The 55,786-nt window shown below is 68.1% G+C and carries 52 protein-coding genes (1 of these 52 running past the window's edge); 27 read left to right on the top strand and 25 right to left on the bottom strand.

Going from position 1 to position 55,786, the window contains the following annotated elements; genetic code table 11:
• Positions 1-1,575, bottom strand: partial view of a transketolase gene (gene tkt / locus J5T34_RS12910; protein WP_208580094.1) — the 5' portion only. Its footprint begins 456 nt before the window's first position; the window shows 1,575 of its 2,031 coding nt (coding positions 1-1,575); the start codon lies at positions 1,573-1,575; its stop codon lies beyond the left edge, outside the window.
• Here tkt and J5T34_RS12915 point away from each other — a divergent pair.
• From J5T34_RS12915 to J5T34_RS12930, 4 genes are all read left to right on the top strand, one after another.
• The gene (locus J5T34_RS12915) at positions 1,574-2,551 is read left to right on the top strand and encodes a spermidine synthase (RefSeq protein ID WP_244258871.1); all 978 of its coding nucleotides are present in this window, start codon (positions 1,574-1,576) and stop codon (positions 2,549-2,551) included. The genes tkt and J5T34_RS12915 overlap by 2 nt on opposite strands.
• Before the next feature lie 160 nt (positions 2,552-2,711).
• Positions 2,712-3,155: a VOC family protein gene (locus J5T34_RS12920; protein ID WP_208580095.1), complete on the top strand. Its 444-nt coding sequence runs from the start codon at positions 2,712-2,714 to the stop codon at positions 3,153-3,155.
• An 18-nt stretch (positions 3,156-3,173) separates the two neighbouring features.
• Positions 3,174-3,920: a 16S rRNA (uracil(1498)-N(3))-methyltransferase gene (locus J5T34_RS12925; protein WP_208580096.1), complete on the top strand. Its 747-nt coding sequence runs from the start codon at positions 3,174-3,176 to the stop codon at positions 3,918-3,920.
• 94 nt (positions 3,921-4,014) lie between these two features.
• Positions 4,015-4,587, top strand: a complete 573-nt coding sequence (locus tag J5T34_RS12930; protein ID WP_174104581.1) for a YidB family protein — start codon at positions 4,015-4,017, stop codon at positions 4,585-4,587.
• A 140-nt stretch (positions 4,588-4,727) separates the two neighbouring features.
• Here J5T34_RS12930 and J5T34_RS12935 read toward each other — a convergent pair whose 3' ends face one another.
• Together J5T34_RS12935 and J5T34_RS12940 are read right to left on the bottom strand one after the other, a co-directional pair.
• Positions 4,728-5,336 carry a barstar family protein gene (locus J5T34_RS12935; RefSeq protein WP_174104582.1) on the bottom strand — a complete coding sequence of 203 codons (609 nt, stop codon included), beginning with the start codon at positions 5,334-5,336 and terminating at the stop codon, positions 4,728-4,730.
• A complete protein-coding gene (locus J5T34_RS12940; protein ID WP_208580097.1) occupies positions 5,333-5,683 on the bottom strand; it encodes a ribonuclease domain-containing protein in 351 nt (116 codons plus the stop codon). The genes J5T34_RS12935 and J5T34_RS12940 overlap by 4 nt, the downstream gene beginning before the upstream one ends.
• Positions 5,684-6,150: 467 nt before the next feature.
• On the opposite strand from J5T34_RS12940, the gene J5T34_RS12945 reads away from it, so the two are divergent.
• A complete protein-coding gene (locus tag J5T34_RS12945) occupies positions 6,151-7,200 on the top strand; it encodes a PDDEXK nuclease domain-containing protein (protein WP_208580098.1) in 1,050 nt (349 codons plus the stop codon).
• Positions 7,201-7,271: 71 nt separating this feature from the next.
• Here the strand turns inward: J5T34_RS12945 and J5T34_RS12950 are convergent, their stop codons facing one another.
• Positions 7,272-9,620 (bottom strand): NADP-dependent malic enzyme, encoded by a 2,349-nt coding sequence (locus tag J5T34_RS12950; RefSeq protein ID WP_244258872.1) that lies wholly within the window; start codon positions 9,618-9,620, stop codon positions 7,272-7,274.
• 315 nt (positions 9,621-9,935) lie between these two features.
• Here J5T34_RS12950 and thiL point away from each other — a divergent pair, with 315 nt between their 5' ends.
• The 3 genes from thiL to J5T34_RS12965 all read left to right on the top strand — a co-directional run bounded on the left by thiL (position 9,936) and on the right by J5T34_RS12965 (position 12,195).
• Positions 9,936-10,949, top strand: coding sequence for a thiamine-phosphate kinase (gene thiL, locus J5T34_RS12955; protein WP_208580099.1), 1,014 nt, complete (start codon positions 9,936-9,938; stop codon positions 10,947-10,949).
• Positions 10,950-11,069: 120 nt separating this feature from the next.
• Positions 11,070-11,636 carry a phosphatidylglycerophosphatase A family protein gene (locus J5T34_RS12960; protein WP_208580100.1) on the top strand — a complete coding sequence of 189 codons (567 nt, stop codon included), beginning with the start codon at positions 11,070-11,072 and terminating at the stop codon, positions 11,634-11,636.
• A gap of 61 nt (positions 11,637-11,697) precedes the next feature.
• Positions 11,698-12,195, top strand: a complete 498-nt coding sequence (locus J5T34_RS12965) for a CinA family protein (RefSeq protein WP_149316625.1) — start codon at positions 11,698-11,700, stop codon at positions 12,193-12,195.
• Between the two features lie 24 nt (positions 12,196-12,219).
• On the opposite strand, the gene pyrF is transcribed toward J5T34_RS12965, so the two are convergent.
• Complete coding sequence (gene pyrF / locus J5T34_RS12970; RefSeq protein WP_174104586.1) at positions 12,220-13,062, bottom strand: orotidine-5'-phosphate decarboxylase; 843 nt, start codon at positions 13,060-13,062, stop codon at positions 12,220-12,222.
• Between the two features lie 250 nt (positions 13,063-13,312).
• Between pyrF and J5T34_RS12975 the strand changes: the two genes are divergently transcribed.
• A complete protein-coding gene (locus J5T34_RS12975) occupies positions 13,313-14,209 on the top strand; it encodes a DMT family transporter (RefSeq protein ID WP_208580101.1) in 897 nt (298 codons plus the stop codon).
• 551 nt (positions 14,210-14,760) lie between these two features.
• Entirely contained in the window at positions 14,761-15,723 is a 963-nt protein-coding gene (corA, locus tag J5T34_RS12980) for a magnesium/cobalt transporter CorA (protein WP_208580102.1), read from the top strand.
• 34 nt (positions 15,724-15,757) lie between these two features.
• Here the strand turns inward: corA and mtgA are convergent, their stop codons facing one another.
• The 8 genes from mtgA to mpl all read right to left on the bottom strand — a co-directional run bounded on the left by mtgA (position 15,758) and on the right by mpl (position 24,268).
• Positions 15,758-16,459, bottom strand: a complete 702-nt coding sequence (gene mtgA / locus J5T34_RS12985; RefSeq protein WP_208580178.1) for a monofunctional biosynthetic peptidoglycan transglycosylase — start codon at positions 16,457-16,459, stop codon at positions 15,758-15,760.
• Between the two features lie 129 nt (positions 16,460-16,588).
• The gene (gene aroE / locus J5T34_RS12990) at positions 16,589-17,473 is read right to left on the bottom strand and encodes a shikimate dehydrogenase (protein WP_208580179.1); all 885 of its coding nucleotides are present in this window, start codon (positions 17,471-17,473) and stop codon (positions 16,589-16,591) included.
• An 18-nt stretch (positions 17,474-17,491) separates the two neighbouring features.
• Positions 17,492-18,361, bottom strand: coding sequence for an energy transducer TonB (locus tag J5T34_RS12995; RefSeq protein ID WP_208580103.1), 870 nt, complete (start codon positions 18,359-18,361; stop codon positions 17,492-17,494).
• A 60-nt stretch (positions 18,362-18,421) separates the two neighbouring features.
• A complete protein-coding gene (locus J5T34_RS13000; RefSeq protein ID WP_208580104.1) occupies positions 18,422-20,572 on the bottom strand; it encodes a ribonuclease catalytic domain-containing protein in 2,151 nt (716 codons plus the stop codon).
• Positions 20,573-20,811: 239 nt separating this feature from the next.
• The gene (gene fabG / locus J5T34_RS13005) at positions 20,812-21,552 is read right to left on the bottom strand and encodes a 3-oxoacyl-ACP reductase FabG (RefSeq protein ID WP_208580105.1); all 741 of its coding nucleotides are present in this window, start codon (positions 21,550-21,552) and stop codon (positions 20,812-20,814) included.
• A 46-nt stretch (positions 21,553-21,598) separates the two neighbouring features.
• Positions 21,599-22,225, bottom strand: coding sequence for a chorismate--pyruvate lyase family protein (locus tag J5T34_RS13010; protein ID WP_208580106.1), 627 nt, complete (start codon positions 22,223-22,225; stop codon positions 21,599-21,601).
• Positions 22,218-22,871, bottom strand: a complete 654-nt coding sequence (locus J5T34_RS13015; protein ID WP_244258873.1) for a YqiA/YcfP family alpha/beta fold hydrolase — start codon at positions 22,869-22,871, stop codon at positions 22,218-22,220. Before J5T34_RS13015 ends, J5T34_RS13010 begins: the two co-directional genes overlap by 8 nt.
• Positions 22,872-22,885: 14 nt before the next feature.
• The gene (gene mpl / locus J5T34_RS13020; RefSeq protein ID WP_208580107.1) at positions 22,886-24,268 is read right to left on the bottom strand and encodes a UDP-N-acetylmuramate:L-alanyl-gamma-D-glutamyl-meso-diaminopimelate ligase; all 1,383 of its coding nucleotides are present in this window, start codon (positions 24,266-24,268) and stop codon (positions 22,886-22,888) included.
• Between the two features lie 211 nt (positions 24,269-24,479).
• On the opposite strand from mpl, the gene J5T34_RS13025 reads away from it, so the two are divergent.
• The 10 genes from J5T34_RS13025 (at position 24,480) to J5T34_RS13070 (ending at position 32,730) form a co-directional block, all read left to right on the top strand.
• Positions 24,480-25,190: a UDP-N-acetylmuramate--alanine ligase gene (locus J5T34_RS13025; protein ID WP_208580108.1), complete on the top strand. Its 711-nt coding sequence runs from the start codon at positions 24,480-24,482 to the stop codon at positions 25,188-25,190.
• Positions 25,191-25,239: 49 nt separating this feature from the next.
• Positions 25,240-25,815, top strand: coding sequence for a TlpA family protein disulfide reductase (locus J5T34_RS13030; RefSeq protein WP_208580109.1), 576 nt, complete (start codon positions 25,240-25,242; stop codon positions 25,813-25,815).
• Positions 25,816-26,089: 274 nt separating this feature from the next.
• The gene (gene aroQ, locus J5T34_RS13035; protein WP_208580180.1) at positions 26,090-26,533 is read left to right on the top strand and encodes a type II 3-dehydroquinate dehydratase; all 444 of its coding nucleotides are present in this window, start codon (positions 26,090-26,092) and stop codon (positions 26,531-26,533) included.
• Between the two features lie 176 nt (positions 26,534-26,709).
• On the top strand, positions 26,710-27,171 hold the full coding sequence (gene accB, locus J5T34_RS13040) for an acetyl-CoA carboxylase biotin carboxyl carrier protein (protein WP_208580110.1): 462 nt from the start codon (positions 26,710-26,712) through the stop codon (positions 27,169-27,171).
• 150 nt (positions 27,172-27,321) lie between these two features.
• Positions 27,322-28,689, top strand: coding sequence for an acetyl-CoA carboxylase biotin carboxylase subunit (accC, locus tag J5T34_RS13045; protein ID WP_208580111.1), 1,368 nt, complete (start codon positions 27,322-27,324; stop codon positions 28,687-28,689).
• Between the two features lie 94 nt (positions 28,690-28,783).
• Positions 28,784-29,695 (top strand): 50S ribosomal protein L11 methyltransferase, encoded by a 912-nt coding sequence (gene prmA / locus J5T34_RS13050; protein WP_208580112.1) that lies wholly within the window; start codon positions 28,784-28,786, stop codon positions 29,693-29,695.
• Complete coding sequence (locus J5T34_RS13055) at positions 29,679-30,482, top strand: DUF3426 domain-containing protein (protein ID WP_208580113.1); 804 nt, start codon at positions 29,679-29,681, stop codon at positions 30,480-30,482. The genes prmA and J5T34_RS13055 overlap by 17 nt, the downstream gene beginning before the upstream one ends.
• An 80-nt stretch (positions 30,483-30,562) precedes the next feature.
• A complete protein-coding gene (gene tpx, locus J5T34_RS13060; protein ID WP_208580114.1) occupies positions 30,563-31,063 on the top strand; it encodes a thiol peroxidase in 501 nt (166 codons plus the stop codon).
• A 231-nt stretch (positions 31,064-31,294) separates the two neighbouring features.
• A complete protein-coding gene (locus J5T34_RS13065; RefSeq protein ID WP_208580115.1) occupies positions 31,295-32,242 on the top strand; it encodes a carbohydrate kinase family protein in 948 nt (315 codons plus the stop codon).
• Between the two features lie 20 nt (positions 32,243-32,262).
• The gene (locus J5T34_RS13070) at positions 32,263-32,730 is read left to right on the top strand and encodes a hypothetical protein (RefSeq protein WP_174104599.1); all 468 of its coding nucleotides are present in this window, start codon (positions 32,263-32,265) and stop codon (positions 32,728-32,730) included.
• Between the two features lie 404 nt (positions 32,731-33,134).
• Here the strand turns inward: J5T34_RS13070 and J5T34_RS13075 are convergent, their stop codons facing one another.
• From J5T34_RS13075 to J5T34_RS13085, 3 genes are all read right to left on the bottom strand, one after another.
• A complete protein-coding gene (locus J5T34_RS13075) occupies positions 33,135-33,734 on the bottom strand; it encodes a histone H1-like DNA-binding protein (protein ID WP_208580116.1) in 600 nt (199 codons plus the stop codon).
• A 14-nt stretch (positions 33,735-33,748) separates the two neighbouring features.
• The gene (locus tag J5T34_RS13080; RefSeq protein ID WP_208580190.1) at positions 33,749-34,063 is read right to left on the bottom strand and encodes a hypothetical protein; all 315 of its coding nucleotides are present in this window, start codon (positions 34,061-34,063) and stop codon (positions 33,749-33,751) included.
• Positions 34,064-34,514: 451 nt separating this feature from the next.
• On the bottom strand, positions 34,515-34,970 hold the full coding sequence (locus J5T34_RS13085) for a hypothetical protein (protein WP_208580117.1): 456 nt from the start codon (positions 34,968-34,970) through the stop codon (positions 34,515-34,517).
• Between the two features lie 175 nt (positions 34,971-35,145).
• Here J5T34_RS13085 and J5T34_RS13090 point away from each other — a divergent pair, with 175 nt between their 5' ends.
• From J5T34_RS13090 to J5T34_RS13105, 4 genes are all read left to right on the top strand, one after another.
• On the top strand, positions 35,146-36,447 hold the full coding sequence (locus J5T34_RS13090) for an MFS transporter (RefSeq protein WP_208580118.1): 1,302 nt from the start codon (positions 35,146-35,148) through the stop codon (positions 36,445-36,447).
• A 7-nt stretch (positions 36,448-36,454) separates the two neighbouring features.
• On the top strand, positions 36,455-37,717 hold the full coding sequence (locus J5T34_RS13095) for a metal-dependent hydrolase family protein (protein ID WP_208580119.1): 1,263 nt from the start codon (positions 36,455-36,457) through the stop codon (positions 37,715-37,717).
• A gap of 199 nt (positions 37,718-37,916) precedes the next feature.
• Positions 37,917-38,831, top strand: a complete 915-nt coding sequence (locus J5T34_RS13100; protein WP_208580120.1) for a LysR substrate-binding domain-containing protein — start codon at positions 37,917-37,919, stop codon at positions 38,829-38,831.
• An 88-nt stretch (positions 38,832-38,919) separates the two neighbouring features.
• Positions 38,920-39,753 (top strand): aldo/keto reductase, encoded by an 834-nt coding sequence (locus tag J5T34_RS13105; protein ID WP_208580121.1) that lies wholly within the window; start codon positions 38,920-38,922, stop codon positions 39,751-39,753.
• 21 nt (positions 39,754-39,774) lie between these two features.
• On the opposite strand, the gene J5T34_RS13110 is transcribed toward J5T34_RS13105, so the two are convergent.
• Positions 39,775-40,251 carry an Lrp/AsnC family transcriptional regulator gene (locus tag J5T34_RS13110; protein ID WP_208580122.1) on the bottom strand — a complete coding sequence of 159 codons (477 nt, stop codon included), beginning with the start codon at positions 40,249-40,251 and terminating at the stop codon, positions 39,775-39,777.
• Between the two features lie 148 nt (positions 40,252-40,399).
• Here J5T34_RS13110 and J5T34_RS13115 point away from each other — a divergent pair, with 148 nt between their 5' ends.
• Positions 40,400-44,053, top strand: coding sequence for an indolepyruvate ferredoxin oxidoreductase family protein (locus J5T34_RS13115; protein WP_208580123.1), 3,654 nt, complete (start codon positions 40,400-40,402; stop codon positions 44,051-44,053).
• A 50-nt stretch (positions 44,054-44,103) separates the two neighbouring features.
• Here the strand turns inward: J5T34_RS13115 and J5T34_RS13120 are convergent, their stop codons facing one another.
• The gene (locus J5T34_RS13120) at positions 44,104-44,538 is read right to left on the bottom strand and encodes a hypothetical protein (RefSeq protein WP_208580124.1); all 435 of its coding nucleotides are present in this window, start codon (positions 44,536-44,538) and stop codon (positions 44,104-44,106) included.
• A gap of 258 nt (positions 44,539-44,796) precedes the next feature.
• Between J5T34_RS13120 and J5T34_RS13125 the strand changes: the two genes are divergently transcribed.
• A complete protein-coding gene (locus J5T34_RS13125; RefSeq protein ID WP_208580125.1) occupies positions 44,797-45,393 on the top strand; it encodes a BPSL1445 family SYLF domain-containing lipoprotein in 597 nt (198 codons plus the stop codon).
• Between the two features lie 208 nt (positions 45,394-45,601).
• Positions 45,602-46,501 (top strand): recombination-associated protein RdgC, encoded by a 900-nt coding sequence (locus tag J5T34_RS13130; RefSeq protein WP_208580126.1) that lies wholly within the window; start codon positions 45,602-45,604, stop codon positions 46,499-46,501.
• A 70-nt stretch (positions 46,502-46,571) separates the two neighbouring features.
• Here the strand turns inward: J5T34_RS13130 and J5T34_RS13135 are convergent, their stop codons facing one another.
• The 7 genes from J5T34_RS13135 to J5T34_RS13165 form a co-directional block, all read right to left on the bottom strand.
• A complete protein-coding gene (locus J5T34_RS13135; protein ID WP_208580127.1) occupies positions 46,572-47,348 on the bottom strand; it encodes a pentapeptide repeat-containing protein in 777 nt (258 codons plus the stop codon).
• A 271-nt stretch (positions 47,349-47,619) separates the two neighbouring features.
• Positions 47,620-48,900, bottom strand: a complete 1,281-nt coding sequence (locus J5T34_RS13140; protein WP_208580128.1) for a DUF445 domain-containing protein — start codon at positions 48,898-48,900, stop codon at positions 47,620-47,622.
• Positions 48,901-49,039: 139 nt separating this feature from the next.
• Positions 49,040-50,242, bottom strand: a complete 1,203-nt coding sequence (locus J5T34_RS13145) for a ribonucleotide-diphosphate reductase subunit beta (protein ID WP_208580129.1) — start codon at positions 50,240-50,242, stop codon at positions 49,040-49,042.
• A 166-nt stretch (positions 50,243-50,408) separates the two neighbouring features.
• Positions 50,409-53,348, bottom strand: a complete 2,940-nt coding sequence (locus tag J5T34_RS13150) for a ribonucleoside-diphosphate reductase subunit alpha (protein WP_208580130.1) — start codon at positions 53,346-53,348, stop codon at positions 50,409-50,411.
• 516 nt (positions 53,349-53,864) lie between these two features.
• Positions 53,865-54,470 carry a 1,6-anhydro-N-acetylmuramyl-L-alanine amidase AmpD gene (ampD, locus tag J5T34_RS13155; protein ID WP_208580131.1) on the bottom strand — a complete coding sequence of 202 codons (606 nt, stop codon included), beginning with the start codon at positions 54,468-54,470 and terminating at the stop codon, positions 53,865-53,867.
• On the bottom strand, positions 54,467-54,775 hold the full coding sequence (locus J5T34_RS13160) for a PP0621 family protein (RefSeq protein ID WP_208580132.1): 309 nt from the start codon (positions 54,773-54,775) through the stop codon (positions 54,467-54,469). The genes ampD and J5T34_RS13160 overlap by 4 nt, the downstream gene beginning before the upstream one ends.
• A gap of 15 nt (positions 54,776-54,790) precedes the next feature.
• Positions 54,791-55,750, bottom strand: coding sequence for a cytochrome C assembly family protein (locus J5T34_RS13165; protein ID WP_208580133.1), 960 nt, complete (start codon positions 55,748-55,750; stop codon positions 54,791-54,793).
• Positions 55,751-55,786 lie beyond the last annotated feature (36 nt).

The raw sequence follows: 55,786 nt of genomic DNA on the forward strand, positions 1-55,786 counted from the left end.
CGGGCCGTTCTCGCGGCGGATCGCTTCGGCCCAGGCCACCGCGGTCTCGGTGGTATCAGCCGTGCGCCAGACGTCCATGTTCGGGATCAGACGCAGGCTGGCGACGTGCTCGATCGACTGGTGGGTCGGGCCGTCCTCGCCCAGGCCGATCGAGTCGTGCGTGAACACGAACAGCGTGCGGATCTTCATCAGCGCCGCCATGCGCAGCGCATTGCGGCTGTAGTCGGAGAACGTCAGGAAGGTGCCGCCGTAGGGGATGTAGCCGCCATGCAGCGTGATGCCGTTCATGATCGCGCTCATGCCGAACTCGCGCACACCATAGTTGATATGGTTGCCCCAGGCATCGACCCGCACCGCCTTGCTGCCCGACCAGTTGGTCAGGTTCGAGCCGGTCAGGTCCGCCGAGCCGCCGAGCAGTTCGGGCAGCACCGGCGCCAGCGCCTCGATGGCGTTCTGGCTGGCCTTGCGGGTGGCGATGGTCTCGGCCTTTTCCTCGCACTTGGCGAGGTACGCTTGCACCGCGGCGTCGAACGCGCCGGGCAGCTCGCCGCGCATGCGGCGCTCGAACTCGCCGGCTTCGTACGGATAACGCTCCGAATAGCCCTCGAACAGCGCGTTCCAGGCCTTCTCCAGCGCGGCGCCATTGGCCTTGGCGTCCCATGCCGTGTAGACCTCCTCCGGCAGCTCGAACGGCGCGTGGCTCCAGCCCAGCGCCTCGCGCGTGGCCAGGATCTCGGCGCCGCCCAGCGGGGCGCCGTGCACGTCGTGACCGCCCTGCTTGTTCGGCGAGCCCTTGCCGATCACGGTGCGGCAGCAGATCAGCGTCGGCTTGTCGCTGGCCTTGGCCTGCGCGATGGCCGCGTCGATCGCGTTGACGTCATGGCCGTCGACCGCGCGGATCACGTTCCAGCCATAGGCCTCGAAGCGCTTCGGGGTGTCGTCGGAGAACCAGTGCTCGACGTCGCCGTCGATCGAGATGCCGTTGTCGTCCCACAGCGCGATCAGCTTGTTCAGCTGCAGCGTGCCGGCCAGCGAGCAGGCCTCGTGGCTGATGCCTTCCATCAGGCAGCCGTCGCCCAGGAAGACGTAGGTGTAGTGGTTGACGATGTCGAAGCCGGGACGGTTGAACTCCTCGCCCAGCAGCCGCTCCGCCAGCGCCATGCCCACCGCGTTGGTGATGCCCTGGCCCAGCGGGCCGGTGGTGGTCTCGACGCCCGGCGTGATGCCGTATTCCGGATGCCCCGCGGTCTTGCTGTGCAGCTGGCGGAAGTTCTTCAGTTCCTCGATCGGCAGGTCGTAGCCGGTCAGATGCAGCAGCGCGTACAGCAGCATCGAGCCGTGGCCGTTGGACAGCACGAAGCGGTCGCGGTCGGCCCACTTCGGATTGACCGGGTTATGCTTCAGATGGCGGCTCCACAACGCGACGGCGATATCGGCCATGCCCATCGGCATGCCCGGGTGGCCCGAATTGGCCTGCTGGACGGCGTCCATCGCCAGGACGCGGATCGCATTGGCCATCAGCGACGCGGGCTGGCTGGCATAAGGGCTGGTGGCTGGGTGTGCGAGGTGAGACATGCGGCGGGAAATTGGCGGCGGGAAAAGCGCGATTTTACCAGAAGGAGGCGACGTTTCCGGTACCGCGGCGCCTCCGTCGGCGGGTTCCGAAGCGGCCCTCGAATGGCGCGAATGGCTGGCGGGAGGCGTTGGCGCCACACTGGCCGGCGTCGCCCTGAAGGCGTCGGTACGGTCCGCCCACCAGCACATCGAGATTGGCGAGCATCCGCTGTTCGGCCACGTGTTCCGGCTCGATGGCCGCATCATGAGCGCGGAAGCCGACGCGTTCATCCAGCATGAAGTGATGATCCATCCGATGGCTGCCGCCCATGGTGCTGCCACGAGCGCGCTGGTCATTGGCGGCGGCGACGGCGGCTCGGCGCGCGAGCTGCTGCGGCTGCCTGGCATGCGGGAGGTCGTGGTGGCCGAACTCGATGCCGAGGTGGTGCGGCTGGCGCGGCGCTGGCTGCCGGGCATTCACCACGGCGCCTTCGACGATCCGCGCGTGACGCTCGAAATCGGCGACGGCCTGGCCGTGATGGAAAGGCTGCGCGATGCCGGCCGTCGCTTCGACCTGCTGGTGTTCGATCTGACCGAGGCCGACGACGGCGGTCCCGCTGCCGAACTGTTCGGCACGCGCGGCCTGCAGGCCGCGCATGGCTGCCTGGCGCCAGGCGGCGCCATGTCGCTGCATCTGGGCCCGCCCTTCCACCGCCCCGAGACGGCGCAACTGCTGTGGCAGCGCCTGCGCGACCGCTTCCGCCTGGTACAGCCGATGACCGTGGCGATTCCGGCCTATGGCGCGCTGTGGGCGATTGCGGTCGCCAGCGACACCCTCGACGTGCGCGGCGCCGATCCGGCCACGCTGGCCGCGCGACTCGCCGACTGGAAGCTCGACGGCGCGCTGCGCTGCTATCACGCCGGCCTGCATGCGGCGCTGTTCGCGCTGCCGCGCCATCTGCAGCCGCTGTTCGACGGCGGCGCCACATCGGCATGATATGCTCGGCTGACCGCTCCACGGGCTTCAACGGCTTCCCGTCTGCCAGGCGCGGCGTTTGACCGCCGCGCGCTGCCTCTGCGATGCTGCCACCGTGGAGCCCGCGTGCCGGTGCGCCCACCCGGCGCCCATGCCGCACGGAATCCGGGAGGACATCATCATGACCAAACCTGCCAACACGCCCTGGCTGACTCCCTACCTGACGGTCAGCGACGCGCGCCGCGCGCTCGATTTCTACAGCCGCGCCTTCGGCTTCGTGCCGGGCAATGTGGTGGACGAGAACGGCGTGCCGACCCACGCCGAGATGCACTACCACGGCGAGCTGGTCGTGATGTTCGCCCCCGAAGGCGCCTGGGGCAGCACCGCGCGCACGCCGCGCTCGACCGGTATCGAATGTCCGCAGACCTTCTACCTCTACTGCGACGACGTCGACACGATGCACGCCCGCGCGGTTGCGGCCGGCGCGATCAGCCTGATGGCGCCCGGCGATCAGTTCTGGGGCGACCGCTATTGCATGGTCGAGGACCTCGACGGCTACCGTTGGGGCTTCGCCCGCCCGCTGGACCAGGCCGTCTCCGCGGCCACCGGCTCGCAGGCCGCCTGACCGATTTCTCTGGATTCGATGCCACCCCGCTTCTACGTCGATCAACCGCTCGCCCCCGATACCCTGCTGCCGCTGCCCCAGGCGGTGGTGCGCCATGTCCAGGTGCTGCGCCTGCATCCCGGCGAGCCCATCACGCTGTTCGACGGACGCGGCGGCAGCCATGCCGCGACGCTGGTCGAGATCGGCAAACGCAGTGCCACCGCGCAAATTGGCGCCCGTGATACCGCCGAATGCGAACTGCCCTTCCGCGTGACCCTGGCCCAGGGCATCGCCGGCGGCGACAAGATGGACTGGCTGATCGAAAAGGCCGTGGAGCTTGGCGTCGGTGCGATCCAGCCGCTGCAAACCGCGCGCGCGGTGGTGCGCCTGAGCGGCGAACGTGCGCTGAAGCGCCACGCGCACTGGCAGGCTCTGGTCACCGCGGCCTGCGAACAATGCGGGCGCAATCGCTTGCCGGCGGTGTCGCCGGTGGCTAACTTGGAGGCGTGGCTGACAGCCGCCCCGGCCGATGCGGGGCAGCGTCTGCTGGTGTCGCCGCGCGCCGAATCCACGCTGGTGGCGCTCGCGCAGACACACCGCGCCGACTGGATTGCCCGCGGGGTCACGCTGCTGATCGGACCGGAGGGCGGCCTGTCGCCCGAGGAAGAACGTACCGCACTGGCGCAAGGTTTCACGGCGGTGTCGCTCGGACCGCGCATCCTGCGCACCGAGACCGCCGGTCTGGCCTGCCTGGCCGCGCTGAACGCGCTGCTGGGCGGTTTCTGACGGCACCGCGCCGTCGACCGCTGTCGAGCCGAGCCGGTCCGCGCAGCACGGCACCGGCCGGTGCGATAAACGAATCAACAACCAGGAGCTGAAGATGGGACTGCTCGATAGTGTGCTTGGCGGCGTGCTCGGCCAAACCAACCCGGCGCAGGCCGGCGAATCCGGCCAATCCGGCATGAATCCGAAAATGATGCTGGCGCTTGGCCTGCTGGCGATGCTCGCGATGCGCGGCCGACAGGACGGCGCCGATGCCACGCAGGATCCGGCCGGCATGGCGGGCGGTCTGGGCGGCATTCTCGGCGGGCTGGCCGGTGGCGGTGGCGGACTCGATCTAGGGTCGCTGCTGGGCGGCCTGCTCGGCGGCCAGGGCGGCGCGGCCGGCGAGGCTCAGACGATCGGCGCGGCGGCCGGCGGCATCGGCGCGCTGCAGCAGATCCTGGCACAGGCGGGACTGGGCGAGCAGGTCTCCTCGTGGATCGGCACCGGCCCGAATCAGCCGGTGTCGCCGTCGTCGTTGGCCGACGCGCTGCAAGGCACCGGCGCGCTCGATACGCTGTCGTCGACCACCGGCCTGTCGCGCGACGACGTCGCGGCGCAGCTCAGCGCCGGCCTGCCGGAACTGATCGATCAGCTGACGCCGCAGGGTCAGGTCCCGCCCGCGGCCTGATCGCGTCCCGCGCGATGCCGAGGCGGCCGCCGTGCCGCTCGCGACGCAAAAAAGCCCGCCGGTTTGGCGGGCTTTTTCTTCGAGCCTTCTACGATCGGCGATCCCTGCGCGGCAACGCGCGGGCACCGGAATCAAGGCGCTCAGGCGAACGAATAGAACACGCGGAACTGCACGCGGCGCTCGGCCCAGAACTCGGCGGCGTCGCGGAACACGTCGAGCAGCGTCTCGCGCGCTTCCTTGTCGAACTTCTGCGCGCACGGCAGGCCTTCGAGGACGATGACGAAACCGGGTTGGGTGCCCGCCTTGTGGATCATGTCGGTCAGGCAATCGGCCAGCGCATCGAAGTTCTTGCCGAAATGCTTCGGAAACAGGAACGCCGTGGCGATCGTTTCCAGCACTTCGCCCTTGGTCGTGCAATGCGCGCAATTGGCGTAGAGGAAATGCTGGCCGAGGTCCGCGGCCGCCTGTGCCAGCTCGGGCACACGGAAGGCGCGGATCGACTGAACGATATTGGGTCGCACGGTCTTGAACAGGTTCAGCGCGGCTTCTCTGCCGCAGGCCACTTCGGCATTGCCGTCCTGCGGCGACGCGGGCGGCAGTTTATTGTGCGCGACCTCGTAGCGGGGCATCATCAGCACACTGTCATAAAGGTTCTGGGCATGTTGTTGAGCCCGCTGCCAGCCATCTCCGGCGCCGCGCTCTTCGCGGGCGGCAAGGGCGTCGCCCAGTCCGAAAATGTCAGTCATCATCTGATTATCCGTTTGAAGCTGTTGTAGTGGTCTTCCGTGTAATAGCAGTCGTTGACGGCACGTTGTTCGCCGCCACAGACGATTCGCTTCGCACCCCGATTCCGGCTGCCCGGCCGGGCAACCGTGTATTCACGGTAATAGCCGCGCTGCCGCCGAGGCAGGATGCGTTCGTAATTGCCGAACCGCGAGCCGTCCTTGGCATAGGGGTACGGCCCCCCGGCCTCGATGCGCTGCAGCGTCTGCTGTGCCTCGTTGGGCAGTTGCTGCACTGCAATGGTTCCCAGCGTATCCGACGGCACCGGCGGCGGCTGCTTTGCCTGCGCCGGTTGCGCCAGCGTGACCGCCATGACAAGCGTCGCCAGGGTGTACAAGGTTCCGCGCGCGACCCGTCGGAGCGAAGGCTGGACCCGTTGCAGGATCTTGTCGGAGCGCGGTGCGCGTTGCGGCAAAGAAGTCGGGGAACCCACGTTGTCTGGTCTGGTGGCGCAGCAATCCAACGCCAAGCGCGGTCGACGGATCGCCTGCATCGAAGGCGCTAGGTTACGCGCAAGCTGTTAAATAATCAATCCCCGCGGTCGGATGGCGCGGAAAAGCGTAATTGTTTCAAGGCGTTAATGGAATGTATGCGCACACTAACAGCGTCCGCTATACCAATTTATCGTCACGCCGTGCCGCGGGCGGTTCGCCCCTAGGGTCGGTGCCTTATAGAAACTTGCCTTAGCCTGTCCAAAAAGGACACTACGACTCGCTGCCGCATTGTGGCTCGGCGGCTGCTTCTCAATAATCGGCGGTCCGCTAAAGCCCCAGCTCTGCCATGACGCCCGCCACGCCTCTACCTGCCGACTACTTTGTGTGGCTGGAACAGCTCAAGGGCAGCATTGAGCGAACAAGGCAACGCGCCGCACTTTCAGTGAACTGCGAACTAATCCTGCTTTACTGGCAGATCGGCAAGGACATATTGGAGCGTCAGAGTCGTCAGGGCTGGGGGGCCAAGGTGATAGACCAACTGGCAAGAGACTTGCGGGCAACATTCCCGGAGATGAAGGGGTTTTCGCCTCGCAACTTGAAGTACATGCGAAGCCTTGCCGAAGCCTGGCCTGATGGTTCATTTGTGCAGCGGGCTGCTGCACGATTGCCATGGTTCCATCTGTGCACAATTCTGGACAAGGTAAAGTCGCAAGCCCTTCGGGAATGGTATGCATCGAAAGCCGCCGAACAGGGTTGGTCGCGAAGCGTGTTGGCGATGCAAATCGAGAGCGGTTTGCATGCGCGACAAGGCCGCGCCGTTACCAACTTCCCGGAATGCTTGCCGTCCCCTCAGTCGGATCTGGCACGCGAAACACTGAAGGACCCCTACATTTTCGATTTTCTGAGTCTGGCCAGCAGCGCTCAGGAACGCGATGTCGAAAAGGCCTTGACCGAGCACATCGCACGTTTCCTGATCGAGCTGGGGACCGGATTCGCGTTCGTCGCCCGGCAATACCGCCTGGAGGTCAATGGGGAGGAGTTCTACATCGACCTTTTGTTCTATCACCTCAAATTGCGCTGTTATGTGGCGGTGGAATTGAAGACGAATGCGTTCAAGCCGGAATACGCGGGGCAACTCAATTTCTACCTGTCTGCGATCGATGCACAGATCAAGGGTGCAGACGATGGGCCGTCCATCGGGCTGCTGCTCTGCAAAGAGAAGAATCGCCTGGTTGCCGAGTACGCGGTTCGTGGCCTGTCAAAGCCAATGGGAATTGCCGAATATCAACTACTGCGCAGCATTCCGTCCCCCTTGGCGCCGAATCTGCCATCGATAGAGCAGCTCGAAGCGGAGCTACTGCCAGATGCGATCTCGGCCCCAAGCCCGGACGCCTGACGTAAGCGCGATACCTCATAGAGTGCAAAAGCCGGGGCATGCCCCGGCTTTTGCACTAGCGTAGCGACTCGTTACCGCTTCGCCGCCGCGTCCACGACCACCAGCGACGTCATATTGACGATCCGGCGGACGGTGGCCGATGGCGTCAGGATATGTACCGGCGCATTGACGCCCAGCAGGATCGGGCCGATTGCGACGTTGTTGCCGGCGGCCGTCTTCAGCAGGTTGTAGGAGATATTGGCGGCGTCGATGTTCGGGCACACCAGCAGGTTGGCTTCGCCCTTGAGCGTGCCGTCCGGCACCAGCTGGTCGCGCAGCTTCTGGTCCAGCGCGCAGTCGCCGTGCATCTCGCCGTCGATTTCCAGGTCCGGCGCGCGCTCGCGCAGGATCGCCAGGGTTTCGCGCATCTTCTGCGCCGACGGCGCCTCGGACGAGCCGAAGTTCGAATGCGACAGCAGCGCGATCTTGGGCTCGATGCCGAAGCGCTTCAACTCCTCGGCTGCCATGATCGTGATCTCGGCCAGTTCCGACGCGGTCGGATCGACATTGACGTGGGTGTCCACCAGGAAGATCTGGCGGCCCGGCAGCACCAGGCCGTTCATCGCCGCGTAGACCTCGTTGGTGCCGCCCAGCACCTGGTCGATATAGCGCAGATGCGCGGCGGTATTGCTGACCGTGCCGCAGATCATGCCGTCGGCCTCGCCCTTGTGCACCAGCATCGCGCCGATCAGTGTGGTGCGGCGGCGCATCTCGAGCTTGGCGTACTGCGGCGTCACGCCCTGGCGCGCCATCATCCGATAGTAGGTGTCGGAATAATCGCGGAAGCGCTCGTCGTGCTCGGGGTTGACCACGGTGAAGTCCACGCCCATGCGCAGGCGCAGGCCGAAGCGTTCGATCCGGTGCGTCAGCACGGCCGGGCGGCCGATCAGGATCGGATTGGCCAGCTTTTCATCGACGATCACCTGGACCGCGCGCAGCACGCGCTCTTCCTCGCCCTCGGCGAACACGATGCGCTTCTTCTCCATCGCCACCTTGCGGGCGGCGGCGTAGATCGGCTTCATCAGCGTGCCCGAGTGGTAGACGAACTGCTGCAGCTGCAGCTTGTACGCCTCCATGTCCTCGATCGGGCGGGTCGCCACGCCGGACTCCATCGCCGCTTTGGCGACGGCCGGCGCCACCTTGACGATCAGGCGCGGGTCGAAGGGCTTCGGAATCAGATACTCGGGGCCGAACGACAGGTCCTGGATGCCGTAGGCGGTGGCGACGATGTCGCTCTGCTCCTGCCGTGCCAGTTCCGCGACGGCATGCGCGGCGGCGATTTCCATCTCGCGGGTGATGGTGGTCGCGCCCACGTCCAGCGCCCCGCGGAAGATGAACGGGAAGCACAGTACGTTGTTGACCTGGTTCGGGTAGTCCGTGCGGCCGGTGGCCATCACGGCGTCGGGCCGTACTTCCTTGACCAGCTCCGGCATGATTTCCGGATTCGGGTTGGCCAGCGCCAGCACCAGCGGGCGGTCCGCCATCCGCTGCACCATGTCCTGCTTGAGCACGCCGGCCGCGGACAGGCCGAGGAAGATGTCGGCGCCGTCGATCACTTCGGCCAGCTTGCGCTTGTCGGTCTTCTGCGCAAAGCGCGCCTTCTCCGGATCCATCAGCTCGGTGCGGCCCTCATAGACCACGCCGGCCAGGTCCGTCACCCAGATGTTCGACAGCGGCAGGCCGAGATCGACCAGCAGGTCCAGACAGGCCAGCGCCGCGGCGCCCGCGCCCGAGGCCACCAGCTTGACGTCCTTGATGTCCTTGCCGACCACGCGCAGCCCGTTGATGACCGCCGCGCCGACCACGATCGCGGTGCCGTGCTGGTCGTCGTGGAAGACGGGAATCTTCATCCGCTCGCGCAGCTTGCGCTCGACGTAGAAGCATTCCGGCGCCTTGATGTCCTCGAGATTGATGCCGCCGAAGGTCGGCTCGAGCGAGGCGATGATCTCGACCAGCTTCTCCGGGTCCTTCTCGTCGATCTCGATATCGAACACGTCGATGCCGGCAAACTTCTTGAACAGGCCCGCCTTGCCTTCCATCACCGGCTTCGATGCTGCCGGGCCGATGTCGCCCAGGCCGAGCACCGCGGTGCCGTTGGTGACCACGCCGACCAGGTTGCCGCGCGCGGTGTAGCGGAAGGAATTGGCCGGATCGGCGACGATCTCCTCGCAAGCGGCTGCCACGCCCGGCGAGTAGGCCAGCGCCAGGTCGCGCTGGTTCGACAGCGGCTTGGTCGGCGTGACCGAAATCTTGCCCGGGGTCGGAAACTCGTGATACTCGAGGGCGGCTTTGCGCAGCGCCTCGCGCTGCTGCTGTTTCAGTTCGTCTTGCGAAATTGCCTGCGAATTCGGCTGCGAAGCGGGCTGCGAAGGACTGGTCATCGGCGCATCTTCCGGTCTGTGGAGCCGTGTTTGACGAAACGGACAACGGTGGGAACACACCCTCGCGGGCCGGCTCCACCTGCCCGCTGTCTCCTGGCTGTCTCTCGATCGAGCCCCGCATTTTATATTGTGAAATTTTATTTCACAATAAGCGTTTTGCGAGAGGCACCTTTGCGTTTCGGTACAATATGCCGGATGTGGGCGGCACTGACCAGCCGCGCAAGCCGTCCCCGGCCTCGCCCGGCGGCGCTCTCCCAGGACTCTCCGGGCCTTGTGCCGCGCCCCCGCCGGGCGGGTTTCCGAGCCGACTCCAGCATGCCTCCGACCGACCGCGACTCCGCCGCGCCCCCTTCCGCGCATCCTTCCGCGCAGTTGTCCGAATTCGAACTGATCCGCCGTTATTTCACCCGTCCGGCCCGCAAGGCGGTGCTCGGCGTCGGCGACGACTGCGCGCTGCTGGATCCGCGCCCGGGCCATCTGCTGGCCGTCAGCACCGACATGCTGGTCAGCGGCCGGCATTTCTTCCCGGATGTGCCGCCGCGCGCGCTGGGCCACAAGGCGCTGGCCGTCAATCTGTCCGACCTGGCGGCGATGGGCGCCGAGCCGCGCGCCTTCACGCTGGCGCTGGCGCTGCCCGAGGCCGAGCCCGCGTGGCTGGCCGAGCTGGCGGCCGGCATGCTGGAACTGGCCGACGCTCATGGCTGCGAGCTGGTCGGCGGCGACACCACGCGGGGCCCGTTGACGCTGTCGCTGACCGTGTTCGGCGATGTGCCGCGCGGCAGCGCGCTGCGGCGCGACGCCGCCCGCCCCGGCGACGATATCTGGATCTCCGGCACGCTCGGCGACGCGCGCCTGGCGCTGGGCGATTGCCGCGGCGAATGGCTGCTGCCGGAGCCCGACTTCACGCTGGTGCGGCCGCGCATGGACACGCCGACGCCGCGCGTGGCGCTGGGCATGGCGCTGCGCGGACTCGCCCACGCCGCGCTCGACATCTCGGACGGGCTGGTCGGCGATCTGGGCCATATCCTGGAGCGCTCGCAGGTCGGCGCGCTGCTCGACGTCGACGCGCTGCCGCGTTCCGAGGTCATGGCGCACCAGCCGCGCGACTGCCAGCTTGAATGCGTGCTGGCCGGCGGCGACGACTACGAGCTGTGCTTTACCGCCCCGGCCGGCGCGCGCGAGCCGCTGGCGGCGCTGGCCGAACGGCTCGCGCTGCCGCTGACCCGGGTCGGCACGATCACCGCCGAGCCCGGGCTGCGGCTGGTCGACGGCGGTGGCGAGCCGGTCGCCTTCCAGGTCCGAAGCTTCGATCATTTCGCCAACCCCTGACAGCGGGACGGCGGCATGTCATGATGCCGCCATGCTGCGGAGCGCGGCGCCACCCGGTCGCCGTCCGCGCCGGCGGGCCCTGCCCCCGACCGCGATATAACAAACGAGCCAAATACCTTGATGTCCGCCTACCCTCCCGGTTCGGCGTCTCCCGATCCCGCGATGACGCTGGAGGCGGGTCAGACCGCCAAGATCCTGCGCCCGACGGCGCGCTTCATGCTGTCCCATCCCGCGCATTTCATCGCGCTGGGCTTCGGTTCCGGCCTGTCGCCGGTGATGCCCGGCACGGTCGGCACGCTGTACGGCTGGCTGTCCTTCGTCGTGATCTCGCTGTGGGTGCAGCCCTCCGCCTGGCTGTGGATCATCGGCGGGGGCTTTCTGCTCGGCCTGTGGGCCTGCGCACGGACCGCGCGCGCGATGGGCGTGCACGATCACGGCAGCATGGTGTGGGACGAGATCGTGGCGTTCTGGCTGGTACTGGCCTTCGTGATGCCGACCGGCTTCTGGGGTCAGTTCGCCGCCTTCCTGTGGTTCCGGGTATTCGACATGGCCAAACCCGCGCCGATCGCCTATTACGACCGCACGCTGAAGGGCCCGGGCCTGCGCGGCGGATTCGGCGTGATGTTCGACGATCTGGTCGCGGCGTTCTACACGCTGCTGGTGTTCGCCCTGTGGCGCTCGTTCTGAGCGCATCCGCGCCGCCGCATCCGAACCGTATCGATTCACCGCCAGCACGAGAGCCGTCATCATGTCCATCAGCCGCTTGCTCGACCAGCTTGCCGTCCAGGCCGGCATCGCCCTCAAGGAAAAATCGCTGATGGTGGCCACCGCCGAGTCCTGTACCGGCGGCCTGGTGGCGGCCGCCATCACCGACGTCGCCGGTTCGTCCGGCTGGTTCGAACGCGGCTTCGTGACCTACTCGAACGAAGCCAAGAGCACCATGCTGGGCGTGCCGGCCAAGCTGATCCGCGATTTTGGTGCGGTCAGCGAGGAAGTCGCCCATGCGATGGCCGAGGGCGCGCTGCTCAACAGCCGCGCCCAGGTGGCGCTGTCGATCACCGGCGTGGCCGGCCCGACCGGCGGCACGCCGGAGAAGCCGGTCGGCATGGTCTGCTTCGGCTGGAGCAACCGCATCGTGACCCGGGTCGAGACCCAGCGCTTCAAGGGCGACCGCCAGCAGATCCGCCGCCAGGCCGCCGAGCATGCGATGCGCGGCCTGCTCGATCTGGTACGCAACGAAGCCTGAGCGCCGCGGCGCCCGGCCCCTGGTTCAGCCCTGCCGGAAGCGGTTGATCGTATCGCGCGTCTGCAGCGCGGCGCGGCGCGCGGCGGCAGCGAAGTCCTTCTCGCGGCTGGCGTACAGGATGGCCCGCGACGAGTTGATCATCATGCCGGTACCGTCGGCGCTGCGGCCGGCCTTGACCGTGGCCTCGATATCGCCGCCCTGGGCACCGATGCCGGGAATCAGCAGCGGCATGTCGCCGACCAGCTCGCGCACCTTGGCGATCTCGTTGGGGAAGGTCGCACCGACCACCAGCCCCATCTGCCCGGTGGTGTTCCAGCGCGCCGCGGCCTGTTCGGCGACCAGCTGATAGATCGGCTTGCCTTCGACCTGCAGGAACTGCACGTCCGAGCCGCCCGGGTTCGAGGTCCGGCACAGCACGATGACGCCGCGCTCGGGGTAGGCAAGGTACGGCTCCACCGAATCGAAACCCATATAGGGGCTGACCGTGACCGCGTCGGCCTGATAGCGCTCGAACGCCTCGATCGCGTAATGCTGCGCGGTCGAGCCGATGTCGCCGCGCTTGGCGTCGAGGATCACCGGGATGCCGGGATGGGCGTCGTGGATATAGTGGATCAGCTGTTCGAGCTGATCCTCGGCGCGCTGCGAGGCGAAGTAGGCGATCTGCGGCTTGAAGGCGCAGACCAGGTCGGCGGTGGCGTCGACGATCTCCCGGCAGAACGAGAAGATCGCGCCGCCGGCGCCGGTCAGCGACAGCGGCAGCTTGCCCGGGTCCGGATCGAGCCCGACGCACAGCAGCGAATCGTTGCGCCGCCAGGCCTGGGTCAGCTGCTCGGTGAACGGGACGGGAGGAACGTAAGGACGGGTCATGGATCGCTCGAATGCGTGGCATCCGCGCCCGGGATGGGCGGCGGCGGACCGTTGGCCATCATGCGCCGGCCTGCGGGCCTGTCCACGGATATCGCGGGAATATCCCGGGAATAGCGTTGGGCAAGCGCGCGGCCGGCGACGGTCGGGTCGTTGCCGGCAATTTTACCCGTTGCATGCTATCTTCCTTGCGCTTTTCCCACCGACGAACCCAATAGAAAGAGCGGTAACGCACCGGTAACCGCCTCCCTCCATGACTCTCGATCGCCGCAACCTTGCCCTGCTCGTCGCCCTGACGCTCGCCTGGGGCGTCAACTGGCCCGTGATGAAGATCGGCGTGGCGCATTTCCCGCCGCTGGGTTTCCGCCTGCTGTGCATGGGCGGGGGCCTGATCGCGCTGGGGCTGGCGCTGCGCGCCAAGGGCATCCCGCTGACGCTGCCGCGCGAGACCTGGGGCACGGTGTTCAAGCTGGCGCTGCCGAACATGGTGATCTGGCATCTGCTGGCGATCGGCGCGGTCAAGATGCTGTCGTCGGGCCGCGCCGCGATCCTCGGCTACACGATGCCGATCTGGGCCGTGGTCTGGGGCCTGCTGCTGTTTCGCGAGCGCATCTCCGCCTGGGCCTGGGTCGGCATCGGCTGCGCGCTGGCCGGCACGCTGCTGCTGATGTCGAGCGAATTCGGCGCGCTGACCGGCAGCCCGACCGGCACCGTGATGATGCTGGCCGCCGCGGCCGGCTGGGGCTACGGCACCCAGCTGATGAAGCGCACCCCCGTCGATATCCCGCTCGGCACGCTGACCTTCTGGATGCTGGCCGTGGCCCTGCCCTTCCTGCTGGCCGGCACGCTGCTGTTCGAGGACGGCTGGCGCATGCCGAACGCGATCGAATGGGCGGCGATCCTGTACAACGCGGTGGTCGTGTTCGCCTTCTGCCATCTGGTGTGGTTCGCGCTGGCCCGCTCGCTGCCGCCGGTGGTGTCCAGCCTGTCGATCATGTTCATCCCGGTGGTCGGCGTCTTCTCGGGCATGTGGATGCTGGGCGAGCAGCCGCACTGGCAGGACTACGCGGCCATCGTGCTGATGTTCGCCGCGCTGGCCTCGGTGCTGCTGGTGCCGCTGCTGATGCCGCGGCTGCGCCGTCGGGCCTGAGGCGCGGCCGAGCGGTACCGCAACGTCGCGCCCCGGCCACGGGGCCGCTTCATTGAGATTTCACTTAACAAACGCGGTCGCGTTGGGCTACACTCGCGCCCATCCATAATCCCGGAGAAATTACGTGGGCAGTAGCATCGGGTGTTCGAGTTGCCGCGGCAAAGCCGCGACCTCCACGAATGCCATGTCTCTGCGGGCTGCGTAACGACGACCCGTCCGGACCACCCAAGGTCGGACGCTCGCCGAACCCGCCCGCAGCACACTGCGGGCGAGTGTTTTTCCGTACTGCCACCGACGGCCATCGACCCGGTCGATTCGATCGATTCGACGCATTCGATCGATCCAGCAAGGCCCGCCGCGTGGTTGCGGACTTCCCTCTCCCGGCTTGCCAGCCATCAACGGCAAACGCCATCGCCTTGTGCGGCCCGTCCGCGCAGCGCGATCACGCTTGCCTTCGAGCCCGCCATTCGCTGTCGCGAAGGGTGCGGCCCGGCCGTGCCGCAAGCCTGCCTGCCGCTTTTCTTCATCGCACGGCATAAGGAATACCGGGGATGATCAATCTGTTCGTCCTGCAGAAAGGCCGGCTCGCCCAGGAGCAGGTCGACGACCGCAACGAGTTGCTGCAGCACAAGCCCATCTGGATCGATGTCGTCAGCCCTGACGACGAGGAACTGGACTGGATCAAGGAAGCCTACGGCGTGGCCCTGCCCGAGCTCGAGGATCTCGGCGACCTCGAAGCCTCGGCGCGTTATTTCGAGGGCGAGGATGAAAACATCCATATCCGCACCGACTTCCTGCTCGACGAGGACGAGGTCTCGCGCAACGTGCGCGTGGCCTTCGTGCTGACTCCGAACGTCCTGTTCTCGATCCACGACGAAGACCTGCCGGTGTTCCGGCTGGTCCGGCTGCGCGCGCGCATGCGGCCCGGCTCGGTGCGCAATGCGAAGGACGTGCTGATGGATCTGTACGCGACCGACGCCGAATATTCGGCCGACTCGATCGAGGAGATCTACGAACGGCTGGAGGACGCCAGCAAGCGCGTGCTGGCCGAAAACGTGACCGACGCCGCCGCGGCCGATGTGCTCGAGACCATCGCGCGCGAGGAAGACCGCAACGGCCGCATCCGGCGCAACGTGATGGACACCCGGCGGGCGCTGTCCTTCCTGATGCGCAGCCAGCTGCTGTCGGCCGAGCAGCAGGACGAGGCGCGCCAGATCCTGCGCGATATCGATTCGATCGAGAACCACACCGCGTTCCTGTTCGACAAGATCAACTTCCTGATGGACGCCACGGTCGGTTTCATCAACATCAACCAGAACAAGATCATCAAGCTGTTCTCGGTGGTGTCGGTGGCCCTGATGCCGCCGACCCTGATCGCCAGCGTCTACGGCATGAACTTCAAGGTGATGCCCGAGCTGGACTGGGCCGCCGGCTATCCGTGGGCGATCGCGCTGATGGCGGTGTCGGCCGCGATTCCGCTGATCTATTTCCGCCGCAAGGGCTGGCTCAGCTGATAGCCGCAACGCCCCGCCGCGCTGCCGGATTGCCTCAATCCGGCAGCGTGGCCGATCCCATCCGGCGCGCGATGATGCCGGCCTTGGCGCGGAAGTTCAGGCGCACATGGGCGCAGTACTGCTTCTTGTCGAAGCATTTCGGCGCCGGCAGCGCCGCTGCCAGGCGCGCCGCCTGACCCACGCTCAGGCGCCCGGCGCCGGTCTTGAAGTAGTGGCGCGCCGCCGCCTCGGCGCCGAATACGCCCTCGCCCCACTCGACCGAGTTCAGATAGATCTCGAAGATGCGCTGCTTGTCGAGCCAGAACTCCAGCATCCAGGTGATCAACAGCTCCTGGCCCTTGCGCAGGTAATGCTGCTCGGGCGACAGGAACAGGTTCTTGGCCAGCTGCTGCGTGATGGTGGACCCGCCGCGCACGATATGGCCGCGCTTCTTGTTGCGCTCCCATGCGTCGAGCATCGCGTCGAGGTCGTAGCCCGGATGATTGACGAAATCCGCATCCTCGCTGGCGATCACGGCGCGCTTCAGATTGCGCGAGATCTCGCCATACGGCACCCATTGCCGCTCGATGCCGCAGCTCCAGACGTTCCAGCCGCACAGGCGCCAGCGCTCGGCGCGCATGAACGAGGTCGGGCCGGGATCGACCACCTGCCACGCCGCGATCTGCAGGAAGAAATAGACCTGCATCGCCACCACGCCGGCGAGCACGCTGCCCACCAGCCACGCGAGCCAGCGCAGCGGCGCGGAAGCGCCCGCGCGCGCGGACGCGGCGGCGGCACGGGAACGGACGGCGCGTTTGCGATTGGCCAAGGCGGTACTCGCGTCGGTCAGGCGATCGGCGTAGCGGAAGTAATGGGATGCGTGGGCTCAGCGTCCGGCCTGCGCCTCGGCGCGCAGCGCGGCCCGCAGTTCGTCGAGCACCGAAGCGGTGTCGGGATGCACGCCGCGCCAGAGATAGAACGCCTGCGCCGCCTGTTCGACCAGCATGCCGAGCCCGTCGGCGGTGCGCGCGCCTTGCGCCGCCGCGTATTGCAGGAACACGGTCGGCTCGGCGCCGTACATCATGTCGTAGGCCAGCACGCCCGCACCGAGCAGCGCCTCGGGCACCGGCGGCACATCGCCCTGCAGGCTGCCTGCGGTCGCGTTGATCACCACCTGGCAGCCATCCTCCTCGGACAGCCCGGCCAGCGCATCGAAGCCGCCGCCCCATAGTTCGACGCCGGCCTCGCCGGCGGCCTCGGCAAAGTTTTCCAGCATCTCGCTGGCACGCTCCGCGGTGCGATTGGCCACCACGATGCGTTCGGGGCGGCAGTCGATCAGCGGCAGCATCGCGCCCATCGCGGCGCCGCCGGCTCCCAGCAGCAGGATCCGCTGCCCTTCGAGCTCGGCGCCGAGATGGTCGACGATGTCGCGCACCAGGCCGATGCCGTCGGTGTTGTCGCCGTGCAGCAGGCCGTCCTCCATCCACAGCGTGTTGACCGCGCCGGCGGCCTCGGCGCCGGGCGTCAGCCGGTCTGCCAGTTCGAACGCCTGGACCTTGAACGGCGTCGTCACGTTCAGGCCCTGGCCGCCCTCGGCAAAGAACTGGCGCACGGTGTCGGCAAACCCGTCCAGCGGCGCCAGCAGCCGTTCGTAGCTGAGCGCCTGCCCGGTCTGGCGCGCGAAGGCGGCGTGGATCTGCGGCGAGCGGCTGTGCGCGATCGGATTGCCGACCACGGCATAGCGGTCCACGGCGAGGTCTGCGTTGGGCATTTCGGTAGAGGTAGACATTTATCGGCCTTGCAGCCGGGTTTCGAGCCCGCTGCGCGAGAACTTGAACGTCGAAATCACTTCGAGAATATCGTAGCGGGCCCGCATCTCCGGCGAAAACTCGCCGAAGGGGGCCGCGGCGCGCACGATCGCGATGGCCTGGCGGTCCAGCGCCGGGTTGCCGGAGCTCTTGACCAGCTCGACACCGTCGACGCGATAGCCGCCGCGCTCGTAACCGAGCCGGCCGTGCCGGTCCACGTTGATCACCACGATCAGCTCGCCGTACAGCGGCTGCCCGCCGCGGCGCGGAAAGTCGGCGGTGCCGCGCGCCTCGATCTTCTTGCGCAAGCGGTCGTAGTAGCGCGCGTAGACCACCTGCTGTGCGCTGGTCGCCGTGATCTGGTGGCGCTTGGGCCGGCGCGCGTAGTGTTCCAGATTGCGGCCGATCTCGGCCTCCAGACGCGCCATCTCGTCGAGCGAATCGTGCTCGTCCTGCCCGCGCGCCGGCGTATCGAGCCGCCGTTCGCCCGGGCGCAGCGGCTGGCTGTGGACCGGCGGCGCGCTCTCGCGCAGCTGCGTCATCAGCCGTTGCTGGCGCTCCTCGAGCAGATCGACGCGGCGCTGCACCTGGCGCACCAGATCGCCCTCGCGCGGTACCGTCTGCGCCGGCAGCGGCGTGCTGGCGCGCTGCCGTTCATGGTCGCCGCCGCCATCGAGATCGGCCTGGGCCAGCGCGGCGGGCTTGAGCGGCTGCTGGCCGGACTTGGCGTTGACCAGCACCACGTCGAGCGCGGTATCGCTGCGCTTGATCTCGAAGGCCTCCGGCGCGCCGAAGCGCACCGCCAGCAGCAGCGCATGGACGGCCAGCGAGATCGCGATGGCCCTGGCCATCGTGCTGCTGCCTTGCCACCACTGGCGGGAAGCGCGAGCGAGATTCACGGCGGGCCCGGATCAGGAGGCAGCGGAGCCGCTGTCGGGTACGCCGTTGGGCGCGCCGTTGCGTGCGTCGGCGCTGTCGTCGGGGGCGGCTTCCGTGCCCGGCTCGATGCCCGCACCGTCCACCGTCTCCGGCACCGTCTCGGCACCCTGCTCGGCGGCCTCTTCCGCGGCCTGCTCGGCGGCCACCTCGGCGGCGGCTTCGGCGGAGACCTCCGCCGATTCCTCGTCGCCCTCGAGCTCTTCGGCCGGCACCTCGCCTTCGCCGGCGAACACTTCCAGCACCCGGCAGCTGACTTCCAGCGTCAGCTCGTCGGTGCCGGCGATTTCGAGCAGCACCTGCGTGCCGCGCGCGGCCTGCGCGAGTTCGGGCACGCGCGTGACCAGCGGAATCTCGGCAAAGCGCACCGCGCCGTCCTTGAGCACGGTCGCCATCATGCGCTCGCGCTTCTCCTGCGCGAGCCAGCGCAGGCACCAGTAGCGCTCCATGGTCGACTGGTGCTCGGCATAGGCCGCATAGGTGCCCTCGAAGTCCGCCACCGCGGCGAGCAGGTCGGCGTCCTTGGGCTTGAACGGCGCCACCAGCTTGGCGGTGATGCCATGCTGGGCCGCCGCGATGATCTGCCACTGATTGACCAGATCGACGTAGCGACGCAGCGGCGAGGTGCTCCACGCATACTGCGCGACGCCCAGCCCTTCGTGCGGGGCCGGATAGGTCTGCATCCGGGTCCGATGCATGCCCCAGGCCTTCTGCGTGCGGTAGATGCCCGGCACGCCATGGTCGGCGAGCAGCTTGCCCCAGGTGCTGTTGGCCAGGATCATCAGCTCGGCGACGATCTTGTCCAGCGGCGACCCGCGCTTGCGCTGCTCGATGCGCACGCGCTGGCTGCCGTCGGGCTGCTCGTCCAGATAGAAGCTGTAATCGGCGCGGCTGTGGGACTCGGGCCGCAGGCCGCTGGCGATGCGCGCGCGCTGGCGCTCGTCGTACAGGAAATTGGCGAAGCCCCACAACGCGGTCAGCGCCTCGCGGAACGGATAGTCGCCGCTGCCCTCGGTCAGCGCCTGTTCGGTGACGACGTCATCGAGCAGGTTGTGGCGCAGATTGGCGGCGATCTGCACCATCTCGGCGCGGGTCTCGCTGGCCAGGATCTGCTGCGCGGCGGGGTCGTAGATCACGTACAGCGACAGTGCCGGGCACAGCCGCCCTTCCTGCAGCGTGTAGCGCTCGACCACCGCGTCGGGCAGCATCGTGATCTTGTCGCCGGGGAAGTACACGGTCGACAGCCGCTGCCGCGCGATCGCGTCGAGCGGGTCGCCGCGGCGGATGCCGAGACCGGGCGCCGCGATATGGATGCCGATGCGCAGGCGCCCGTCTTCCAGCGGCATCACCGACAGCGCGTCGTCGATCTCGGTGGTGGTGACATCGTCGATCGAAAACGCCTCGACCGGGGCCTGCGGCAGATCGCCGCCGGGCTCCGGCACCGCGATCTCGGGAAAGCCGGTGCCCTTGGGGAAGCATTCGGACAGGAAGCGGGCCTCGTGCAGCGCGCGCGCGTTCGGCACGCCGCCGACCTCGATCATCAGCCGCATCGGCGACTTGCCGATCGCGGTGCAGGCGGCATCGAGGGCCTTGTATTCGAGACTGTTCTTGTCCGGCTTGAACAGCAGCGTCAGCACCTTGCCGCGGAACGCCTCGGGCAGCACGCCGGCCTTCAGCTGCTGTTCGTATTCGGCCTGCACCAGCGCCTGCTGGCGCTTGCGCTCGAGCCCGGCCAGCGCCGCCTTCAGCTGGTCCTCGGGCGCGCGCTGGTAGCGGCCGCGGCCCTTGCGGCGGAAGTAGACCGGATTGCCGTGCAGCGCCATCGCGAGCGCCGCCTGCTGCGCGGGGCTGGCGGCGGCGCCGTAGTACTCGGCGGCCAGTTCGGTGAAGCCGAACTCCTGCTCGGGGGCGCATTCCCACAGGAAATCGAGATCGATCTCGCCGGTCAGCGCCGCGGTCTGCGACAGCAGCTCGGCCGCACTCGGCTGCGCGAACTGCAGCAGCACGTCGCGCGACTTGACCTTGGTGCGCTTGCCCGCGGGCAATTCGACCTGATAGGCCTCGCCTTGCTGGTTCAGCACGGTACCGGCGCGGATCTCGCCGCCTTCCTCGAACAACAACTGCATGGGATCGGGTCTTTCAGATATGCCGGAAACCGGGCGTCGGCGAGGCGCGCTGCCCGCCTCGGAAATGGATAAGCGTCACCGCCCGGCACGGGCCGGGCGGGGGGTCATCGGCCGCGCGCATGGGGCGCGGCGGCCGGTCGTCAATGATACCGTACCGGGCTGCCGCGGCCGTCTGCCCGGCCACGCAACAAATCGTGTCCGGCCGGGCCCGCTGCCCGCTGCTGCCCGCAAGCGCGACGTCAGATCGACATGCCGCCGCTGGCCTCGATCGCGGTGCCGTTGATATAGCTGGCGTCGTCGCTGGCAAGGAACGCGTAGATGCTGGCGATCTCCTCGGGCTCGGCCAGGCGGCCCAGCCAGCAGGCCTGCTTCATGCCGTCGAGCACCTTGTCCGGCACCGTCTGCAGGATTTCGGTGGCGACAAAGCCCGGGCACACCGCGTTGACGCGCACGCCCTTGGGGCCGAGCTCGCGCGCCCAGGTCTTGGTCAAGCCGATGACCCCGAACTTGCTGGCCGCGTAATTGGTCTGGCCGAAATTGCCGTACAGGCCGACCACGCTGGAAGCGTTCAGGATCACGCCGCGGCCCTGCTCGATCATCGGCGCGGCGACCGCCTGCGCGCAGTGGAACACGCCCTTCAGGTTGACATCGATCACCGCGTCGAACTGCGCCTCGGTCATCTTGACCAGGCGCGCATCCTTGGTGATGCCGGCATTGTTGACCAGGATGTCGATGCGCCCGTGCGCGGCCAGCGTCGCCGCGACCATCGCGTCGACCTGGTCGCGCTGCGTCACGTCGACCCGGTGCGCGCCGACGGTCGCCCCCTCGGCGGCCAGCTGTGCGGCGGCCTGCTGGACCCGCTCGGCGTTGACGTCGCACAGGATCACGATGGCGCCCTCGGCGGCGAAGCGCCGCGCGGTCGCAAGGCCGATACCGGCGGCGGCGCCGGTGACGATGGCAATCCGTCCCTGAAGTTTCATCGTTGTGTTCTCGTGGTAGTGGGGTTGGCAGTCGTGATCGTGTTGTCTATCGCGGCGGCCGCATCGGCACCGGCATGCCGGACGCGGTGCGCGGCGCCGGCCGCGTGGCCAGGTCGGGCAGGAACACCTCGGTCACCAGCATCACCCCGGCGCCGCGCCGGAACACCGAGCGCCGCGCCGGCAGCATGATCGACGCCAGTTCTTCGTCGAACTCGGGCAGCGCGCGACGCAGCCGCTGCGCCAGCGGGTGATGCGGCAGCAGGCGGGCAAATTCGAACGGGTCGCGGCGCACGCGCGGATCGACGAACAGCGCGCCGCCCAGCGGCCGGTCGCCCAGTCCGCCGAGAAACGGCCAATCGCGGCGCGCATGGCGCGGATGGACGATGGTGTGGCCGAACACCGCCGGCGTGTTGTCGCAGACCAGCAGCACGTCGCGGGCGATCACGGGCAGCGGCGCGCCCAGCCCCAGCATGTGCCACTCGTCGGCCAGCGGGCGCTCCATCCGCTGCGACAGCTTGCTGAGGCGAAAGCGCGACGAGGCGGTGATCAGCCGCGCGGTCAGCGAGCCTTCGCCGGTGATCCAGCGCCGCAGATTGGCGCCCAGCGCCGCATCGAACGGCAGATGCCCGCTCCAGGCACAGCGGCGCACGCGCGCCGCGGATGCGTCAGGCATTGCCGCCGTCCTTGCGCGCGCTGCCGTTGTCGCTGCCGTTGTCGCTGCCGTTGTCGTTGCCGTAGCCGTAGCCGCAGAAGTCCAGCACCTCGTCGACATAGTCGGCGAACTCGCTGATGCCGTGGTCGCTGCCCTCGATCACGCGGATGCGCGCGCCCGGGCAGGACGCCACCATCTCGCGGTAATCGAGCACCTCGTCGCCGGTCGCGGCGATCAAATAGAAGCGCTCCGGGTTGCTTAACGTATCGACGCGCAGATCCAGCAGCTCCTGCAGATGGCGGCGCTCGACGTTGACCGAGCCGCCGCCATGCCACAGCGGCTGCTCGCCAAGATGGCGTTCGAGATCGGTCCACGGATGCACGGCGGGATTGAGCAGCACCGTGGGGCAGCCGTGCCGCTCGCCGAGCCAGCGCGCGTAGTAGCCGCCGAGCGAGGAGCCGACGATGGCCAGCGGGCGATCGCTCTGCCCCGAGCGGCGCGCCGCGGCGATCGCGGCCTCGGCCTGTTCGATGGCCCGGGCCGGCGATACGTCCAGCATCGGGCAGGCGTAGTAGCGGCCCAGGCCCCGCTCGCGCAGCCGTTGCTGCACCAGTTGCGCCTTGAACGAGCGCGGCGAGGAACGGAATCCGTGCAGATACAACAGCATCGGCGCCGCTCCGCTCAACCGTTGGCCGGCGTGGCCAGCGCGTCCAGCAGCTTTTGGTGGACGCCGCCGAAGCCGCCGTTGCTCATCACCAGCACGTGGTCGCCCGGCCGCGCCGCGGCGCGTACCGCGGCCACCAGCGCGCCCAGATCGTCGAACGCCGCGGCGCGCTCGCCCAGCGGCGCCAGCGCCTCGGTCAGGTCCCAGCCCAGCGCGTCCTTGCCGCTGGGCGCGCCATAGCCGAACACCAGGTCGGCCAGTTCCAGGCTGGCCGGCAGCTGGGCCTTCATCACGCCCAGCTTCATCGTATTGGAGCGCGGCTCCAGCACCGCCAGGATGCGGGCCGCGCCGACGCGCCGGCGCAGGCCGTCGAGCGTGGTCTGGATCGCGGTCGGATGGTGGGCAAAGTCGTCGTAGACGGTGACGCCGCCCGCCACGCCGCGCACTTCCATGCGGCGCTTGACGTTGGCAAAGCGCCCCAGCGATGCGATCGCCTGCGCCGGCGGCACGCCGACGTGGCGGGCGGCGGCGATCGCAGCCAGCGCGTTCATCCGGTTGTGCACGCCCTGCAGCGCCCATTGCACGCGGCCGACCACGGTCTCGCCATGCCAGACATCGAAGGCGTCGAGCGCAGCGCCCGGCTCGGCAGCATCGCTGGCGCGCCAGTCGCCGGTGCCGAACTGCTCGACCTCGCTCCAGCAGCCGCGCTCGATCACGCGCGCCAGGCTCTCCTCCAGACCGTTGACCAGCAGCCGGCCCTGGCGCGGCACGGTGCGCACCAGATGATGGAACTGGGTCTCGATCGCAGCCAGATCGGGGAAGATGTCGGCGTGATCGAATTCGAGGTTGTTCAGGATCGCGGTGCGCGGCCGGTAATGGACGAACTTGCTGCGCTTGTCGAAGAAGGCGGTGTCGTACTCGTCGGCCTCGATCACGAAGAAGTCGGACGGCGTGACCCGGGCCGACACGCCGAAGTTCTGCGGCACGCCGCCGACCAGGAACCCGGGCTCGTAGCCGGCGTCCTGCAGGATCCAGGCGAGCATCGACGTGGTCGTGGTCTTGCCATGCGTGCCGGCCACCGCCAGCACCCACTTGCCGCGCAGCACATGCTCGCCCAGCCATTGCGGGCCGGACACATAGGGCAGGTTGCGGTCCAGGATCGCTTCCATCAGCGGATTGCCGCGCGAGACCACGTTGCCGATCACGAACAGGTCCGGCTCCAGCGACAACTGGGCCGGATCGAAGCCCTCGATCAGTTCGATCCCCTGCGCCTCGAGCTGCGTGCTCATCGGCGGATAGACATTGGCGTCGCAGCCGGTGACGCGATGGCCGGCCTGCTTGGCCAGCACGGCGAGGCCGCCCATGAAGGTGCCGCAGATACCGAGGATATGAATATGCATGGGGATCGGTGAACAGCCGGATGGAAAGCGAGGGTTGATGGCGCGAGCCCGCGGCGAAAGGCCAATGCCGGCTCGACTGCGGGGTTCGATGGCGGGCAACGGCGGCGGGCAAGGATGCGCGGGACCTGGCATCGGCGCGACCGACCGTGTCGCAGTGCCGCATTGTACCGTGCGTGTCGGGCCGGGTCCGCAGCGGGAGTATCATCGCGGAATGTCACGACGTACCCCCATCGATCCGGCGCGCGTGCGCAACGAGATCGCGCAAGCCGCCGCCCGGATGATCGCCGAAGACGGTGCCGACTACGCCACCGCCAAGCGCAAGGCCGCCCGCCAGCTGCTCGGCGACGCCCGTATCGGCGGCGACTGGCTGCCCGACAACGAGATGGTCGAGGACGAGGTGCGCGCCTATCAAGCGCTGTTCCATGCCGACAGCCAGCCGCGCATCCTGGCGCTGCTGCGCCGCGTGGCGCTGCTCGCGATGCAGGATCTGGCCGCTTTCCGCCCGTATCTGGCCGGGGCGGTGCTCAACGGGACCGCGACCGAACATTCCGACATCCACCTGCAGTGCTTCTGCGACAGCCCCAAGGACGTCGCGCTGCATCTGCTGAACGCCGGCGTGGATTTCGATACCAGCGAGACGCGGCACTTCGCCAACCGCGGCGAGGTCGAGACGCTGAGCTTCCTGTGGCGCGGCCAGTGGCCCGCGCTGCGCGAGGCCCGCCTGCTGGCCGGCGAGGTCAGGACCGAACTGGGCGCGCCAGTCGGCATCCATATTGCGCTGTACGACGCCAATGATGAGCGCGGCGCACGCGGCGAGCCCGGCGGCCGGCCGCTGCGGATCGACGAGGGCGCACTGCGCACGCTGATCGCCGCCGACGAAGCGGCGGCCCGCGATGCGGGCGCCGACGCCGATTCGATATAAACTGCGGCGATCTCGCGCCATTCTTCCGTCTTCTTTAGCCGATGCCACGATGAAAGCCGATCCGTCGACTTCCCCGCCTCCGTCCCCGTCCGCCCAGCCGGTGCGGCGCGGCCGCCTGTCGTTCTGGCTCGCCATCGCCGTCGCGGCCGCGATCGCCGGGGCCGTGGTCGGCCACCGCGTCTTTTCCCCGCAGCCGGCCAGCGACCAGGCCGTCGAAACGCTGTATCGCACGGAGCTGCCGGACGCGGACGGCAAGCCGCTGCGCCTGGACACGCTGCGCGGCAAGACCGTGGTGGTCAACTTCTGGGCGCCCTGGTGCGGCCCCTGCGTCGAGGAGATGCCGGACCTGACCGCGCTGCACAACGAATATCAGTCGCGCGGCGTCGAATTTGTCGGCATCGGCATCGATTCGGCCAGCAATATTCGCGAGTTCGTCCAGAAGGTGCCGGTCGCCTACCCGCTCGCGGTGGCCGGATTCGCTGGCACCGAGCTGACCCGCAGCTTCGGCAATGCCGCGGGCGGCCTGCCTTATACGGTGGTGATCGATCCGGAAGGCGTGGTGCGGATGCGCAAGATGGGCCGCGTGATGCCCGATGAACTGCGGGCCGTACTACCGAAGCGTTGACGGGGGCGCGGCGGGCGACAAGGCCGGGAAACGCCGTTTTGCCGGCTTCTGCGGCGAAACAGGCCGCAATTGCCCTGATTTGTTTTGGCGTGCCGCCAAGAACGTCCCGATGCGGCGCGCACTGCCCCTCGAAGGCGGAATCCGCGGATCCGCCTTGTACCGTGTGCTAGACAAATCCCTCTAAGCTACGGTAATCTCCGCGCAATTTCGTAGAACTGGTCGAGCTGCCGTGACCGATACCCGTCCAAGCCCAAGCGCTGCCCGCTGCCGTCAGGTGCTGGTCCTGCATGGACCGAACCTGAACCTGCTGGGCACGCGAGAGCCGCAGACGTATGGCACCACCACGCTGGCCGACATCGACGCCGCCCTCGGGCAACGCGCCGCGGCCGCGGGCATCGGACTGGCGACGTTCCAGTCCAACCACGAAGGTGCGCTGATCGACCGCATCCATGCCGCGCGCGAGCAGGGCGTGGATTTCATCATCATCAATCCCGCCGCCTACACGCATACCAGCGTGGCGCTGCGCGACGCGCTGGCGGGCGTGTCGATTCCGTTCGTCGAAGTCCACCTGTCGAACGTGCATCGCCGCGAGCGCTTCCGCCACCGGTCGTATTTCTCCGATCTGGCGGTCGGCGTGATCTGCGGGCTCGGTTGGCAGGGCTACCTGCTGGCGCTGGACTACGCGCTCGGGCAGGAACAGGCGCCGCCCGGGGCCTGACCCCGCGTCGACAGAGATAGAAACAGACTCAGTACCCTTGGCGCGCGCCGTTGTGCGCGCCCTCGCCGGCCGCGTGGCGTGCCCGGCGCGGCGGCGCGATTGCCGGCCGCAACGATTTCTCCGGGCGCCGCCGCCATGGCGGGCGCTCCGGACAACCCGATTCAGGAGGATAGAAGATGGACCTGCGCAAGCTGAAGACGCTGATCGACCTGGTGGCCGAATCCGGCATCTCGGAGCTGGAGGTCACCGAGGGCGAAGGCAAGGTGCGCATCGTCAAGGCGCCGCCCCAGGTGCTGGCCCAGCCGATGCCGATGCAGGCCGCCCCGGCGATCGCCGCCGCGCCGGCTCCGGCCGCCGCGCCTGCCGCGATGCCCGTCGAAACGGCCGCGCCCCAGCTGCCCCAGGGCCATGTCGTGACCTCGCCGATGGTCGGCACCTTCTATCGCGCGCCGTCGCCCGGCGCGGCTCCCTTCGTCAACGTCGGCGACACGGTCAAGGAAGGCCAGACCGTCTGCATCATCGAAGCGATGAAGCTGCTCAACGAGATCGAGTCCGACAAGGCCGGCGTGATCAAGGAAGTCCTGGTCGAGAACGGCCAGGCGGTCGAATACGGCCAGCCGCTGTTCGTCATCGGCTGATTCTGAGGACGGCACGCCCCGCCGTGCGCCCGCCGGATTGCGGGCGCGTCGCGTGGCGGCGTGCGCCGCTGGCCGCCGGACGCCTCGCTCGCTGCAGGCGTCCGTTGCCGGCCCGGGCGTGACCGCCCTTCTGCTGCGCAGAGAGAGACTATGTTCGAAAAAATACTGATCGCGAACCGCGGCGAAATCGCCCTTCGCATCCAGCGCGCCTGCCGCGAGCTCGGCATCAAGACCGTGGTGGTCTATTCCGAGGCCGACAAGGAGGCCAAGTACGTCAAGCTGGCCGACGAAGCCGTCTGCATCGGCCCGGCGCCTTCCCCGCAGTCCTACCTCAACATGCCCGCCATCATCTCGGCGGCCGAGGTCACCGACGCGCAGGCGATCCACCCGGGCTACGGCTTCCTGTCGGAGAACGCCGACTTCGCCGAGCGCGTGGAAAAGTCCGGCTTCGTCTTCATCGGCCCGACCCCGGAGTGCATCCGGCTGATGGGCGACAAGGTGTCGGCCAAGCAGGCGATGATCAAGTCCGGCGTGCCGTGCGTGCCGGGCTCCGAGGGCGCGCTGCCCGAGGACCCGAAGGAAATCCTGGCCACCGCGCGCCGGGTCGGCTATCCGGTCATCATCAAGGCGGCCGGCGGCGGCGGCGGGCGCGGCATGCGCGTGGTGCACACCGAGGCCGCGCTGCTGAACGCCGTCAACATGACGCGCGAGGAAGCGGGCCGCGCGTTCGGCAATCCGGAGGTCTACATGGAGAAATTCCTGGAGAACCCCCGGCATATCGAGATCCAGGTGCTGGCCGACCAGCATCGCCAGGCGATCTGGCTGGGCGAGCGCGATTGCTCGATGCAGCGCCGCCACCAGAAGGTCATCGAGGAAGCGCCGGCCCCGCACATTCCGCGCCGTCTGATCGACCGGATCGGCGACCGCTGCGCCGAGGCCTGCAAGAAGATCGGCTATCGCGGCGCCGGCACCTTCGAGTTCCTGTACGAGAACAACGAGTTCTATTTCATCGAGATGAACACGCGCGTGCAGGTCGAGCACCCGGTCACCGAGATGATCACCGGCATCGACATCGTGCAGGAGCAGATCCGCATCGCCTTCGGCGAGAAGCTGCGCTTCCGCCAGAAGGACGTGCAGTTCCGCGGCCACGCGATCGAATGCCGCGTGAACGCCGAAGATCCGTTCAAGTTCACGCCGTCGCCGGGCCGCATCACCGCCTGGCACGCGCCGGGCGGCCCCGGCGTGCGGGTCGACTCGCACGCGTATGATGGTTACTTCGTGCCGCCGCATTACGATTCGATGATCGGCAAGCTGATCACCTATGGCGCCACCCGCGAGCAGGCCATCGCCCGCATGCGGATCGCGCTGTCGGAGATGGTGGTCGACGGCATCCTGACCAATGTGCCGCTGCACCGCGAGCTGATGCTCGACGCCAACTTCGTCGAAGGCGGCACCAGCATCCATTATCTGGAGCACCGCCTGGCCCAGAAGAGCGTGGCCAAGGGCGAGAAGGTCTGAGCAGGTCCGGACCGGTCCAGGCAGTCACAGCAGTAACAGGCAGTTTGAAGGCCGCCTTGCCCACCACGGCAGGCGGCCAGCATGGGGAAAGCGCGTGGCATTTCAGGAATGTGTAATCGAGATTGCCCAGGATCAGGCCGAGGCCTGGTCCGACGCGCTGTTCGAACTCGGCGCCCTGTCGGTGTCGGTCGAGGATGCCGACGCCGACACGCCCGATGAGCAGCCGCTGTTCGGCGAGCCCGGCATGGAGCCGACCCGGCTGGCTTGGCAGCACTCCAGGCTCGTCGCGCTGTTCGGCGAGGATATCGATCCCACCGTGATACTGGCCGCCGCGGCCAACGCGCTGGGCTGCGCGGTGCCCGCCAGCGAAGTGCGCAGCGTCGAGGACCAGGATTGGGTGCGGCTGACGCAGTCCCAGTTCGAACCGATCCGCATCGGCGAGCGCATCTGGGTCGTGCCGTCCTGGCACGATGCCCCGGAGCCCGACGCCGTCGTGCTCGAGCTCGATCCGGGCCTGGCCTTCGGCACCGGCAGCCATCCCACCACACGGCTGTGCATGCAGTGGCTGGAGCAGAACCTGACGCCGGGCGAGACCGTGCTCGACTACGGCTGCGGCTCCGGCATTCTCGCCATCGTGGCGAAGAAGCTCGGCGCCGGCGACACGCTCGGCGTCGACATCGATCCGAACGCGGTCGAGGCCTCGCGCTACAACGCCGAACGCAACCGCGTCAGCGCGGCCTTCGCGCTGCCGGACGAGGCCGCGGCATCGGCAACCTCGTCCGGGGCCACGACCTACGACCTGGTGGTCGCCAATATCCTGTCCAACCCGCTGAAGCTGATGGCCGCGATGCTGAGCGCGCGCGTACGGCCTGGCGGCCGGCTGGTGCTGTCCGGCGTGCTCGAGCGGCAGGCCGACGAGGTGGCCGCCGCCTATGCGCCGTGGCTGCCGCTGAGTGTCTGGCGCAGCGACGAAGGCTGGGTGTGTCTGCATGGCACCCGCCCCTGACGCCGACACTCCCGAACTCCCCGAAGACGCCCGGCGCGAGGCCGGGCCGCAGCGTGCCGGCCGCGGTGCGGGCACCGATGCCTCGACCATCAGCGCCGGCGGCTATCTGCGCGCACCGGCCGCCGAATCGAACGAGATCGCCCCGAGCGCGATCGCACGCGAACAGGCCATGCGCCGCTGGCAAGGCGGCGCCGCGCCCGACACCGTTCCATTCTCCACCGATCTGTCCGGCAGCCCCGAAGAGGCCGCACTGGCGGCGCAACGTGCGGCCGCGCGCCGCCGCCGCCTGCGCTGGGCCGCGGTCGCTGCGGCGCTGGCCATACTGCTCGCCGTGCTCGCCGCCGCACTGCTGTGGCGCACCGAGCTGGCCGGACGCGTGCCCGCGCTGCGCCCATGGCTAGAGGCCGCCTGCGCGCCGCTGGGCTGCCGCGTGCCGCCGTCCAGGCAGCTGTCCGCGCTGCGCATCGACGGCTCGCAGCTGCAGATGCCCGATGCCGGCGCCGACGACTATCTGCTGACGATGACGCTGCGCAACGAAGGCGGCGCGGTGGTGGCGCTGCCGGCGATCGAGCTGGTCCTGACCGACGCGCAGGATCGTCCGCTGCAGCGGCGCGTGCTGATGCCGGCCGACTACCTGCCACCCGCGCAGCGTGCGCGCGATCCGGAGGGCGCCGCGGGCCTGCAGGCGGGCGCCGAGCTGCCCCTTCAGGTACGATTCCGGACTCGGCAGCGCGCCGACAACTACCGCGTGTCGGTGTTTTATCCGAGCATCGCTGAACATCCCTGAACCATCCCCGAATTCTCCGGGATGCGCCGCCGCAGCATCCGGCCGCGCGCGCCGCGTCCCCATTCAACCCAGGAGCGACCATGAGCACTGTGACCCTCGGCGGCAACCCGATCGAAGTCGGCGGCAAATTTCCCCAACCCGGTGACAAGGCCCCCGCATTCTCGCTGGTCGGCAAGGATCTGAAGGACGTCACGCTGGCGGACTTCGCCGGCAAGCGCAAGGTCCTCAATATCGTGCCGAGCCTGGACACGCCGGTGTGCCAGGCCTCGGCCCGCAAGTTCAACGAGAAGGCCAGCGCGCTGGCCGACACCGTGGTGCTGACGATCTCGGCCGACCTGCCGTTCGCGATGGGCCGCTTCTGCACCGCGGAAGGCCTGAACAATGTGGTGCCGCTGTCGACGATGCGCGGCGCGCAGTTCAAGAACGACTACGGCGTCGACATCAAGAGCGGCCCGCTGGCCGGCGCGACGGCCCGCGCGGTGGTGGTGCTGGACCAGAACGACACCGTGACCTACAGCCAGCTGGTGCCGGAAATCAAGAACGAGCCGGACTACGACGCGGCGCTGGCAGCGTTGAAGTAATCCATGGCGCGTCGGGTGGCCGCGCATTGGCCATCCCGACTGTGTTCTCCCTCTCCCCCTCAGGGGGAGAGGGTTGGGGAGAGGGGGGTGGTTTCAAACGGCAGTGGCATGGTCACCGCCCCGCCCTCTCCCCCCGCCCCTCTCCCGCTCGCGGGAGAGGGGAGAAAAACAAGCAGCACCACCAGCGATCCACCAGCGATCCACTGAGAACCAAAACACCTTGGAGCATTCATGCCCAGCCTGATCTGCGGCTCCGTCGCCTACGACACCATCATGACGTTCGAAGGCAGGTTCCGCGAACACATCCTGCCGGACCAGATTCACATGCTCAATGTGTCCTTCCTGGTCCCCGGCATGCGCCGCGAGTTCGGCGGCTGCGCCGGCAATATCGCCTACAGCTTGAAGCTGCTCGGCGGCGAGCCGGTGGTGATGGCGACGGTCGGCGAGGACGCCGGCCCGTACCTGGACTATCTGCGCGAGCTGGGCATCGGCACCGAACATATCCGCACGCTGCCCGGCACCTTCACCGCGCAGGCGATGATCACGACCGATCTGGAGAACAATCAGATCACCGCCTTCCATCCGGGCGCGATGAGCCAGTCGCAGCTGTCGCAGGTCCAGGACGCGCTCAAGGGCGAGCGGCCGCCGAAGCTGGGCATCGTCGCGCCGGACAGCCGCGAAGGAATGCTGCACCACGCCCGCCAGTTCGCCGAGGCCGGCATTCCGTTCATCTTCGACCTGGGCCAGGCGATGCCGCTGTTCGACGGCGAGGACCTGCGCCAGTTCGTCGAGCTGGCCAGCTACGTGACCGTCAACGATTACGAGGGCCAGGTGCTGCTGTCGCGCACCGGCTGGAGCAGCGCCGAGGTGGCGTCGCGCGTGCGCGCCTTCATCGTGACGCACGGCGAGCGCGGCGCCACCATTCATGCCGATGGCCGGCAGTACAATATTCCCGCCGTGCAAGCCGAACGGGTCATCGATCCGACCGGCTGCGGCGACGCCTTCCGCGGTGGCCTGCTGTACGGCATCGAGGCGGGCTTCGACTGGGAAACTACCGGTCGGCTCGCGAGTCTGATGGGCGCGATCAAGATCGCGCACCAGGGTCCGCAGAACTACAAGCTCTCGCGCGAGCAGATCGGTCAGAAGTTCGAGTCGGCTTTCGGCTACCGTTACGCGTAAACCCTTGCTGGGGAATCACCATGCAAACCCTTATCCGAACCTGCGGCGTCGCGCTCGTGGCGGCCGCCAGTCTCGTGGCCGGCTGCGCCACGCAATCGAACTCCGCCAGCATCTATACGCCGGGGCAGTCGCAGCGTGAACAGACGCTGCGCTACGGCGTGGTCGAGAGCGTACGGGAGGTGATGATCCAGGGCCAGCAGTCGGGCGTCGGCACGCTGGCGGGCGGCGCCATCGGCGGCATCGCGGCCGGCAGCTCGATCGGCAGCGGCAGCGGCTCGGTGGCGGCCGGCATCCTCGGCGCGGTGCTCGGCGGCATGGCCGGCAGCGCGATCGAGAACCGCGTCGACCAGCGCCGCGGGCTCGAGATCACCGTGCGCCTGGACAACGGCGAGATGCGCGCGATCACGCAGGACGCCGACGAGATCTTCCGTCCGGGCGAACGCGTGCGGCTGCTGTCCTCGGGCGGCGTCACGCGCGTCACGCACTGAGCGGCACGGAGCAAGCGGCGCGCTTCACCGGCCATCGAGCAGGACGCCGCCTCCTTCGGGGGGCGGCGTTTCTTTTTGTAGTCCCATCCCCACGGTGTGCTCCCTCTCCCCCTCAGGGGGAGAGGGTTGGGGAGAGGGAGGTGGTTTCAAACGGCAGTGGCATGGCGACCGCCCCTGCCCTCTCCCCCGGCCCCTCTCCCGCAGGCGGGAGAGGGGAGCAGTCCTGCGGGTCATCGATCGGTGCAGCAGCCCCAAATGAAAAACCCGCCGCGGCTTGCGCCAGCGGCGGGTTGGCAGGACCGGGGTCATGCCGACCGGATACGCGGTATCCGGTCACCTGGGCACGCGAAGGTGCCCCGAGGATTCCCGCAGGAATCGAGCGCGCACGGGTCGCGCTTCAACGCTTACGGACGGCTGCCGGTCGGGAACGGCCAGGCTGCGGCCGGGCTCAGCGCGGTCTTGGCGGCCGGCGCGGGAGCCGAGGCGGGCGCGGAGGCAGGGGCCGAGGCAGGCTGGGCGGCGGCCTTCTTGCCGGCCGCCTTCTTCGCCGGCGCCTTCTTCGCGGCAGCCTTCTTGGCGGGCGCGGCCTTCTTGGCGGTCGCCTTCTTCGCGGTGGTCTTCTTGGCCGCGGCCTTCTTCGCCGGTGCCGCCTTCTTCGCCGCTACCTTCTTGGTGGCGACCTTCTTGGCGGGGGCCTTCTTCGCTGCAGCCTTCTTGGCCGGTGCCGCCTTCTTCGCCGCTACCTTCTTGGTGGCGACCTTCTTGGCGGGAGCCTTCTTCGCTGCAGCCTTCTTGGCCGGTGCCGCCTTCTTCGCCGCTACCTTCTTGGTGGCGACCTTCTTGGCGGGAGCCTTCTTCGCTGCGGCCTTCTTGGCCGGTGCGGCCTTCTTCGCGGCGACCTTCTTCACCGCGGTCTTCTTGGCCGGTGCGGCCTTCTTGGCGGCTGCCTTCTTGGCGGGCGCGGCCTTCTTGGCCGCAGGTTTCTTCTTCGCAGTCGTTGCCATGGATGACTCCTTCACTAGAGCGTGAATATCGAATGTCCAAAATTGGCGACCCGACCGACCCGAGGCGTTAATGCTTGCAAACCCCTGGCTTGCAAACCCCAGTCGAGCGAGCGATTCATCGGCGTGCCGCAATACGGCTGCCGCACGCTAATGAATTCCTTGGCAGGCGCTTCGCGCAGCGCGAAGCTTCCGTGGCGACGTGCAACGCGATGACCCGCGCGCAACGCTCGCCGCGTCCTGCAGTATTCGATCCGCTCGCGCGTCGTTGCCCGACGACCCGCGGCTTCAAAGTAGGAGTATTCCGACGGCAGACCTGCATTCGCGGTCATGGCCCGCGCCAGGCAGACGCCGTGTTGTTCGAGGTAGCCAACCCATCCCGTCAATGGGTCACGGGAGACTGCACGCGTTGTAAGAAGCCAGCCCGGTCTGGTCTGCGTCAAAGTTCTGGTGCTCCTCGGCTACCTGCATCACTGCATCGATTCGCGTCGCGGTTGTTGTTCGAGTTCTTCGCTTCGCGATGTCTTGCTTCATGCAATGAAGAGAGACTCTTGTCAAGGCGAATCATAATTCGTTTGGTCGGTGATGTTAAGAAAAAAGTTCCAAAAAATCACGCCATCGAATGCGCGCGCATTGCGATGACGAACGCATCGATGCGATGACATGCGCGACGCGCTGTCGAGACACGCATCGCATGCCGCGACGACGCGCTGTGAGACCCTCGCCTTCGATCGCATCGCGGCCTCTTCGCGATGACGACGACGCGCTGTTCGACCTGCTCGCTCACACCTCGCAGCGAGCTGCTGCACGACCTTTCGCCGGCCTTGCGAACGCGCCGAGAAGACACGAGGGAGAACCCGCATGCTTGCCGCAAAGCCGCTTGAAACAAGGCTTTGCGGAACGCAGCGCGAACGCGTCGCAGGTGTCGTGCGCCGGCTTCGCGCGGTGCGACGCGGTCTCCTGGAAGCGCATCGGAGCACCGCGCGAGACGGTCGTTGCGAGTCCGACCACGAGCGCATCGAAGAGGACGAGCACGGTCGCGACGTCGAGGCGGGTCTCGCGCATCGGCATCGCATCGCGCGTCGTCGCGCAGCGTGCGCGAGCGTCGATCGAGTGATGCGTCGACGCAACGCTTTGCCATCGCGAGCACGGTGTCGACGTCCGATCGATGGCCGTCGACCTTCGTCCATCGCCATCGCTTGCCCATCGCTTGCCCATCGATCGCCAATCGCTGGCCATCGCTCCTCGAACCCCACCGGTCTGCCGATGCATGCGCCGACCGCATGCGGACATGCGCAGATTTCGTTACCGGCTGCGCGGACCTGCTTCTAACATCGGCCGTCGAGCCCGCTGCGCCCACCGCGGACGGGCATCTGTCCATCTCGGAGGAGGAAACCATGCAGAGGAGAACACCATGCAAGCGAGCGTAGCCCACGCCGACGCGCTGCCCACCACTCACGCCAGGGAACGCCGCCGCGCCATCGTCGCGACGGTGATCGGCAACGGCCTCGAGTGGTTCGACTTCACGGTCTACAGCTTCTTCGCGGTCATCATCGCCAGGCTTTTCTTTCCGACCGGCAACGACCTGTCGTCGCTGTTGCTGGCGGTCGCCACCTTCGGCGTCGGCTTCTTCATGCGCCCGGTCGGCGGCATCGTACTCGGCATCTACGCCGACCGGGTCGGCCGCAAGCAGGCGCTGTCGCTGACCATCCTGCTGATGGCACTGGGCACCACCATCATCGGCATCGCCCCGACCTACGACCAGATCGGCGTCTTCGCGCCGCTGCTGATCGTGATCGCGCGCCTGATGCAGGGCTTCTCGGCCGGCGGCGAGATGGGCGGCGCGACCGCCTTCCTGACCGAGTACGCGCCGGTGCGCCAGCGCGCCTTCTATTCGAGCTGGATCCAGGCCAGCATCGGCGTCGCGGTGCTGCTCGGCGCCGCGGTCGGTACCTTCGTCACCAGCGCGCTGAGTCCCGAAGCGCTGAACAGCTGGGGCTGGCGCCTGCCCTTTCTGCTGGGCATCGTGATCGGTCCGGTCGGCTACTACATCCGTCATCACCTGGACGAGACGCCGACCTTCCGCGACAACGCCGAGCGCTCGGACTCGCCGCTCAGGGAGATCGTGCAGACCTACCCGCGCGAGACCACGGCAAGCTTCTCGATGGTGATCCTGTGGACGGTCTGCACCTACGTGCTGCTGTTCTACATGCCGACGTACTCGGTCAAAGTGCTCCAAGTGCCGCAGTCCACCGGCTTCATCGCGGGCATGGTCGGCGGCCTCGCCATCATGGTGTTCTCGCCGATCGTCGGCTGGCTCGCCGACCGCATCGGCCGACGCACGCTGCTGTCGGGCTCGGCGCTGCTGATCCTGCTGCTGGCCTACCCGATGTTCTTCTATATCAACCAGGTGCCGGGCCTGGTGTCGCTGCTGGTGTTCCAGCTGGTGTTCGGCGTGCTGATCGCCGCGTACACCGGCCCGATCCTGGCGGCCTTCTCCGAACTGTTTCCCGCCAAGGTGCTGTCGACCGGCCTGTCGGTCGCGTACAACCTGGCTGTGACCATCTTCGGCGGCTTCGCCTCGTTCATCATCACCTGGCTGATCGCCAGCACCGGCAGCACCATGGCGCCCGCCTTCTACGTGATGATCGCCGCCGCCATCAGCTTCGTCGGCACGCGCTTCGTCCGCGATCCGGCCTATCTGCAACGACACTGATTTACCGATGACCAGAATCCTGCTTCAGGGCGGCAACGTCCTCGACCCGGCGCACGGCAGCCTGCTGCGCCGCCACGACGTACTGATCGAGGGCGAGCGCATCGCCGCGGTATCGGCCACGCCGCTCGACCTGCCCCATCCGTCAGAAACGTCCGACATGCCCGATCTGCAGCGCATCGACGTCACCGGCAAGACCGTGATGCCGGGGCTGATCGACTGCCACGTGCACGTGCTGGCCTCCCTCGCCAACCTCGGCCTCAATGCGACGCAGCCGAACGTGCTGGTGGCGATCCGCGCGCTGCCGATCATGCGCGCGATGCTCGAGCGCGGTTTCACCACCGTGCGCGATGCCGGCGGTGCCGACTGGGGCCTGTCGCAGGCGGTGGCCAGCGGCCTGATTCCGGGTCCGCGCATCTTCCCGTCGGGCAAGGCGCTGTCGCAGACCGGCGGACACGGCGACTTCCGCCCGCGCGGCGACACGCTCGAGCCCTGCTCGTGCGCGTTCCGTGCCGGCGCCATCGCGCGCGTGGTCGACGGCGTCGACGCGGTGCGGCTGGCGGTGCGCGAAGAGATCCAGAAGGGCGCGACCCAGATCAAGATCATGGCCTCGGGCGGTGTCGCCTCGCCGACCGATCCGATCGCCAACACGCAGTACAGCGAGGACGAGATCCGCGCGATCGTCGCGGAGGCCGAGGCCGCGCAGACCTATGTCGCGGCGCACGCCTACACGCCGCGCGCGATCGCGCGCGCGGTGCGCTGCGGGGTCCGTTCGATCGAGCACGGCAATCTGGTCGACCGCGCCGCCGCGCAGGTGATGCGCGAACATGGTGCCTTCGTGGTGCCGACCGTGATCACCTACGAAGCGCTGGCGCGCGACGGCGCGCGGCTGGGCCTGCCGGCCGAGTCGGTGGCCAAGATCGAGACCGTGCGCCAGGCCGGTCACGACTCGCTGCGCATCTATGCGGAGGCGGGCGTGCCGATGGCCTTCGGCTCGGATCTGCTCGGCGAGATGCATCAGTGCCAGAGCGAGGAGTTCCGCATCCGCGCCGACGCGCTCGGCAACCTCGAGGCGATCCGCTCGGCGACCTCGATCGCCGCCGCGCTGCTGCAGCGCGAAGGCGAACTGGGCACGGTACGCGCCGGCGCGGTGGCCGACCTGCTGGTGGTCGACGGCGATCCGCTGGCCGACATCGGGCTGCTGATGGGCCAGGGCGAGCATCTGGCACTGGTGATGCAGGGCGGACGGATTCATACCCGCAGCGCGCAGTAGCGCTGGCGTACGTCTGCCTTTGTCGTTCTCCCTCTCCCACTCACGGGCGAGAGCGTCACGGTCCTTCAGTCTCTGTAGTACTCCCTCTCCCCCAACCCCTCTCCCGCAAGCGGGAGAGGGGAGCATCGATGCGCGGCCGTGCCCGATGCGCTGGCTCATCGCTCCACTATCATGGCGGCTTGACCGACCGGACGCCGCCATGCGCATTTCCCCGCTTCCTCCGCTGCCCTGCCTGATCGCCTTCGAAGCGGCGATGCGGCACGGCAGCTTCACCCGCGCCGCCGCCGAACTGCATCTGACGCAGAGCGCGATCAGCCGGCAGGTCGCGCAGCTCGAGCAATTCCTCGGCAAGAAACTGTTCGTGCGCGAGCCCCGCGCGCTGCGGCTGACCGTCAGCGGCCAGCGCTATGCCGAGGTGGTGCAGCGGCTGCTGGTCGGCTGCGCCGAGGCGACCGAGGACGTGATGAAGCGCAAGGGGCATACCGAGCTGTCGGTGGCCTGCTCGTCCGGCGTGGCGGTGCTGTGGCTGACGCCGCGGCTGGCGCGCTTTCGCGCCGCGTATCCGGACTTCCACCTGCGCCTGGTGGTCAACGACAGCCTCGCCTCGATGTCCGGCGCCGAGTTCGACATCGGCCTCTATTACTTGCGCGAGGGTCCGCCGCCCGCCTTCGCGGCGCGGCGGCTGTTCGACGAGGAAGTGTTCCCCGTCTGCACACCGGGCTATCTGCGCGGCCGCCGCCTGAAGCCGGCCGACCTGGTCGACGAGACGCTGCTGGTGCTGGAAGACGCCCAGCGCCAATGGATGTCATGGGAGACCTGGCTTGCGCAGAACGGCATGCCCGATGCGCGCCCCAGTCATCGCGTGGTGGCCAACCAGTATCCGATCCTGCTGCAGCTGGCCATCGAAGGCCACGGCATCGTGCTGGCCTGGCGTCATATGATCGATGCCTGCCTGCGCGAGGGCGTGCTGGTGCGCGCGACCCAGGCGAGCGCGAGCCTGGGCGGCGGCTACTACGCGGTCTGGCCGCGCGAGCGCGCCGAACCGTCCGCCGCCCGTGCGTTCCGCCAATGGCTGGTCGAGCAGAGCGGCATCGACGGCCGTGCAGGCCAATGATGTGCGACACGCCTGCATGGCCGCGGCATCGACCGCCAACGACAGGCACTGACCCAACCCAACCCCCAGACACAAGGAGCGATGCGCCATGAAAGACGTGCTGCTGCCCTGCGGCGAACGCGTGCCGGCCCTCGGCATGGGAACCTGGAATATCGGCGACGACCCGGCGCGCCGCACCGAGGAGATCGCCACGCTGCGCCTCGGCCTGGACCTCGGTCTGCGGCTGATCGACACCGCCGAGATGTATGGCGAGGGGCTGTCCGAGGAACTGGTGGGGGAGGCGATCGCAGGCCGGCGCGACGAGGTGTTCCTGGTCACCAAGGTCTATCCGCACAACGCCGGACGGCGCGACGCGGTGGCCGCCTGCGAACGCAGCCTGCGGCGGCTGCGCACCGATCGCGTCGATCTGTACCAGCTGCATTGGCGCGGCGGCGTGCCGCTGGCCGAGACCATGGAGGCCTTCCTCGCGCTGCAGCAGGCCGGCAAGATCCGCCACTTCGGCGTCAGCAATCTCGACCTCGACGATATGCGCGAGCTGTGGAAGGTGCCGGGCGGCGAGCGGGTCCAGACCAACCAGCTGCTGTACAACCTGTCCCGCCGCGGCATCGAATGGGACCTGCTGCCGTGGCTGCGCGAGCGCGGCGTGCCGGTGATGGCTTATTCGCCGATCGAGCAGGCCCGGCTGCTGCGCCATGCCGGGCTGAAGGCGTTCGCCGCGCGCCACGGTATCGCGCCGGCACAGGCGGCGCTGGCCTGGCTGCTGGCGCGCGACAACGTCATCGCGATTCCGAAGACGGGCCGGCGCGACGCGCTGCGCCAGAACGCCGCGGCGCTGTCGATCGCGCTCGACGCCGCGCAACTGGCCGAGCTCGATGCCTTGTTTCCGCCGCCGCGCGGCCCGCGTCCGCTGGAGATGCTGTAGCGCGTTGGCTTTGGGCAGAACTCAGGCGCCGATCGGCAGCGGCGCCCCGCTCTTGACCTCGCACAGCACGATGGCCGAACGGATGCCGGTCACGCCCGGCAGCCGGAATATCACGTCGTGCAGGAAGGCATCGTAGGCGCGGATATCCGGCGTCAGCACCTTGAGCAGATAGTCGGCCTGGCCGGTGGTGCGATAGCACTCGACGATGGCCGGGCAGGTGCGCACCGCGGCCTCGAATTCGTCGACCACGGTCTCGCTGTGGCGCGTCAGATTGATCTCCGCCAGCACGCAGTTCGACAGCCCGACCCGCTCGCGGTCGACCCAGACCGTGTAGTTGCGGATCACCCCGCTCTCCTCCATCGCCTTGAGCCGTTTCCAGCAGGGCGTGACCGACAGGCCCACCGCGCCGGCCAGCTGCTGCAGCGACTGGCGGGCGTCGCGCTGCAGTTCCGCGAGGATGCGGCGCGAGTATTCGTCCAGAACCTCTTCGCTCTTCATATCGCCCGATATCGAGATGGGTTTTCTCCAATCTAGGCCCTGGCGGCAAAATTGAGAAATCCATTTCTTCGATCGCGTGCCTAACATGGTCTTCAGGACAAGGGCTGCATGAGGCTCGGAGAGCTCGGACGGCCCGGAGGAGACTGCAATGGACGCTGCGACGCAAGCCGGCACGCTGCGCACCGACTATCGGCTGTCGGACAACCTGACCGCGCGCTCGGGCCAGGTCTTTCTGAGCGGCACGCAGGCGCTGGTCCGCCTGGTGCTCGAACAAGCGCGGCGCGATCGCGCCGCCGGGCTCGGCACCGCGGGCTTCGTCAGCGGCTATCGCGGCTCGCCGCTCGGCATGGTCGATCAGGCGATGTGGAAGGCCGCGCCGCTGCTCGATGCCGCCGGCGTGCGCTTCCTGCCGGCGATCAACGAAGAGCTCGCCGCCACCGCGGTGCTGGGCACGCAGCAGGTCGAAGGCGATCCGCAACGGACCGTCGATGCGGTGTTCAGCCTCTGGTACGGCAAGGGCCCCGGCGTCGATCGCGCCGGCGACGCGCTCAAGCATGGCAACGCCTATGGCAGCTCGCCGCACGGCGGCGTGCTGGTGGTCGCCGGCGACGATCATGGCTGCGTGTCGTCGTCGATGTCGCACCAGAGCGATTTCGCGATGCAGGCCTGGTCGATGCCGGTGCTGGCCCCGGCCGATGTCGCGGAGTATCTGGAGTTCGGCCTGTACGGCTGGGCGCTGTCGCGCTACTCGGGCAACTGGGTCGGTTTCACCGCGCTGTCGGAGACGGTCGAAAGCGCGATGACGGTCGACCTCGATCCAATCCATGCGCGCGTGGCCTGCTGGCAGGATGCCGACGCGATACGCCGGGCCACCGGACACATGCCGCCGCCCGACGGCCTGCACTATCGCTGGCCCGACCTGCCGTCGCCGCGCATCGAGCAGCGGCTCGGCGCCAAGCTCGACGCGGTGCGCGCCTTCGCCCGTGTCAACAGCATCGACCGCATGGTGGTCGATGCCGACGAGGCGCGTGCGGGCATCGTGACCTGCGGCAAGGCGCATCACGATCTGATGGAAGTGTTCCGGCGCCTGGGCATCTCGACGCAGGCGCTCGCCGACGCCGGCATCCGCGTCTACAAGCTGGGACTGGCCTATCCGGTCGAGCCGACCCGGCTGCTGGCCTTCGCGCGCGGCCTCGAGGAGATCCTGGTGGTCGAGGAAAAGGGTCCGCTGGTCGAGCGGCAGCTGCAGGCGCTGTTCTATAACGCGCCCGACGGCGTGCGTCCGGCGATTGCCGGCAAGCGCGACATCGACGGCCGGCCGCTGCTGCCCGAGCGCGAGGAGATGCGGCCGTCGCGGCTGATGCAGCCGGTGGCCGACTGGCTCGCCCGACTGAGCCGGGGCCTGGACCGGCGCGCGCTGGTGCCGCAGTTCAGCGAACACGCGCTGCTGTCCAATGCGGCCGACGGCATCCGCCGCCAGCCCTACTTCTGCCCCGGCTGTCCGCACAACACCTCGACGCGGGTCCCGGAAGGCTCGCGCGCACAGGCCGGCATCGGCTGCCACTTCATGGCCAGCTGGATGAACCGCGAGACCTCGGGGCTGATCCAGATGGGCGGCGAAGGCGTCGACTGGGTCGCGCACAGCCGCTTCACCGCCACGCCCCACGTCTTCCAGAACCTGGGCGACGGCACCTACTATCACTCGGGCTATCTGGCGATCCGCCAGGCGGTGGCCGCGCGCACCAACGTGACCTACAAGATCCTGTGCAACGACGCGGTCGCGATGACCGGCGGGCAGCCGGTCGACGGCCCGCTCGACGTCGAGGCGATCGCGCGTCAGGTCAGCGCCGAAGGGGTCGCGCGCGTGGCGGTGATCAGCGACCGCATCGACGTGCATCGCGACCGCCGGGAGCGCTTTCCGTCGGGCACGACCTTCCATCCGCGCGAGGCCCTCGATGCGGTACAGCGCGAACTGCGCGAGGTGCCGGGCGTGACGGTGCTGCTGTACGAGCAGACCTGCGCCGCGGAACTGCGCCGCCGCCGCAAGAGCGGCCGTGCGCCGACGCCGGCGCGGCGCGTCTTCATCAACGAGGCGGTGTGCGAGGGCTGCGGCGACTGCAGCGTGCAGTCCAACTGCCTGGCGGTGCAGCCGGTCGAGACCGCGCTGGGGCGCAAGCGCCAGATCGATCAGGCGAGCTGCAATCACGACGAGTCGTGCATCAAGGGCTTCTGCCCGAGCTTTGTCACCGTCGAGGGCGCAACGCTGCGCCACCCCGTCGGGCATGAGCGCGGCGCGACCGCATTGCGGGAACGCGCCGCGGCGCTGCGCGAGCCGGCGCCCCGCCTCGGCCCCGGGCCCTTCGACATCCTGGTGGTCGGAGTCGGCGGCACCGGCGTGGTGACGGTCGGCGCGCTGATCGCGATGGCGGCGCATCTGGAGCGGCGCGTGGCCAGCGTGCTCGACTTCATGGGCTTCGCGCAGAAAGGCGGCGCGGTGCTGTCCTTCGTGCGGCTGGCGCAGAGCCGCCAATGGCTCAATCAGGCCCGCATCGATGCGCAGCAGGCCGATGCGGTGCTGGCCTGCGATCTGGCTGTGGGCGCCTCTCCGGACGTACTGCAGACGGTCGCGCCGCGGCGCACGCAGATCGTCGCCAACACCCATCCGACGCCGGTCGCCGAATTCCAGCGCAATCCCGATGCCGACCTGCATGCCGACGCGCTGCTGGCCAAGCTGCGCCACGCCACGGGCTCGGGCGGCATCGACACGCTGGACGCGCAGGCGCTGGCGACCGCCTTCCTCGGCGATACGGTGGCCGCCAATATCGTGGTGCTCGGCTTTGCCTGGCAGAAGGGCCTGGTGCCGGTCTCGCTGGCGGCGCTGACGCGCGCGATCGAGCTGAACGGCGTGGCGGTGGACGCCAACCTGGAAGCGCTGGCGCTGGGGCGCCTGGCCGCCGGCGATCCGTTCGCGCTGACCCGGCTGCGCGCGGAGGATGGCAAACCCGACGGCCTGGCCCTGTTCCCGCCCGAGCCCGCTGCGACCTCGGCCGTGCCGCTGCCGCAGCTGATCGCCGACCGCGTGGCCCTGCTGACCGCCTACCAGGATGCCGCCTATGCCGCGCGCTATACCGCGCTGGTCGAGGCCGTGCAGGCCGCGGAGAGCGCGCTGGGCGAGGCCGGACGCGAGCGCGGGCTGACCCGTGCGGTGGCCGAGCAGTTCGCGCGCCTGATGGCGTACAAGGACGAATACGAGGTCGCGCGGCTGCACAGCGATCCCGCGTTCCGGCAGGCGCTGCAGGCCCGCTTCGACGGCCCGCTGCGGCTGCGCTTTCATCTGGCGCCGCCGCTGCTGTCGCGCCCCGGCAAGCATGGCGAGCCGCCGCGCAAGATCGCCTTCGGCGCCTGGCTATGGCCGGTGATGGGATGGCTGGCCAAAGGCAAGCGGCTGCGCGGCACGCGCCTGGACCCGTTCGGCAGCACCGCCGAGCGCAGGCTGGAGCGGCAGGCCATCGTCGACTACGAAACGCGCATCCGCGCCTTGCTGCCGGCGCTGACGGCAGCAAGGCTGCCGATCGCGGTCGAGATCGCGCAATTGCCGGCCAGGGTACGCGGCTTCGGCCACGTCAAGCTGGCCGCGCACGCGGTCGCCACGGCCCGTGCGGCCGAGCTGCTGCATCGCTTCGATGCGCAGCGCTATCCGCGCCCGGACAGCGCGCATGGCGCCAATGGCGCCGGACAACTGAGGGGAATTCCGATCCGGCAGGCGGACGTGAAAACGGCGCGCAGTGGCGCGCCGCAGTGAGGCAGGTCGGGCGGCCGGTTCATGGCCACCCCGCAGGTCAGGGAGCCCGCTTACTGGCGCGCGGCGACAGCGCGGTGATATTCGACGTGGCGCAGCAGATAGGCGCGCACCTTGTCCTCGGTATCGCGGCCCACCCGGTCGGCCGCCTGGCGCGCCGAACGCTTGCCGTGGGCCGACGACATCTGGCCATCCAGATACTCGCGGAACGACGTGCGCACGGCATCGAGCTCGCCGCGGCAATCGCGCAGCGCATCGTTGACCACGGCCTGGGTCGTGCCCGGCTTGGCGGAGCGGGTTTCGGCCTTCTCGCGCGCGCAGTCGGTGTATTGCTGGCGCTTCTTCTGCCATTCCGGGGTCGGGCCGACGGCGGCTTGCGCCTCGGCGGCGGCGACGGTGGCATTGGCGGTCTGCTGGTCCGCGGGCGAATGCGAGGCGCAGGCGCCGACCAGCAGGATGGCGGGGATCAGGGCAAGAACTTTAGGCATGCCGCATGGTAGCGCCAGCGCTCGGGCAAGGTAACCGGCGGTTACATCGCGTTGCAATGGTGCCGCAGAAAGTGCCTTGTAGGACAGACACCACCCCGCCTGCGTCTGTCGTCCTACAGCAGTCCCCGCAAGCGCTTTGTATATTGCACAAACGGAGGGCAGCGTGATGGCGGCCCGTCGCCCGGTTCCACGACCGTTCGGCGCACACGCCATCCTTGGTTGGCATCGCAGTGATTGACAGGAACAAAGGAGAACAACATGGAACGTAGGGCATTCCTGAACGCCAGTGCGGGTCTCGGTTTGGCGGTGGCCGGCAGCGGCCTGCTGTTGGGCGCGTGCACCACCACGCGCGATTCGGCCTCTTCCCCGGCCGAGAAGACGACGCGCCGCCGTGAAATCGATTCCGGCGTTCAAAACACGCTGGACCGGCTGTACAGCTCGGTCAACGGCTCGCGCGACCTGGCCTCGCGCGCTCGCGGCATCCTGGTGTTCCCGCGCACGCTGTCGGCCGGCTTCTTCGTCGGCGGCGAATATGGCGACGGCGCGCTGCGCGTGGGCAATACCACCCGCGGCTATTACCGGACCATCTCGGGCTCGCTGGGCTGGCAGATCGGAGCGCAATCGAAGGCGCTGATCTTCATGTTCATGAACCAGCAGGCGCTGGACAAGTTCCTCGCCAGCGATGGCTGGACCGCCGGGGTCGACGCCACCGTGGCGGTCGCCAAGGTCGGCGCCAACGGCGCGCTCGATACCAATACCGTGCAGCAGCCGGTGGTGGGCTTCGCGCTGACCAATGCCGGCCTGATGGCGGGCCTGAGCCTCGAGGGCACCAAGATCACCCGGCTGGACCTGTAAGGCCGCTGCCTTGCAGTACCTCGCGTCCGCGGCTCTTGGCAGGGGGCCGCGGCGCTTTTTCGTGCCCGTTGCACCGGCGCCCCCGCTGCCCTCCCTGCCGCCCGCTTTGGTGGCTTGATTGCCGTCTCTGCCCAGCGCACGCGACATCGGCCACGCCAAGCCGCTAGAATTCGTCCCTTTCGCCAACCGGCCAAGGTACCGAATTCTCATGTGGTTCAAGAATCTTCAGCTGCACCGCTTCTCCGCACCCTGGAACAAGGACGCCGACGAGGTCGAAGCCTGCCTCGCCTCGCACGCCTTCTATCCGGGTACCAGCCTCGAAATGCAGACCCAGGGATGGGCCTCGCCGCGCGATAACGGCGCGCTGGTGCATCGCGTGGGCAAGCAGATGCTGCTGACCATGCGCGCCGAGAAGAAGCTGCTGCCGGCCACCGTGGTCAATCAGGTCACCAAGGCCCGCGCGGCCGAACTCGAGGAGCAGCAAGGCTACAAGCCGGGCCGCAAGCAGCTGCGCGAGCTCAAGGAACAGATCACCGAGGAGCTGCTGCCGCGCGCCTTCAGCATCCGGCGCGATACGCGCGTCTGGATCGATCCCGAGCGCGGCTGGCTGGCGATCGACGCCGCCTCGGCGATCAAGGCGGACGAGGTCCGCACGCTGCTGTTCAAGGCGCTGGACCCGCTGCCGCTGACGTCGCTGCAGGTCAACCAGTCGCCGGTGGCGGCGATGACGAGCTGGCTGGCCGACGATGCGGCACCGGCCGGCTTTACCGTCGATCAGGAGATCGAACTGCAGGCCAGCGCCGAGAGCAAGGCCACCGTCCGCTATGTCCGCCATCCGCTCGACGCCGAAGAACTGCGCCGCCATATCGCCGCCGGCAAGCGCTGCACGCGCCTGGCGATGACCTGGAACGACCGGGTCTCGTTCGTGCTGACCGACGCGCTGGCGATCAAGCGCGTGGCGCCGCTCGATGTGGTCAAGGAGCAGATCGACGGCACCATGAGCGACGAGGACGAGCGTTTTGATGCGGACTTCGCGCTGATGGCCGGCGAGCTGTCGGGCATGCTGGGCGATCTGACCGAGGCGCTCGGCGGCGAACGAAAGCACTGAAGACGGCGCGTCGAGGCCCCGAAACGAAACGAAACGAAATCGAAACGCGGGCCTCGATGCCGGCGCCCACTCAGCGGGCCGGACGCGGTTCGGCGCGCGCGGATGCGCATCGCTCCAGCACCGCGTCCAGGCCCGGCATGCCCGCAAACAGGGGATGCACGGACACCAGCGCGGCCAGCTCGGACGGCAGCATGGCGCGGTCCCGCCGCGCCAATGTCGCGGCCTGCTGCAGGGCGCCCAGCACCTGCTCCATCAGCTCCCGCCGCAGCCCCGCATGGCGCGTGTCGATGGTCGCGATCGATTGCAGCGCCAGCGCCAGCACGCTGGGCCGCGCGACCCGCGCGAGCGTCTCCGCGGCGATCGTGATGCGCGCCCCGTCGAGCTCGGCCCCGCTGAAATCGGTCCACGCCAGGCTGATGTCGCGCAGGGTCGCCTGCTTCAGATTGGCGCCGTTGAAACGCAGGTGCGATACGCCGGCGACCGGCGGATCGGCACCGGCCAGATCGGCGTTGCTGAAATCGAAGGCCAGCGCGGTCAGCGGCGCCTCGTCGCGCGGGTCCAGGCTCAGGCGGCGCAGCAAGGCGCTGCGCGGCGCGGCGGTCGACGACGGGGCACGCGCGGCGTCGTCTGCGTGCAGCCCGACCAGCCGCCGCGCCAGGTCCAGGAAGCGCTGCCAGCTGCGCTGCCGTGGCACGGCATCGTGGGCCGCCGGCGCGGTCCGGGCCGCGTCATGCACCGCGATCTGGATACCGGCGCTCGCCGGTTTCGTCGACGCAGTGGAGATCGCGCCGGGCTGCTCCGACGCGGAAGGCACGGCAACGCCGCGTTGGATACTGGGAATGGTCATGTCGGCTCTCCCGCTGTGGAATCAGGCTGCTGGGTCCAATGATGGATTCGATTCGATCGAATCGAATGGTCGAATCGAATGGGAGCCATTGTTCCCGCCGCGCCGGCGCCAGACCATGCCGTTAGGACAGCAGACTATCGATTTTGGTCCGCTCCTTGCGGCGTTGGTGACCGAGGCCACACGACGACGGACCGTCACCAAGGATGCCCGCGGCGATGGGCGCGCACCCCAGGGTAAACACGAACGCAGGCAGCAAAGGCCGACAGTCCGCTCAGAGCATGTCGCGCAGGTGCGATACCAGAAAGAGCAGGATGCCGATGCAACAGCCCACCACCGTGCCGCTGATCCGGATGTACTGCAGGTCGGGGCCGATGCTCAGTTCGATCTGCCGGGACATGTCCGTCGCGTCCCAGTTGCGCACGGTGTCGCTGATATGGGACGTCAGGAATTGCGCGAACTGCGGTGCCGCCGTCCCGGCCAGCGACTCGGCGTGGTCGTTGAGAGAGCGACGCAGCTCCGGGTCCCGCGCCAGCTTCTGGCCGAACCACAGCCCCACGCGCTCGACCTGTTGCTCCAGCTGCGGGGAGCTGCTCTGCAGGTCGTTGGACAGCCAGTCGCGCAGCGCGGCCCATACGCTGCGCGCATAGTCGGCCAGCTCCGGATTCTGCAGCACGAAGTCCTTCAGCTCCTCACCCTTGCGCAGGAACGCCTCGTCGGTCTTGAGCTTGTCGATCAAGGCTTGCAGCGCCTTGTCGAAGGCCGCCCGCAGCTCGTGCGCCGGCATGCGGGCGACCTCATCGAGAAAGTCGATCACGTTGGTGCGCGCCGCCTCGGCAGCCTTGTCGCCCAGCCATTCGGTCGGCAGCACGATCTGCTTCCACTTGTGTTCGCTCTTGAGCCAGCTGACCACGCGCTGGGCGATCAGCTGCTGGGTCTCGTGTCGTCTCAACAGCTCGATCGCCTGTTTGAGCACGGCGTCGAGCAGCTGCTGATGGCTGCCGCCACGGGTCAGCATCTCGAGCACGGAACCCAGCGCCTGCGAGAAATCGATGCGGCCGATGACCGTACGCGCGGCATCGTTGAGGAATGCCTGGATACGCCGGTCGTCCACCAGATCGAGCAAGACGCGCATCAGGTCGGCCGCGTGCCGGCCGATGCGCCGCGCATTGGCCGGCACGCTGAACCAGGCGGCGAGCCGTTGGGCCGGATCGCTGCGCCGGATCAGGTCCGTGACGACCTCGGGGTTCAGAAACTTGTCACGGACGAACTCCGCGAGATTGTCGGCGATGCGGTTCTTGCTCCTCGGGATGATCGCCGTATGCGGAATCGGCAGGCCAAGCGGGCGGCGGAACAGCGCCACGACCGCGAACCAGTCCGCCAGACCGCCGACCATCGCCGCCTCGGCGCCGGCCCTGAGCAGCCGAATCCAGAACGTGGCGGGAAGGAACAGGGTCGCGACGAACACCGCCGCCGCGGCGCCCACGCATGCCAGCGCCACATGCTGCATGCGCTTCAGTTCGGCTTCCTTGCCGGCGTTCCGGCCTTCGTGCATGGCGTCTCCTGGCGCTGCCACGGCGGGCGGCGTAAAAAAATGGGACGTTTCGTTTGAAACGTCCCATTTTTACCGCACTCCCGCGACTGGTGGATTGCCGGCCGACAGCTTCGCGCTGCCGGGCCAACGCGGCGCCGCATCAATCCCAGGACAGCGCACCGCCCGTCTGGTACTCGATCACGCGCGTCTCGAAGAAGTTGCGTTCCTTCTTCAGGTCGATCATCTCGCTCATCCACGGGAACGGGTTTTCCTCGTTCGGGAACAGCGGATCGAGCCCGATCTGCTGGCAGCGGCGATTGCAGATGAAGCGCAGATAGCTCTTGAACATCGGCGCATTCAGGCCCAGCACGCCGCGCGGCATGGTGTCCTCGGCGTAGCGGTATTCCAGGTCCACCGCCTTCTTGAACAGCTCGGTGATCTCGGCCTTGAACTCGGCCGTCCACAGATGCGGGTTCTCGAGCTTGATCTGGTTGATCAGGTCGATGCCGAAATTGCAGTGCAGCGACTCGTCGCGCAGGATGTACTGGTACTGCTCGGCCGCGCCGGTCATCTTGTTCTGCCGGCCCATCGCCAGGATCTGCGTGAAGCCGACATAGAAGAACAGGCCTTCCATGATGCAGGCGAACACGATCAGCGACTTCAGCAGCTTCTGGTCGTTCTCCGGCGTGCCGGTCTTGAACGACGGATCGGTCAGCGTGTCGATGAACGGGATCAGGAACTCGTCCTTGTCGCGGATCGACGCCACCTCGTGATAGGCGTTGAAAATCTCGGCCTCGTTCAGCCCCAGCGACTCGACGATGTACTGGTAGGCGTGCGTGTGGATCGCCTCTTCGAAGGCCTGGCGCAGCAGGTACTGGCGGCATTCCGGCGCCGTGATCTGGCGATAGGTGCCCAGCACGATGTTGTTGGCGGCCAGCGAATCGGCGGTGACGAAGAAGCCCAGATTGCGCTTGATGATGCGGCGCTCGTCCTCGGTCAGGCCGTTCGGGTCCTTCCACAGCGCGATGTCGCGCGACATGTTGATTTCCTGCGGCATCCAGTGGTTGGCGCAGCCGGCCAGGTACTTCTCCCACGCCCATTTGTACTTGAACGGCACCAGCTGGTTGACGTCGGTGGCGCCGTTGATCACGCGCTTGTCGGCGGCGTTGACGCGGCGCGTGCTCTGCGCGGCCGCGGCGTTCGGGTTGTTGCCGAGGATGCCGGCGCCCGGTTGCGTCGCGGCGGGCGGCAGCACGCCCTGCTGGTCGGCCGTGGCAGCCACGGCGGGTTGCAGCGCAGGTTGGGGAGCAGGCTGCGGGGCAGCCTGCGGATTGGCTTGAACGTCGTCGTCCCAGCTCAGCATGGTGTTGTTCTCCGTGTAACGCTCTGGGCAGCCGGTCCCGCCGCGCGCAGCGCAGGCATCGGGACCGGCATCGGGTCCAGTATTGGGCCCAGTATTGGGTCCAGCATCGGTGCCGGCCCGCGCCGCGAGGCGCATCGGGCCGGCGTCGCCCGGTTGATGGCAGTCCTTACTGGCAGGCCTCGCACTCGTCGAACCCCGGATCGCCCGGGCGCATCGTGCAGACCGCGCCTTCGGCTTCGGGCATCGCCGGAGCCGAGGCGGCCACCTGGTCGATCGACGAGGCCGAGACACCGCCGCTCGCTGCGCCCGACGACACCGCGTTCAGCGAACCGCGCGACACGGTCGACTTCTCGACGTGCGTGGCCGCGATGGTGCGCAGGTAGTAGGTCGTCTTCAGGCCGCGGATCCACGCCAGCTTGTAGGTGTCGTCCAGCTTCTTGCCCGAGGCGCCAGCCATGTAGATGTTCAGCGACTGGGCCTGGTCGATCCACTTCTGGCGGCGGCTGGCAGCCTCCACCAGCCAGGTCGGCTCGACCTCGAACGCGGTCGCGTACAGGTCGCGCAGATCCTGCGGGATGCGGTCGATGCGGGCCAGCGAGCCGTCGAAGTATTTCAGGTCGGCGACCATCACCTCGTCCCACAGGCCGCGTGCCTTCAGGTCGCGCACCAGGTAGTCATTGACCACGGTGAACTCGCCCGACAGGTTCGACTTGACGTACAGGTTCTGGAAGGTCGGCTCGATGCAGGCCGACACGCCGATGATGTTCGAGATCGTCGCGGTCGGCGCGATCGCGATGCAGTTCGAGTTGCGCATGCCGTGCTGCTTGATGCGCGCGCGCAGCTTGTCCCAATCCATCGTCGACGACTGGTCGACCTCGAGGTAGCCGCCGCGTTCCTCGGCCAGCAGCTTCAGCGAGTCCTGCGGCAGGATGCCGCGATCCCACAGCGAACCCTCATAGGTGCTGTAGCGGCCGCGCTCTTCGGCCAGCTCGGTCGAGGCCTGGTAGGCGTAGTAGCAGACCGCTTCCATCGAGGTGTCGGCGAACTGCACCGCGGCATCGCTGGCGTACGGCACGCGCAGCACGTGCAGGCAGTCCTGGAAGCCCATGATGCCCATGCCGACCGGGCGGTGGCGCAGGTTCGAATTGCGCGCCTTGTCGACCGCGTAGTAGTTGATGTCGATCACGTTGTCGAGCATGCGCATCGCGGTGCGGATGGTCTTCTCGAGCTTGGCGTGGTCGAGCACGTGGCTGCCGTCGTCCTGCTGCTTCAGGTGCGCGACCAGGTTGACCGAACCGAGGTTGCAGACCGCGATCTCGCTGTCGTTGGTGTTCAGCGTGATCTCGGTGCACAGGTTCGAGCTGTGGACCACGCCGACGTGCTGCTGCGGGCTGCGGATGTTGCAGGGATCCTTGAAGGTGATCCACGGATGGCCGGTCTCGAACAGCATGCCCAGCATCTTGCGCCACAGCTGCATCGCCGGGATCTTCTTGAACAGCTTCAGTTCGCCGCGCGCGACCTTCTCTTCGTAGCCGAGGTAGGCCTTCTCGAATTCCTTGCCGACCTTGTCGTGCAGGTCCGGGCAGGTCGACGGCGAGAACAGCGTCCATTCGCCGTTCTCCATCACGCGCTTCATGAACAGGTCCGGAATCCAGTTCGCGGTGTTCATGTCGTGCGTGCGGCGGCGATCGTCGCCGGTGTTCTTGCGCAGCTCGAGGAATTCCTCGATGTCCAGGTGCCACGTCTCCAGGTAGGCGCAGACCGCGCCCTTGCGCTTGCCGCCCTGGTTGACCGCCACGGCGGTGTCGTTGACCACCTTCAGGAACGGCACCACGCCCTGCGACTTGCCGTTGGTGCCCTTGATGTGCGAGCCCAGCGCGCGCACATTGGTCCAGTCGTTGCCCAGGCCGCCGGCGAACTTCGACAGCAGCGCGTTCTCCTTCAGGCCCTCGTAGATGCCTTCCAGATCGTCGGAGATCGTGGTCAGGTAGCACGAGGACAGCTGCGAGCGGCGCGTGCCCGAGTTGAACAGCGTCGGCGTCGACGACATGAAGTCGAACGACGACAGCAGGTTGTAGAACTCGATCGCGCGGCCTTCACGGTCCTGCTCGTTGAGCGCCAGGCCCATCGCCACGCGCATGAAGAAGGCCTGCGGCATCTCGATGCGAGTCTCGTCGATGTGCAGGAAGTAGCGGTCGTACAGCGTCTGCAGGCCCAGGTAGTTGAACTGGAAGTCGCGCGAGGCGTCCAGCGCCGCGCCCAGGCGCGCCAGGTCGAAGGTCGCCAGCTTCTCGTCGAGCAGTTCGGCCTCGATGCCGCGGGCGATGAACTTCGGGAAGTAGTCGGCGTAGCGGCTGCCCATCTCGGCCTGGGTCACTTCCTCGCCGAGGATTTCCTTGCGGATGGTGTGCAGCAGGATGCGGGCGGTGACCTGGCTGTAGGCCGGGTCCTTCTCGATCAGCGTGCGGGCGGCGAGGATGGCCGAGTCGTAGACCTGGCTCATCGGCACGCCGTCGTACAGGTTCTTGACCGTCTCCTTCAGGATCGGCTCGGCGTCGACGCCCTCGCCCAGACCGGCGCAGGCGGTGTCGATCAGCGCGTGCAGCGCGACCAGATCGAGGGGGCGGGTCACGCCGCCGTCGGTGACGTTGAAGTTGGCGACCGCCTGCGCCACGCGGGCGACGGCCTGCGCGTTGGCCTGGCCGCGCTCCTGATTGCGCTTCTCGCGATAGAGCACGTAGGCGCGCGCCACCTCATGCTCGCCCGAGCGCATCAGCGCCAGTTCGACATGATCCTGCACGTCCTCGATATGGAAGGTGCCGCCGTTCGGACGGCTGCGCAGCAGCGCGCGCACCACGTTCTGGGTCAGCTGCTCGACCAGCTCGCGCACACGCGCCGAGGCGGCGCCCTGCCCGCCGTTGACGGCGAGGAAGGCCTTGGTCATGGCCACCGAGATCTTGCTCGGCTCGAAAGCGACCACCGCGCCGTTGCGGCGGATGATCTTGTAATCCTGGTAGTTGCCTGCGGCGTTCGCAGCGGCGGGGCTCGGTTGCGCCACGGCGGCGGAACCGGCCTTGCCGGCGAATTCTTGTTGGGCCGTCTGCATGAAGCACTCCTGTTTTGGTGACCAGTGTTATCAACGACAAAGAGCCCTTGGAAAATGCGCAAAAAGAGACATTCCGCGCGCGGCGATGCCGTGCCGGATTACTGCCTTGCTGCATTCCCGTGGAGGGCTCTTGTGACGTGCCGACCCTGCGGCGCGCGTGCGTTGTCAGCTGCTGGCCGGCTGGAAACGCTTGACGCGCGTGGCGTGAAGGCAACCTGCCGAGCCCGTGGCGAACGCTGCACGCCTGGGTCGGCTCCCCGAAAGCACCACTAGATATAGTGGTCATAACGAAAAGCTGGACTAAGTATAGTGAAATGAATCGCGTTGACCAGTCTTGACAAGCGCGTCCGCGGGCCGGTCCGGCACCGCGCGAGACCCCCGGCTCCCCGCCAGACCAAGCGGCTCAAGGGTTGCGGCGCTTTTGTCGGCTGCCGCACCGACGAAAGAATTTTTTTCGATTAGCGCCGCGCTTTCGATAGCCCCGCCGATAGCCCCGCATCGGCACGGGGTTTTCGGCTAGGCCGCGGCCCCGCCGCCGCGGTACGGCAGCATCGCCGGGGCGAGTCCGGCAGCCTCGGCAAAGCGCGGCCAGTCGAAGCACGGACCGGGGTCGGTCTTGCGCCCGGGCGCGATATCGCTGTGGCCGGCCACCGCCGCGATGGGATAGGCGCGCACCAGCAGCCGCGTCAGCGCGGCCGCGGCGTCGTACTGGGCCGGCTCGAACGGCAGCGTGTCGCAGCCTTCCAGTTCGATGCCGATCGAGAAGTCGTTGCAGCGCTCGCGCCCGCAGAAGGCCGACTGGCCGGCATGCCAGGCGCGGTCGGCGCAGGAGACGAACTGCACCAGCTCGCCGCTGCGCCGCACGAGGAAATGCGCCGACACGCGGACCTGATGGATGGTGGCGAAGAACGGATGGCGGTCCGGATCGAGCCGGTTCAGGAACAGCGCCTCGATGTCGTCGCTGCCGAACTCGCCGGGCGGCAGGCTGATGTTGTGCACCACCAGCAGATCGACCGGCATGCCGGGCGGACGCGGATCGAAGTTGGGCGACGGCACCCGGCGGGCGCCCTCGACCCAGCCCGCGCCGTCAAGCCGCAGCCTGGGCAGAAGCGGCGCCGTCATGCCGGACCGCCGCGGCCGTTGCGATCCCCGCGGTCGCCTTGCCGGTCCTGGGCTTCGGGCAGATGGGCGGCGCGGCAGTAGTGCAGGCCCTGATAGGCGATCGCCTCGCTGCGCGGCAGATGCACGCCGCATTGGGCGCACGGCACCATTGGCTCCTGCGCGCGGCCGTTTGCGTCAGGATGGGCGCCCTGCCGCGGCACGCCGGGGTCCGCCGGCGGGGGTTCGGCGCGGCGCGCGCGCACGCGGCTGCCGAGCCACCAGAAAATGGCCAGCAGGATTGCCAGCAACAGGAACAGACGCGCCATCGACGGGGCCTTGCTTCAGAGGCGGTGCAGAATCACTTCGATCACGAAGCGGCTGCCGACATAGGCCAGCAGCAGGATGCAGAACGAGGCGATGACCCAGCGCAGCGCCACCCGCCCGCGCCAGCCGTAGAACCGCCGGCCGGCCAGGATGCCGGCGAACATCACCCACGAAATCACCGCAAACACGGTCTTGTGGTCGAACCGGAAGACCCGGCCGAACAGCTCCTCGGAGAACAGCAGCCCCGAAGCGATGGTCAGCGTCAGCAGCACGAAGCCGGCCGCGATCAGCCGGAACAACAGCTTCTCCAGCGTCAGCAGCGGCGGCAGCAGATCGAGCCAGCGGCCCAGCCACCCGGCCTGCTGCGCCGAGCCGGCGGCCATCGCGCCGCCCGGCACATGCACGCCGTGGCCGCGATTGAAGCCATGCAGCCGGCGCTCGACCAGCAGCATCAGGAAGGCATGGAAGGCCGCCAGCGTGAACAGCCCGTAGGCCACGTTGGCGATGATGAAATGCAGCTTGAACAGCGGCCGCGCCGCGTAGCCCAGAATCTGCGCGCCGGGGAAGGCGAGCGGCATCAGGCTGGCCAGCATCGCCACCGGAATCACCACCAGGCCCAGGCCCGCCAGCGAGAAGAAGAAGCTTTCGATCCAGTAGATGCCGACGCCCAGCCACAGCATCGCCGACAGCGCGAAGGCGAAGCCGAACACCATGCGGTCGGCCGGAAAGATGGTTTCATGCAGCAGCATGCCGTGGCTGGCGAGCACCGCCACCATCAGCGCATGCCACCAGGCAGGTTGCCCCTCCGCACTGCCGCCCGGCGCCGCGCCCGGCACCAGTACCATCGAGCCGGGCTGCCCCCCCAGACCCGGACCGCCGGCCGTGCTGGCCGCCAGCCCGGCGTGGCGCGTCGCCCAGCCGTGATAGGCCAGCGCGCAATAGAGGAGTGCCGTCAGGGCATACAGTACAATCGCCATTCGCGCAGTTTACCCTAGCGCCTGTTGCAGTGACCG

This window comes from Cupriavidus gilardii (assembly GCF_017598945.1).
GTDB lineage: Bacteria > Pseudomonadota > Gammaproteobacteria > Burkholderiales > Burkholderiaceae > Cupriavidus > Cupriavidus gilardii_E.

Bases quoted from the DNA above. Each gene is read 5' to 3' on its own strand.
- J5T34_RS13115 (WP_208580123.1), top strand. From the start codon at position 40,400: ATGGACGCTGCGACGCAAGCCGGCACGCTGCGCACCGACTATCGGCTG.
- J5T34_RS13070 (WP_174104599.1), top strand. From the start codon at position 32,263: ATGCAAACCCTTATCCGAACCTGCGGCGTCGCGCTCGTGGCGGCCGCC.
- tpx (WP_208580114.1), top strand. From the start codon at position 30,563: ATGAGCACTGTGACCCTCGGCGGCAACCCGATCGAAGTCGGCGGCAAA.
- mpl (WP_208580107.1), bottom strand. From the start codon at position 24,268: ATGCATATTCATATCCTCGGTATCTGCGGCACCTTCATGGGCGGCCTC.
- J5T34_RS12960 (WP_208580100.1), top strand. From the start codon at position 11,070: ATGTCCGCCTACCCTCCCGGTTCGGCGTCTCCCGATCCCGCGATGACG.
- J5T34_RS12940 (WP_208580097.1), bottom strand. From the start codon at position 5,683: ATGGCGGTCACGCTGGCGCAACCGGCGCAGGCAAAGCAGCCGCCGCCG.
- J5T34_RS13025 (WP_208580108.1), top strand. From the start codon at position 24,480: ATGTCACGACGTACCCCCATCGATCCGGCGCGCGTGCGCAACGAGATC.
- J5T34_RS12935 (WP_174104582.1), bottom strand. From the start codon at position 5,336: ATGATGACTGACATTTTCGGACTGGGCGACGCCCTTGCCGCCCGCGAA.
- J5T34_RS13090 (WP_208580118.1), top strand. From the start codon at position 35,146: ATGCAAGCGAGCGTAGCCCACGCCGACGCGCTGCCCACCACTCACGCC.
- J5T34_RS12920 (WP_208580095.1), top strand. From the start codon at position 2,712: ATGACCAAACCTGCCAACACGCCCTGGCTGACTCCCTACCTGACGGTC.
- accB (WP_208580110.1), top strand. From the start codon at position 26,710: ATGGACCTGCGCAAGCTGAAGACGCTGATCGACCTGGTGGCCGAATCC.
- thiL (WP_208580099.1), top strand. From the start codon at position 9,936: ATGCCTCCGACCGACCGCGACTCCGCCGCGCCCCCTTCCGCGCATCCT.
- J5T34_RS13010 (WP_208580106.1), bottom strand. From the start codon at position 22,225: ATGCCTGACGCATCCGCGGCGCGCGTGCGCCGCTGTGCCTGGAGCGGG.
- J5T34_RS12975 (WP_208580101.1), top strand. From the start codon at position 13,313: ATGACTCTCGATCGCCGCAACCTTGCCCTGCTCGTCGCCCTGACGCTC.
- corA (WP_208580102.1), top strand. From the start codon at position 14,761: ATGATCAATCTGTTCGTCCTGCAGAAAGGCCGGCTCGCCCAGGAGCAG.
- J5T34_RS13125 (WP_208580125.1), top strand. From the start codon at position 44,797: ATGGAACGTAGGGCATTCCTGAACGCCAGTGCGGGTCTCGGTTTGGCG.
- J5T34_RS13110 (WP_208580122.1), bottom strand. From the start codon at position 40,251: ATGAAGAGCGAAGAGGTTCTGGACGAATACTCGCGCCGCATCCTCGCG.
- J5T34_RS13030 (WP_208580109.1), top strand. From the start codon at position 25,240: ATGAAAGCCGATCCGTCGACTTCCCCGCCTCCGTCCCCGTCCGCCCAG.
- J5T34_RS12945 (WP_208580098.1), top strand. From the start codon at position 6,151: ATGACGCCCGCCACGCCTCTACCTGCCGACTACTTTGTGTGGCTGGAA.
- pyrF (WP_174104586.1), bottom strand. From the start codon at position 13,062: ATGACCCGTCCTTACGTTCCTCCCGTCCCGTTCACCGAGCAGCTGACC.
- J5T34_RS13000 (WP_208580104.1), bottom strand. From the start codon at position 20,572: ATGCAGTTGTTGTTCGAGGAAGGCGGCGAGATCCGCGCCGGTACCGTG.
- J5T34_RS13075 (WP_208580116.1), bottom strand. From the start codon at position 33,734: ATGGCAACGACTGCGAAGAAGAAACCTGCGGCCAAGAAGGCCGCGCCC.
- fabG (WP_208580105.1), bottom strand. From the start codon at position 21,552: ATGAAACTTCAGGGACGGATTGCCATCGTCACCGGCGCCGCCGCCGGT.
- J5T34_RS13100 (WP_208580120.1), top strand. From the start codon at position 37,917: ATGCGCATTTCCCCGCTTCCTCCGCTGCCCTGCCTGATCGCCTTCGAA.
- J5T34_RS12995 (WP_208580103.1), bottom strand. From the start codon at position 18,361: ATGGCCAGGGCCATCGCGATCTCGCTGGCCGTCCATGCGCTGCTGCTG.
- J5T34_RS13145 (WP_208580129.1), bottom strand. From the start codon at position 50,242: ATGCTGAGCTGGGACGACGACGTTCAAGCCAATCCGCAGGCTGCCCCG.
- J5T34_RS13105 (WP_208580121.1), top strand. From the start codon at position 38,920: ATGAAAGACGTGCTGCTGCCCTGCGGCGAACGCGTGCCGGCCCTCGGC.
- J5T34_RS12965 (WP_149316625.1), top strand. From the start codon at position 11,698: ATGTCCATCAGCCGCTTGCTCGACCAGCTTGCCGTCCAGGCCGGCATC.
- J5T34_RS13055 (WP_208580113.1), top strand. From the start codon at position 29,679: ATGGCACCCGCCCCTGACGCCGACACTCCCGAACTCCCCGAAGACGCC.
- aroE (WP_208580179.1), bottom strand. From the start codon at position 17,473: ATGCCCAACGCAGACCTCGCCGTGGACCGCTATGCCGTGGTCGGCAAT.
- J5T34_RS13120 (WP_208580124.1), bottom strand. From the start codon at position 44,538: ATGCCTAAAGTTCTTGCCCTGATCCCCGCCATCCTGCTGGTCGGCGCC.
- J5T34_RS12950 (WP_244258872.1), bottom strand. From the start codon at position 9,620: ATGACCAGTCCTTCGCAGCCCGCTTCGCAGCCGAATTCGCAGGCAATT.
- J5T34_RS12925 (WP_208580096.1), top strand. From the start codon at position 3,174: ATGCCACCCCGCTTCTACGTCGATCAACCGCTCGCCCCCGATACCCTG.
- J5T34_RS13165 (WP_208580133.1), bottom strand. From the start codon at position 55,750: ATGGCGATTGTACTGTATGCCCTGACGGCACTCCTCTATTGCGCGCTG.
- ampD (WP_208580131.1), bottom strand. From the start codon at position 54,470: ATGACGGCGCCGCTTCTGCCCAGGCTGCGGCTTGACGGCGCGGGCTGG.
- J5T34_RS13015 (WP_244258873.1), bottom strand. From the start codon at position 22,871: ATGCTGTTGTATCTGCACGGATTCCGTTCCTCGCCGCGCTCGTTCAAG.
- J5T34_RS13135 (WP_208580127.1), bottom strand. From the start codon at position 47,348: ATGACCATTCCCAGTATCCAACGCGGCGTTGCCGTGCCTTCCGCGTCG.
- J5T34_RS12915 (WP_244258871.1), top strand. From the start codon at position 1,574: ATGCGGCGGGAAATTGGCGGCGGGAAAAGCGCGATTTTACCAGAAGGA.
- J5T34_RS13085 (WP_208580117.1), bottom strand. From the start codon at position 34,970: ATGGCCAGCGATTGGCGATCGATGGGCAAGCGATGGGCAAGCGATGGC.
- J5T34_RS13065 (WP_208580115.1), top strand. From the start codon at position 31,295: ATGCCCAGCCTGATCTGCGGCTCCGTCGCCTACGACACCATCATGACG.
- J5T34_RS13150 (WP_208580130.1), bottom strand. From the start codon at position 53,348: ATGCAGACGGCCCAACAAGAATTCGCCGGCAAGGCCGGTTCCGCCGCC.
- J5T34_RS13095 (WP_208580119.1), top strand. From the start codon at position 36,455: ATGACCAGAATCCTGCTTCAGGGCGGCAACGTCCTCGACCCGGCGCAC.
- J5T34_RS13160 (WP_208580132.1), bottom strand. From the start codon at position 54,775: ATGGCGCGTCTGTTCCTGTTGCTGGCAATCCTGCTGGCCATTTTCTGG.
- accC (WP_208580111.1), top strand. From the start codon at position 27,322: ATGTTCGAAAAAATACTGATCGCGAACCGCGGCGAAATCGCCCTTCGC.
- J5T34_RS13080 (WP_208580190.1), bottom strand. From the start codon at position 34,063: ATGACCGCGAATGCAGGTCTGCCGTCGGAATACTCCTACTTTGAAGCC.
- J5T34_RS13140 (WP_208580128.1), bottom strand. From the start codon at position 48,900: ATGCACGAAGGCCGGAACGCCGGCAAGGAAGCCGAACTGAAGCGCATG.
- J5T34_RS13130 (WP_208580126.1), top strand. From the start codon at position 45,602: ATGTGGTTCAAGAATCTTCAGCTGCACCGCTTCTCCGCACCCTGGAAC.
- J5T34_RS12930 (WP_174104581.1), top strand. From the start codon at position 4,015: ATGGGACTGCTCGATAGTGTGCTTGGCGGCGTGCTCGGCCAAACCAAC.